General features: G+C 70.5%; 48 protein-coding genes and 2 tRNA genes (2 of these 50 only partly in view). 21 read left to right on the top strand and 29 right to left on the bottom strand.

The features are described 5' to 3' along the window. From mreC to ACFYSH_RS22200, 6 genes are all read right to left on the bottom strand, one after another. A protein-coding gene (gene mreC / locus ACFYSH_RS22225; RefSeq protein ID WP_359472135.1) for a rod shape-determining protein MreC crosses the window boundary here: on the bottom strand, window positions 1-62 show its 5' portion. 1,003 nt of this gene lie to the left of the window's left edge; the window shows 62 of its 1,065 coding nt (coding positions 1-62); it begins with the start codon at window positions 60-62; its stop codon lies off the left edge, out of view. A 97-nt stretch (window positions 63-159) separates the two neighbouring features. Then, window positions 160-1,179 carry a rod shape-determining protein gene (locus ACFYSH_RS22220; RefSeq protein ID WP_104785636.1) on the bottom strand — a complete coding sequence of 340 codons (1,020 nt, stop codon included), beginning with the start codon at window positions 1,177-1,179 and terminating at the stop codon, window positions 160-162. A 293-nt stretch (window positions 1,180-1,472) separates the two neighbouring features. Next, on the bottom strand, window positions 1,473-1,886 hold the full coding sequence (ndk, locus tag ACFYSH_RS22215; RefSeq protein WP_388754624.1) for a nucleoside-diphosphate kinase: 414 nt from the start codon (window positions 1,884-1,886) through the stop codon (window positions 1,473-1,475). Between the two features lie 86 nt (window positions 1,887-1,972). Further along, window positions 1,973-2,341: a DUF4233 domain-containing protein gene (locus ACFYSH_RS22210; RefSeq protein ID WP_359472132.1), complete on the bottom strand. Its 369-nt coding sequence runs from the start codon at window positions 2,339-2,341 to the stop codon at window positions 1,973-1,975. A gap of 3 nt (window positions 2,342-2,344) precedes the next feature. Further along, window positions 2,345-3,868 (bottom strand): folylpolyglutamate synthase/dihydrofolate synthase family protein, encoded by a 1,524-nt coding sequence (locus ACFYSH_RS22205; RefSeq protein WP_359472130.1) that lies wholly within the window; start codon window positions 3,866-3,868, stop codon window positions 2,345-2,347. 124 nt (window positions 3,869-3,992) lie between these two features. Further along, the gene (locus ACFYSH_RS22200; RefSeq protein WP_359472128.1) at window positions 3,993-6,614 is read right to left on the bottom strand and encodes a valine--tRNA ligase; all 2,622 of its coding nucleotides are present in this window, start codon (window positions 6,612-6,614) and stop codon (window positions 3,993-3,995) included. A gap of 137 nt (window positions 6,615-6,751) precedes the next feature. On the opposite strand from ACFYSH_RS22200, the gene ACFYSH_RS22195 reads away from it, so the two are divergent. Continuing rightward, on the top strand, window positions 6,752-7,780 hold the full coding sequence (locus ACFYSH_RS22195) for a hypothetical protein (protein WP_359472126.1): 1,029 nt from the start codon (window positions 6,752-6,754) through the stop codon (window positions 7,778-7,780). Window positions 7,781-7,848: 68 nt separating this feature from the next. On the opposite strand, the gene clpX is transcribed toward ACFYSH_RS22195, so the two are convergent. The 5 genes from clpX to ACFYSH_RS22170 all read right to left on the bottom strand — a co-directional run bounded on the left by clpX (window position 7,849) and on the right by ACFYSH_RS22170 (window position 12,589). Continuing rightward, window positions 7,849-9,147, bottom strand: a complete 1,299-nt coding sequence (gene clpX / locus ACFYSH_RS22190) for an ATP-dependent Clp protease ATP-binding subunit ClpX (RefSeq protein ID WP_033299392.1) — start codon at window positions 9,145-9,147, stop codon at window positions 7,849-7,851. 156 nt (window positions 9,148-9,303) lie between these two features. After that, on the bottom strand, window positions 9,304-9,987 hold the full coding sequence (locus tag ACFYSH_RS22185) for an ATP-dependent Clp protease proteolytic subunit (RefSeq protein WP_359472123.1): 684 nt from the start codon (window positions 9,985-9,987) through the stop codon (window positions 9,304-9,306). Window positions 9,988-10,053: 66 nt separating this feature from the next. Then, a complete protein-coding gene (locus tag ACFYSH_RS22180) occupies window positions 10,054-10,659 on the bottom strand; it encodes an ATP-dependent Clp protease proteolytic subunit (RefSeq protein ID WP_359472235.1) in 606 nt (201 codons plus the stop codon). Between the two features lie 296 nt (window positions 10,660-10,955). Next, window positions 10,956-12,362: a trigger factor gene (gene tig / locus ACFYSH_RS22175; protein ID WP_359472121.1), complete on the bottom strand. Its 1,407-nt coding sequence runs from the start codon at window positions 12,360-12,362 to the stop codon at window positions 10,956-10,958. Window positions 12,363-12,512: 150 nt separating this feature from the next. Then, a tRNA-Pro gene (locus ACFYSH_RS22170) sits at window positions 12,513-12,589 on the bottom strand. Window positions 12,590-12,755: 166 nt separating this feature from the next. Here ACFYSH_RS22170 and ACFYSH_RS22165 point away from each other — a divergent pair. Continuing rightward, window positions 12,756-12,829 (top strand) — tRNA-Gly (locus tag ACFYSH_RS22165). Window positions 12,830-12,883: 54 nt separating this feature from the next. On the opposite strand, the gene ACFYSH_RS22160 is transcribed toward ACFYSH_RS22165, so the two are convergent. Together ACFYSH_RS22160 and ACFYSH_RS22155 are read right to left on the bottom strand one after the other, a co-directional pair. Further along, complete coding sequence (locus ACFYSH_RS22160) at window positions 12,884-13,231, bottom strand: DUF1330 domain-containing protein (RefSeq protein ID WP_359472119.1); 348 nt, start codon at window positions 13,229-13,231, stop codon at window positions 12,884-12,886. 106 nt (window positions 13,232-13,337) lie between these two features. Beyond that, complete coding sequence (locus ACFYSH_RS22155) at window positions 13,338-13,532, bottom strand: hypothetical protein (protein ID WP_069172794.1); 195 nt, start codon at window positions 13,530-13,532, stop codon at window positions 13,338-13,340. A gap of 478 nt (window positions 13,533-14,010) precedes the next feature. On the opposite strand from ACFYSH_RS22155, the gene ACFYSH_RS22150 reads away from it, so the two are divergent. After that, on the top strand, window positions 14,011-15,195 hold the full coding sequence (locus tag ACFYSH_RS22150; protein WP_388754616.1) for an acyltransferase family protein: 1,185 nt from the start codon (window positions 14,011-14,013) through the stop codon (window positions 15,193-15,195). A 48-nt stretch (window positions 15,196-15,243) separates the two neighbouring features. Here ACFYSH_RS22150 and ACFYSH_RS22145 read toward each other — a convergent pair whose 3' ends face one another. After that, the gene (locus tag ACFYSH_RS22145; protein ID WP_388754613.1) at window positions 15,244-15,744 is read right to left on the bottom strand and encodes an HD domain-containing protein; all 501 of its coding nucleotides are present in this window, start codon (window positions 15,742-15,744) and stop codon (window positions 15,244-15,246) included. Between the two features lie 149 nt (window positions 15,745-15,893). On the opposite strand from ACFYSH_RS22145, the gene ACFYSH_RS22140 reads away from it, so the two are divergent. Then, window positions 15,894-17,072 carry a cation:proton antiporter gene (locus ACFYSH_RS22140; protein WP_359472112.1) on the top strand — a complete coding sequence of 393 codons (1,179 nt, stop codon included), beginning with the start codon at window positions 15,894-15,896 and terminating at the stop codon, window positions 17,070-17,072. A gap of 152 nt (window positions 17,073-17,224) precedes the next feature. Here the strand turns inward: ACFYSH_RS22140 and ACFYSH_RS22135 are convergent, their stop codons facing one another. Next, entirely contained in the window at window positions 17,225-18,370 is a 1,146-nt protein-coding gene (locus tag ACFYSH_RS22135; RefSeq protein ID WP_359472110.1) for a PP2C family protein-serine/threonine phosphatase, read from the bottom strand. 106 nt (window positions 18,371-18,476) lie between these two features. Here ACFYSH_RS22135 and ACFYSH_RS22130 point away from each other — a divergent pair, with 106 nt between their 5' ends. Then, a complete protein-coding gene (locus ACFYSH_RS22130; RefSeq protein ID WP_359472109.1) occupies window positions 18,477-19,709 on the top strand; it encodes a GNAT family N-acetyltransferase in 1,233 nt (410 codons plus the stop codon). Window positions 19,710-19,719: 10 nt separating this feature from the next. Here the strand turns inward: ACFYSH_RS22130 and ACFYSH_RS22125 are convergent, their stop codons facing one another. Then, entirely contained in the window at window positions 19,720-20,541 is an 822-nt protein-coding gene (locus ACFYSH_RS22125) for a DNA-formamidopyrimidine glycosylase family protein (RefSeq protein ID WP_359472107.1), read from the bottom strand. A 75-nt stretch (window positions 20,542-20,616) separates the two neighbouring features. Then, a complete protein-coding gene (locus ACFYSH_RS22120) occupies window positions 20,617-21,105 on the bottom strand; it encodes a ribose-5-phosphate isomerase (protein ID WP_359472105.1) in 489 nt (162 codons plus the stop codon). A 238-nt stretch (window positions 21,106-21,343) separates the two neighbouring features. Between ACFYSH_RS22120 and ACFYSH_RS22115 the strand changes: the two genes are divergently transcribed. Continuing rightward, complete coding sequence (locus ACFYSH_RS22115; RefSeq protein ID WP_359472103.1) at window positions 21,344-22,789, top strand: amino acid permease; 1,446 nt, start codon at window positions 21,344-21,346, stop codon at window positions 22,787-22,789. Window positions 22,790-22,892: 103 nt separating this feature from the next. Here ACFYSH_RS22115 and ACFYSH_RS22110 read toward each other — a convergent pair whose 3' ends face one another. Further along, on the bottom strand, window positions 22,893-23,486 hold the full coding sequence (locus ACFYSH_RS22110; RefSeq protein WP_359472101.1) for a biotin transporter BioY: 594 nt from the start codon (window positions 23,484-23,486) through the stop codon (window positions 22,893-22,895). A gap of 262 nt (window positions 23,487-23,748) precedes the next feature. Between ACFYSH_RS22110 and ACFYSH_RS22105 the strand changes: the two genes are divergently transcribed. From ACFYSH_RS22105 to ACFYSH_RS22095, 3 genes are all read left to right on the top strand, one after another. Further along, the gene (locus ACFYSH_RS22105) at window positions 23,749-25,140 is read left to right on the top strand and encodes an amino acid permease (RefSeq protein WP_359472099.1); all 1,392 of its coding nucleotides are present in this window, start codon (window positions 23,749-23,751) and stop codon (window positions 25,138-25,140) included. 119 nt (window positions 25,141-25,259) lie between these two features. Beyond that, entirely contained in the window at window positions 25,260-26,675 is a 1,416-nt protein-coding gene (locus tag ACFYSH_RS22100) for an amino acid permease (RefSeq protein WP_359472097.1), read from the top strand. A 37-nt stretch (window positions 26,676-26,712) separates the two neighbouring features. Further along, window positions 26,713-27,360 carry a CatB-related O-acetyltransferase gene (locus ACFYSH_RS22095; protein ID WP_359472094.1) on the top strand — a complete coding sequence of 216 codons (648 nt, stop codon included), beginning with the start codon at window positions 26,713-26,715 and terminating at the stop codon, window positions 27,358-27,360. On the opposite strand, the gene ACFYSH_RS22090 is transcribed toward ACFYSH_RS22095, so the two are convergent. Continuing rightward, entirely contained in the window at window positions 27,348-28,313 is a 966-nt protein-coding gene (locus tag ACFYSH_RS22090; RefSeq protein ID WP_359472092.1) for a winged helix-turn-helix domain-containing protein, read from the bottom strand. The genes ACFYSH_RS22095 and ACFYSH_RS22090 overlap by 13 nt on opposite strands. Before the next feature lie 60 nt (window positions 28,314-28,373). Here ACFYSH_RS22090 and ACFYSH_RS22085 point away from each other — a divergent pair, with 60 nt between their 5' ends. The 3 genes from ACFYSH_RS22085 to ACFYSH_RS22075 all read left to right on the top strand — a co-directional run bounded on the left by ACFYSH_RS22085 (window position 28,374) and on the right by ACFYSH_RS22075 (window position 30,963). Further along, window positions 28,374-29,558: an MFS transporter gene (locus tag ACFYSH_RS22085; protein WP_388754605.1), complete on the top strand. Its 1,185-nt coding sequence runs from the start codon at window positions 28,374-28,376 to the stop codon at window positions 29,556-29,558. 180 nt (window positions 29,559-29,738) lie between these two features. Further along, window positions 29,739-30,380, top strand: a complete 642-nt coding sequence (locus ACFYSH_RS22080; RefSeq protein ID WP_099172586.1) for a superoxide dismutase — start codon at window positions 29,739-29,741, stop codon at window positions 30,378-30,380. Window positions 30,381-30,690: 310 nt separating this feature from the next. Beyond that, on the top strand, window positions 30,691-30,963 hold the full coding sequence (locus tag ACFYSH_RS22075; protein WP_359472086.1) for a DUF3253 domain-containing protein: 273 nt from the start codon (window positions 30,691-30,693) through the stop codon (window positions 30,961-30,963). Between the two features lie 63 nt (window positions 30,964-31,026). On the opposite strand, the gene ACFYSH_RS22070 is transcribed toward ACFYSH_RS22075, so the two are convergent. Further along, on the bottom strand, window positions 31,027-31,677 hold the full coding sequence (locus ACFYSH_RS22070; RefSeq protein ID WP_359472084.1) for a DsbA family protein: 651 nt from the start codon (window positions 31,675-31,677) through the stop codon (window positions 31,027-31,029). 133 nt (window positions 31,678-31,810) lie between these two features. Between ACFYSH_RS22070 and pepN (ACFYSH_RS22065) the strand changes: the two genes are divergently transcribed. The 4 genes from pepN (ACFYSH_RS22065) (at window position 31,811) to ACFYSH_RS22050 (ending at window position 40,240) form a co-directional block, all read left to right on the top strand. Then, window positions 31,811-34,399 (top strand): aminopeptidase N, encoded by a 2,589-nt coding sequence (gene pepN / locus ACFYSH_RS22065; protein ID WP_359472082.1) that lies wholly within the window; start codon window positions 31,811-31,813, stop codon window positions 34,397-34,399. 171 nt (window positions 34,400-34,570) lie between these two features. Next, window positions 34,571-35,578, top strand: a complete 1,008-nt coding sequence (locus tag ACFYSH_RS22060; protein ID WP_388754600.1) for a hypothetical protein — start codon at window positions 34,571-34,573, stop codon at window positions 35,576-35,578. A 143-nt stretch (window positions 35,579-35,721) separates the two neighbouring features. Beyond that, window positions 35,722-39,027, top strand: a complete 3,306-nt coding sequence (locus ACFYSH_RS22055) for a S8 family serine peptidase (protein ID WP_359477865.1) — start codon at window positions 35,722-35,724, stop codon at window positions 39,025-39,027. Window positions 39,028-39,211: 184 nt separating this feature from the next. After that, window positions 39,212-40,240, top strand: a complete 1,029-nt coding sequence (locus ACFYSH_RS22050; RefSeq protein WP_388754597.1) for an aspartate-semialdehyde dehydrogenase — start codon at window positions 39,212-39,214, stop codon at window positions 40,238-40,240. Window positions 40,241-40,311: 71 nt separating this feature from the next. Here ACFYSH_RS22050 and ACFYSH_RS22045 read toward each other — a convergent pair whose 3' ends face one another. Genes ACFYSH_RS22045 through ACFYSH_RS22035 form a run of 3 tightly spaced genes read right to left on the bottom strand, consistent with a single transcriptional unit; the run spans window position 40,312 to window position 41,423 of the window. After that, a complete protein-coding gene (locus ACFYSH_RS22045; protein WP_388754594.1) occupies window positions 40,312-40,659 on the bottom strand; it encodes a type II toxin-antitoxin system PemK/MazF family toxin in 348 nt (115 codons plus the stop codon). Next, window positions 40,652-40,876 (bottom strand): ribbon-helix-helix domain-containing protein, encoded by a 225-nt coding sequence (locus ACFYSH_RS22040; RefSeq protein ID WP_359477874.1) that lies wholly within the window; start codon window positions 40,874-40,876, stop codon window positions 40,652-40,654. Before ACFYSH_RS22040 ends, ACFYSH_RS22045 begins: the two co-directional genes overlap by 8 nt. A 46-nt stretch (window positions 40,877-40,922) precedes the next feature. Further along, window positions 40,923-41,423: a DUF1203 domain-containing protein gene (locus ACFYSH_RS22035; RefSeq protein ID WP_359477877.1), complete on the bottom strand. Its 501-nt coding sequence runs from the start codon at window positions 41,421-41,423 to the stop codon at window positions 40,923-40,925. A 113-nt stretch (window positions 41,424-41,536) separates the two neighbouring features. On the opposite strand from ACFYSH_RS22035, the gene pepN (ACFYSH_RS22030) reads away from it, so the two are divergent. Next, window positions 41,537-44,113, top strand: a complete 2,577-nt coding sequence (gene pepN / locus ACFYSH_RS22030; protein WP_359477880.1) for an aminopeptidase N — start codon at window positions 41,537-41,539, stop codon at window positions 44,111-44,113. Between the two features lie 231 nt (window positions 44,114-44,344). Here pepN (ACFYSH_RS22030) and alc read toward each other — a convergent pair whose 3' ends face one another. The 5 genes from alc to ACFYSH_RS22005 all read right to left on the bottom strand — a co-directional run bounded on the left by alc (window position 44,345) and on the right by ACFYSH_RS22005 (window position 49,336). Continuing rightward, on the bottom strand, window positions 44,345-45,490 hold the full coding sequence (gene alc, locus ACFYSH_RS22025) for an allantoicase (protein ID WP_359477883.1): 1,146 nt from the start codon (window positions 45,488-45,490) through the stop codon (window positions 44,345-44,347). 59 nt (window positions 45,491-45,549) lie between these two features. Beyond that, entirely contained in the window at window positions 45,550-46,485 is a 936-nt protein-coding gene (locus tag ACFYSH_RS22020) for a LysR substrate-binding domain-containing protein (RefSeq protein WP_359477886.1), read from the bottom strand. 134 nt (window positions 46,486-46,619) lie between these two features. Then, on the bottom strand, window positions 46,620-46,832 hold the full coding sequence (locus tag ACFYSH_RS22015) for a hypothetical protein (protein ID WP_359477941.1): 213 nt from the start codon (window positions 46,830-46,832) through the stop codon (window positions 46,620-46,622). A 38-nt stretch (window positions 46,833-46,870) separates the two neighbouring features. Continuing rightward, the gene (gene malQ, locus ACFYSH_RS22010) at window positions 46,871-49,021 is read right to left on the bottom strand and encodes a 4-alpha-glucanotransferase (protein WP_388754590.1); all 2,151 of its coding nucleotides are present in this window, start codon (window positions 49,019-49,021) and stop codon (window positions 46,871-46,873) included. After that, on the bottom strand, window positions 49,022-49,336 hold the full coding sequence (locus ACFYSH_RS22005; RefSeq protein WP_359477892.1) for a hypothetical protein: 315 nt from the start codon (window positions 49,334-49,336) through the stop codon (window positions 49,022-49,024). A 305-nt stretch (window positions 49,337-49,641) separates the two neighbouring features. On the opposite strand from ACFYSH_RS22005, the gene ACFYSH_RS22000 reads away from it, so the two are divergent. Next, entirely contained in the window at window positions 49,642-52,641 is a 3,000-nt protein-coding gene (locus ACFYSH_RS22000; protein WP_388754588.1) for a beta-N-acetylglucosaminidase domain-containing protein, read from the top strand. A gap of 45 nt (window positions 52,642-52,686) precedes the next feature. On the opposite strand, the gene ACFYSH_RS21995 is transcribed toward ACFYSH_RS22000, so the two are convergent. Then, the gene (locus tag ACFYSH_RS21995) at window positions 52,687-53,223 is read right to left on the bottom strand and encodes an HNH endonuclease (protein ID WP_104785722.1); all 537 of its coding nucleotides are present in this window, start codon (window positions 53,221-53,223) and stop codon (window positions 52,687-52,689) included. A gap of 317 nt (window positions 53,224-53,540) precedes the next feature. On the opposite strand from ACFYSH_RS21995, the gene ACFYSH_RS21990 reads away from it, so the two are divergent. The 3 genes from ACFYSH_RS21990 to ACFYSH_RS21980 form a co-directional block, all read left to right on the top strand. Then, window positions 53,541-54,605, top strand: coding sequence for a mechanosensitive ion channel family protein (locus ACFYSH_RS21990; protein WP_359477944.1), 1,065 nt, complete (start codon window positions 53,541-53,543; stop codon window positions 54,603-54,605). A 145-nt stretch (window positions 54,606-54,750) separates the two neighbouring features. After that, entirely contained in the window at window positions 54,751-55,911 is a 1,161-nt protein-coding gene (locus ACFYSH_RS21985; protein WP_359477899.1) for an ROK family transcriptional regulator, read from the top strand. Window positions 55,912-56,040: 129 nt separating this feature from the next. After that, window positions 56,041-57,191, top strand: the 5' portion of a protein-coding gene (locus tag ACFYSH_RS21980) for an ABC transporter substrate-binding protein (protein WP_388754585.1). The gene runs 190 nt beyond the window's last position; the window shows 1,151 of its 1,341 coding nt (coding positions 1-1,151); its start codon is at window positions 56,041-56,043; the stop codon falls past the right edge of the window.

The raw sequence follows: 57,191 nt of genomic DNA, 5'->3' as shown, positions 1-57,191 counted from the left end.
AGGGCGAATGCGATGGCGATCAGCAGCACCAGGAGCAGCCGGCTCTCTCGTGTGTCCCTCACGTGCGGCGGCCGTGCCTTCCTCGTCGGAATGTTCGTGCCTGCATAGCGACGTTCCGCCGTACGGGACGTCGGCGCCCGTACGGCGGAACATCGTGTCCTACCGTCGGGGCTGGGCGTCCAGCACCTGCTGGAGTGCCTCGAACTCCTCGACGCACTTACCGGATCCCAGGGCCACCGAGTCCAGCGGGTCCTCGGCGATGTGGATCGGCATGCCCGTCTCGTGGCGGAGACGCTCGTCGAGGCCGCGCAGGAGCGCGCCGCCGCCGGTGAGGACGATGCCGCGGTCCATGACGTCGCCCGAGAGTTCCGGCGGGCACTTGTCGAGCGTCGTCTTCACGGCGTCGACGATCGCGTTGACCGGTTCCTCGATGGCCTTGCGCACCTCGGTCGCGGAGATGACGACGGTCTTGGGCAGGCCCGAGACCAGGTCGCGTCCGCGGATCTCGGTGTGCTCGTCCTTCTCCATCTCGAACGCCGAGCCGATCGTGATCTTGATCTGTTCGGCGGTGCGCTCGCCGAGGAGGAGGGAGTACTCCTTCTTGACGTGCTGGATGATCGCGTTGTCCAGTTCGTCACCGGCGACCCGGATCGACTGGGCGGTGACGATTCCGCCGAGCGAGATCACCGCGACCTCGGTGGTGCCGCCACCGATGTCGACGACCATGTTGCCGGTGGCCTCGTGGACCGGCAGGCCGGATCCGATGGCCGCGGCCATGGGCTCCTCGATGATGTGCACCTGGCGCGCGCCGGCCTGCGTCGACGCCTCGATGACGGCGCGTCGCTCGACCCCTGTGATGCCGGAGGGCACACAGACGACGACGCGCGGGCGGGCCAGGTAGCGGCGCTTGTGGATCTTGAGGATGAAGTAGCGGAGCATGCGCTCCGTGATCTCGAAGTCGGCGATCACGCCGTCCTTCAGTGGCCGCACGGCAACGATGTTCCCCGGCGTGCGGCCGATCATCTTCTTCGCCTCGGCGCCGACCGCCAGGATTCCGCCGGTGTTGGTGTTGATGGCCACGACGGACGGCTCGTTCAGGACGATGCCGCGCCCCCTGACGTACACCAGCGTGTTGGCAGTCCCGAGGTCGATAGCCATGTCACGGCCGATGAACGACATTGAGTTCCCCTTGTTCCCCATGAGGATGCGTCGGGCCTTCCCAGGAAGCTGAAAATGGCTTGTTCCAGGTAGGCGAGGGTTGGCGCTGCGGGCGTGGAAGCTTCCATCGTAGTGCCGTATGCACGGACACAGCGCGAGGGTCCTTCGCCTTTGCGAGTGGAACAGTAGCCCGTTCCACCCATGGTGACGTTACGTCGGAGGGATGCGTTCCCGCGATACGTGGCCGTATGCCGAAGGGCGACCGAATTACTTCGGTCGCCCCAGGTCATGAGCGCTGTTTGGCGGAGCCGAAGTCAGGAAAGTCCGGGGAAGAAAAGCTTCAGTTCTCGCTCTGCGGACTCCTCGGAGTCCGAGGCGTGGATGAGGTTCTCCCGGGTGATCGTGCCGAAGTCGCCACGGATCGAGCCGGGCGCGGCGGCGATCGGGTCGGTCGGGCCGGCCAGGGCGCGGACGCCCTCGATGACCCGCTCACCTTCGGCCACCAGAGCGACGACGGGGCCGGAGGCCATGAACTCGACGAGCGGCTCGTAGAACGGGCGGCCCTTGTGCTCGCCGTAGTGCTGCTCCAGGATCTCCTGGTCGAGCGTGCGCAGCTCCAGCGCGGTGATCGTCCATCCGGCCTTGCGTTCGATGCGGCCGACGATCTCGCCGATCAGCCCACGCCGGACGGCGTCGGGCTTGAGAAGGACGAGGGTGCGCTGAGTCATGTGCGGCTCCTAGCGGGTGTTTCGGTGCGGGTGAGGGCGAGAGTACAGGGGGATGCGGACGGCCCTGCGGCCGGGCTCACGCTGCGTCATCCCTGGGCCGGAGCCTGTGCGCTCTCCTGTGCCTCGGCCTGGGCCGCCCACCGTGCCTTGGCCTCGTCGATCCGTCGGCCGTAGTGCACCGAGGCCCACCACAGGGCACCGAAGATCACACCGAGGATGAACATCATCGGGACGAAGAAACCGCTCAGCACCAGCAGGATCTGGAGGCCCCACCCGAGCTGTACGCCCCCGGGCCGGGTGAGCACACCGCAGAGCAGGACGGACAGCAGCATGCCGATGCCGCAGACCGTCCAGACCGTGGCCATGGACATGTCGTCGGACTTCATCGCCACGAGTCCGGCGAAGCCGATGACGAAGAACTCACCGATCAGCGTCGATGCGCAGAGCGTACGCACAGGTCAGCGCCTTCCCAGAAGCAGCCGGGCCTCGCCGACCGTGATTACGGACCCGGTCACCAGGACTCCGGCACCCGCGTATTCGGCCTCTTCCTCGGCGAGAGTGATCGCTGCCTCCAGCGCGTCGTCCAGGCGCGGCTCGACCTGCACACGCTCGTTGCCGAAGACCTCGACGGCGACCGCGGCGAGCGCGTCCGCGTCCATGGCGCGCGGGCTGGAGTTCTGGGTGACGACGATCTCGGCGAAGATCGGCTCGAAGGCTTCGAGGAGCCCCCGGACGTCCTTGCCGTCACTGGCGCCGACGACCCCGATCAGCCGGGAGAAGCTGAACGCCTCGGAGATCCCCTCGGCGGCGGCCAGGCCGCCGGCCGGGTTGTGCGCCGCGTCCAGGACGACGGTCGGGCTGGACCGGACGACCTCCAGACGGCCCGGCGAGAGCACTGAGAGGAAGGCCTTGCGGACCACGTCCACGTCGAGGCTCCGGGCCTGCTCCGCGCCGATACCGAAGAACGCCTCGACGGCGGCGAGAGCCACCGCCGCGTTGTGCGCCTGGTGCGCCCCGTAGAGCGGAAGGAAGATGCTGTCGTACTCGCCACCCAGGCCCCGGAGGGTCACCAGCTGGCCGCCGACCGCGATCTCGCGGGAGACGACGCCGAACTCCATGCCCTCGCGGGCGACCGTGGCGTCCACCTCGACGGCCTTCTTCAGCATGACCTGAGCGGCGTCGACCGGCTGCTGGGCCAGGATGACCGTCGCGCCCTGCTTGACGACGCCGGCCTTCTCACCGGCGATCTCGGCGGAAGTGGTACCGAGGCGGTCGGTGTGGTCCAGCGAGATGGGGGTGACGACGGCGACCGAGGAGTCGATGACGTTCGTCGCGTCCCAGGTGCCGCCCATGCCGACCTCGACGACGGCGACGTCGACCGGCGCGTCGGCGAAGGCGGCGTACGCCATGCCCGTCAGCACCTCGAAGAACGAGAGCCGGTAGGGCTGCTGGGCGTCGACCATCTCGACGTACGGCTTGATGTCGTTGTACGTCTCGACGAAGCGCTCGGCCTCGATCGGGGCGCCGTCCAGGCTGATGCGCTCGGTGATCGACTGGACGTGCGGGGAGGTGTAGCGGCCGGTACGGAGCTCGAAGGCGCTCAGTAGGGCCTCGATCATGCGGGCCGTGCTGGTCTTGCCGTTCGTCCCCGTGATGTGGATCGAGGGGTAGGCGCGCTGGGGCTCGCCCAGCACGTCCATCAGGGCGGCGATACGGGTCACCGAAGGTTCGAGCTTGGTCTCGCCCCAGCGTCCGGCGAGCTCCTGTTCCACCTCGCGCAGCGCACGGTCGGTCTCGGGGTCGGCGGGACGGTCGGGGACCGCCTCGCCCTGGGGCGGTCCTGACTGGGTGCGCAGCGTCCGGCTCCCGGCCTCGATCACCGCCAGGTCGGGATCGCGCTGGGTCTCCTCGTCGACGATCTCCGCGAAGGTGTCGTCGGGATCGGACGCGTCGTGCCGGTCTGAAGGGCGGGGCTCACTCACAGGGCCAGTCTACGGATGGCCGCCGACATCGCGCGCAGCGCCCGGCGCCGCGCTTCCCCCCGGGCATGGCGAAGCCCCCGCGCTCCCGGTCGGTCGGGGGTGCGGGGGCTCCGTGTTCAGCTCATCAGCCCTGCGGCAGGCTCGCCAGCTGGGCGGCGATCCGCTCGATGTCGGCCTCCGCCTTGGAGAGCCGGCCACGGATCTTGTCGACCACGTTGTCCGGGGCCTTGGCCAGGAAGGCCTCGTTGCCGAGCTTGGCGGTGGCCTGCGCCTTCTCCTTCTCGGCAGCCTCCAGGTCCTTGGTCAGACGCTTGCGCTCGGCCGCGACGTCGATGGTGCCCGAGAGGTCGAGCGCGACGGTGGCACCGGCGACCGGCAGCGAGGCGGTGGCCTGGAAGCCGTCCCCGGCGGGCTGCAGGCGCAGCAGCTGCCGGATGGCCGCCTCGTGCGGGGCGAGCGCGGTGCCGGTCAGGGTGAGCTCGGCCGGGACCTTCTGGCCGGGCTGGAGGCCCTGGTCGTTACGGAAGCGGCGGACCTCGGTGACGACCTGCTGGACGAGCTCGATCTCCTTCTCGGCCGCCTCGTCGCGGAAGCCGGAGTCGGCCGGCCAGTCCGCGATGACGATCGACTCGCGCCCGGTGAGCGCGGTCCACAGCGCCTCCGTGACGAACGGGACGATCGGGTGCAGCAGCCGCAGCATCACGTCCAGGACCTCGCCGAGGACCCGGCCCGAGACCTCGGCCGGGCGGCCGCCCGCGAAGAAGGTGGTCTTGGACAGCTCGACGTACCAGTCGAAGACCTCGTCCCAGGCGAAGTGGCGCAGGGACTCGCTGATCTTGGCGAACTGGTAGTCGTCGTAGAAGGCGTCGACGTCCGCGACCGTCTTGGCCAGGCGCGACAGGATCCAGCGGTCGGTCACCGACATCTCGTCGGCGGACGGCAGTTCACCCTCGATCGTGGCGCCGTTCATCAGCGCGAAGCGGGTGGCGTTCCAGATCTTGTTGGAGAACTTCGCCGAGCCCTGGACCCAGTCCTCGCCGATCGGGACGTCGGTCCCCGGGTTGGCGCCGCGCGCGAGGGTGAAGCGCAGGGCGTCGGAGCCGTACTTGTCCATCCAGTCCAGCGGGTTGACGACGTTGCCGAAGGACTTCGACATCTTCTTGCCGTGCTCGTCGCGGACCATGCCGTGCAGGACGATGGTGCCGAACGGCGGGACGCCGTCGTTGACGTAGAGGCCGAACATCATCATCCGGGCGACCCAGAAGAAGAGGATGTCGTAGCCGGTGACCAGGACCGAGTTCGGATAGAACTTCGCGAGGCTGTCGGTCTGTTCGGGCCAGCCGAGCGTCGAGAACGGCCACAGGCCCGAGGAGAACCAGGTGTCCAGGACATCGCTGTCCTGCGTCCAGCCCTCACCCGTGGGCGCCTCGTCGTCCGGTCCGACGCAGACGACCTCGCCGTTCGGGCCGTACCAGACGGGGATGCGGTGGCCCCACCAGAGCTGGCGCGAGATCGTCCAGTCGTGGAGGTTGTCGACCCAGTCGAAGTACCGCTTCTCCATCTCCTGCGGGTGGATCTTGACGCGGCCGTCGCGGACGGCGTCGCCGGCCGCCTTGGCGAGCGGTTCGACCTTGACCCACCACTGGAGGGAGAGGCGCGGCTCGATGGTCGTCTTGCAGCGCGAGCAGTGGCCCACGGAGTGGACGTACGGGCGCTTCTCGGCGACGATCCGGCCCTCGGCGCGCAGGGCGGCGACGATGGCGGAGCGCGCCTCCAGGCGGTCCAGGCCCTCGAAGGGACCGGGGACGGTGATGACGGCCCGCTCGTCCATGACCGTGAGGAACGGCAGGTCGTGACGCCTGCCGATCTCGAAGTCGTTCGGGTCGTGGGCGGGCGTCACCTTGACGGCACCGGTGCCGAACTCCGGGTCGACGTGGTGGTCGGCGACGACCGGGATCGTGCGGTCGGTGAGCGGCAGCTTGATCTGCTTGCCGACCAGGTGCTGGTAGCGCTCGTCGTCGGGGTGGACGGCGACCGCCGTGTCACCGAGCATCGTCTCGGCGCGGGTGGTGGCGACGACGATCGTCTCGTCGCCCTCGCCGTACGTCATCGAGACGAGCTCGCCGTCGTCCTCCTGGTAGTCGACCTCGATGTCCGAGATCGCGGTGAGACAGCGGGGGCACCAGTTGATGATGCGCTCGGCGCGGTAGATCAGCCCGTCGTCGTACATCTGCTTGAAGACGGTCTGGACGGCCTTGGACAGGCCCTCGTCCATGGTGAAGCGCTCACGGGACCAGGCGACGCCCTCGCCGAGACGGCGCATCTGGCCGGAGATCTGGCCGCCGGACTCGTTCTTCCACTGCCAGACGCGTTCGACGAAGGCATCACGGCCCAGGTCGTGGCGGGACTTGCCCTCCTTGCCGAGCTCACGCTCGACGACGTTCTGGGTGGCGATGCCCGCGTGGTCCATACCGGGCTGGTACAGCGCCTCGAAGCCCTGCATGCGCTTACGGCGGACGAGGGCGTCGATCAGGGTGTGCTCGAAGGCGTGCCCCAGGTGGAGGCTGCCCGTGACGTTCGGTGGGGGGATGACGATGCTGTAGGGCGGCTTGTCGCTGTGCTCGTCGGCTTCGAAATACCCACGTTCTACCCAGCGCTCGTACAGCTTCCCCTCCACCTCGGCCGGCGCGTACTGGGTCGGCAGTTCGGGGTTGCTGGCTGTCTGCTGCTGAGTGTTCTCGGTCACGGGGGACAGTTTAGGGCCGTCACAGTCGTGCACTGAAACCGGTTTGTTCCGTAACGGTGTGAGCCGCGATGCCCTACGTCAGAGGCCCTTCCGTCAGGATGTCCGCAACGCATAAGCATTCTGGAGGGGACAGCACCATGAGTTACAACCAGCCGGGCCCGTACGGCGGGCAGCCGCCGCAGGGCCAGCCCGGACCGCAGGGCCAGCCCGGACCGTACGGACAGCAGCCCGGGCCGTACGGACAGCAGCCGGGTCCTTATGGCGCTCCGCCGCAGGGACAGCCGCCGCAGGGTCAGCCGGGTTACGGCTACCCCCAGCAGGCCCCCCAGGGCGTCCCGCCGCAGCAGCAGCCCCCGCAGGGCTACGGCTATCCCCAGGGCCAGCAGCCGGGCCCGTACGGCCAGCAGCCGCCCACGCCGCCGTACGGCGGCCAGCAGGCGTACCCCGGGGTGCCCCCGCAGCAGGGCGCCCCGAAGAAGAAGACGGGGCTGATCATCGGCGCGGCCGTGGTGGCGCTGGCCGTCATCGCCGGAGGGGCGTACTTCCTGACCGCGGGCGGCGGCAGCGGCGACGTGGCCGACTCCACCAAGGGGTACAAGCTCACGCCGGCCGCCTCGGTGGACACCTACAAGCAGGACACGAGCAAGGCGTCCACGGGTGCGGCCACGGGCGAGGCGAAGACCAACGCCGAGGCCCTGGGCATCAAGAACCCCCAGAAGGCCGAAGCGCAGTACATGAGCGGTGACCTGGAGAAGAACCCGCTCACGACCAAGATGCTGCTCCTGACCGGCCTGTGGGGAGAGATCTCCGACCCCGCCAAGACCGTTGACGGTTCCTTCAAGAACGCCCAGGCGAAGGCGACCGAGCAGAACGACGGCGCCAAGGCCTCCCTGGTCGGCAGCCCGAAGACCGTCACGCCCGACGGGTTCGAGGGGGCGATCATGAAGTGCCAGGACCTCAAGGTGCGCAACGACGAGGCCGACGGCACCGCGGCGAACGGCCCCGCGGAAATGATCATGCCGATCTGCGTGTGGGGCGATTACAGCACCGTCGGGGCGGTCATCGGCTTCGACATCGGTGGAGCCATGACCGAGAAGTCCATGCCGCAGTCCGAGGTCGCCGCCCTCGCGGCCAAGCTCTACAACACCTCGCGTACCAAGATCTGACGCGACGCCGAAGGGGCGCCCGGCCGGCAGCCGGGCGCCCCTTCGCGTGCGTGTCGCTGTCGCCGCCGCTACGCGGACTTCTCGTGGCGGCCGCCGTCGTTCTTGCCGATCGTGCGCGGTTCGCGCGGGACCAGCGTCGGGTTGACGTTGTTGCGGACGACGTCCGGGGTGATGACGACGCGGGCCACGTCCTTGCGGGACGGCACCTCGTACATCACGGACTGGAGGACCTCTTCCATGATGGCGCGCAGACCGCGCGCGCCCGTCTGGCGGAGGATCGCCTGGTCGGCGATGGCCTCGAGCGCCTCGCGCTCGAAGTCCAGCTCCACACCGTCCAGTTCGAACAGGCGCTGGTACTGCTTCACCAGCGCGTTGCGCGGCTCGATCAGGATCTGGAGCAGCGCCTCGCGGTCCAGGTTGTGGACCGAGGTCAGCACGGGGAGACGGCCGATGAACTCGGGGATCATCCCGAACTTCACCAGGTCCTCCGGCATGACCTCCTGGAACTGGTCGCTCGCCTGGATCTCCAGCTTGGAGCGGATCGTCGCGCCGAAGCCGATGCCCTTGGCGCCGGCCCGCGACTCGATGATCTTCTCCAGCCCCGAGAAGGCACCGCCCACGATGAACAGCACGTTCGTCGTGTCGATCTGGATGAACTCCTGGTGCGGGTGCTTCCGTCCGCCCTGCGGCGGCACGGAGGCGGTGGTGCCCTCCAGGATCTTCAGCAGGGCCTGCTGGACGCCCTCGCCGGACACGTCACGCGTGATCGACGGGTTCTCGCTCTTGCGGGCCACCTTGTCGATCTCGTCGATGTAGATGATCCCGGTCTCGGCCTTCTTGACGTCGTAGTCCGCGGCCTGGATCAGCTTCAGCAGGATGTTCTCGACGTCCTCACCGACATAGCCGGCCTCCGTCAGCGCCGTCGCGTCCGCGATGGCGAACGGGACGTTGAGCATGCGGGCCAGGGTCTGCGCGAGAAGCGTCTTGCCGGAGCCCGTGGGGCCCAGCAGCAGGATGTTGGACTTGGCGAGCTCGATCGCGTCGTCACGATTCGCACCGCCGCCGTTTTCCCCGGCCTGGACCCGCTTGTAGTGGTTGTACACAGCGACCGAGAGGGCCTTCTTCGCGGGCTCCTGCCCGACGACGTACCCCTCGAGGAACTCGTAGATCTCGCGCGGCTTGGGGAGTTCCTCCCACCGCACCTCTGAGGTCTCGGCGAGCTCCTCCTCGATGATCTCGTTGCAGAGATCGATGCACTCGTCGCAGATGTACACACCGGGTCCCGCGATGAGCTTCTTCACCTGCTTCTGGCTCTTTCCGCAGAACGAGCACTTGAGCAGGTCGCCGCCATCACCGATGCGTGCCACGAGGTGCTTCCCCTTCGCCTGGGAGCAGCCTGGTTCAGCGGCTCCTGGTGCCTCTATCCGACGGTACCTTGCCTGGGCCCCCGTTCGGGCCCCCCTTGGCACGGTTCACACGGCCGAGGCCGTGGACACGGTAGGTGCCAAGGGGAAAGACCGACGTCAGACGGACGCGCCTGCGGTGGTCTTACGGGTGGAGACGATCTGGTCCACCAGACCGTACGCGAGTGCGTCGTCAGCGGTAAGGATCTTGTCGCGCTCGATGTCCTCGCTGATCTTCTCCAGCGAGGTCGTGGAGTGCTTCGCCAGCATCTCCTCGAGCTGGGTGCGCATCCGCAGGATCTCGTTGGCCGCGATCTCCAGGTCGGAGAGCTGCTCACGGCCGGTCTGCGAGGACGGCTGGTGGATCAGCACACGGGCGTGCGGGAGCGCCATGCGCTTGCCCGGGGTGCCCGCGGCCAGCAGGACCGCGGCGGCGGAGGCCGCCTGGCCCATGCAGACCGTCTGGATGTCCGGCTTCACGAACTGCATCGTGTCGTAGATCGCGGTGAGCGCGGTGAACGAGCCGCCGGGGCTGTTGATGTAGATCGAGATGTCGCGGTCCGGGTCCATCGACTCCAGGCACAGCAGCTGTGCCATGACGTCGTTGGCGGAGGCGTCGTCGATCTGCACGCCGAGGAAGATCACGCGCTCCTCGAAGAGCTTCGCGTACGGGTCGTACTCACGCACGCCCTGCGAGGTGCGCTCCACGAAGCGCGGGACGACGTAGCGGTTGTCCACCTGCGGGCCGGTGTAGAGGCCGCTCGCGGAGGCGCCGGAGAGGTTGTTCATGTGGGTGTTCACCATCCTGGTGGCGTATCTGTGGGCTGGAGGTCTCGGCGTACGAGAGGGTGCGGGGTGGTGCACGCCCGATCAGGCGCCGGTGCCGCCGCCGCCCGGGATGCCCGACGCGGCCGAGATGATCTCGTCGATGAGGCCGTAGTCCTTGGCCTCCTCCGCCGTGTACCAGCGGTCGCGGTCGCCGTCGCGGATGATCGTCTCCACGGTCTGGCCGGAGTGGTGGGCGGTGATCTCGGCCATCCGCGTCTTCGTACGGAGCAGGTACTGGGCCTGGATCTTGATGTCCGAGGCGGTACCGCCGATACCGGCCGAACCCTGGTGCATGAGGATGTCGGTGTTCGGGAGCGCGAAGCGCTTGCCCGCTGTGCCACCGGTGAGCAGGAACTGGCCCATGGAGGCCGCCATGCCCATACCGATGGTGACCACGTCGTTCGGGATGTACTGCATGGTGTCGTAGACCGCCATGCCGGCCGTCACCGAACCGCCGGGGCTGTTGATGTAGAGGTAGATGTCCTTGTCGGGTTCCGCGGCAAGGAGCAGAAGCTGTGCGGTGATCTTGTTGGCGATGTCATCGTCGACCTGCTGACCGAGGAAGATGATGCGCTCGCCGAGCAGTCGGCTGTAGACCTGGTCACCGAGGCCTCCACCGAGGGACGGCTCTCCGGCGGCGTAGGGCATCAGATTCGTCACGTATCCACCTGCTCGTCTCTGACGGCTCCGGCCGTCTCAGCGTCTTCGTACCGGGTGGGCCGGGACTACCCGACCCTTCCTCTTCATGGACCCTAACGCGCAGGTGGGACAACGCCATCCCGCTTCCCCTACTGTTCGCTGGGAGCGCAAGGTGCGCAGTCCGTACAAGGGTTCCCGCGCGGTTCTCCCGGGCGCGGGCCGATACGACGACGGGCCCCGGACTCAAGCGTCCGGGGCCCGTCGTGCGGATCAGATCAACGTCGGATCAACGAGCGGAGCGGGGCTCAGGCCTCGTTCTTCTCGTCCTTCTTCTCGTCGGCCGCCTCGGTGGCGTCCTCGGCCGTCTCGGTGGCCTCGACCGTCTCCGTGGCCTCTTCCTCGTCGTCCTCGAGCTCGACGACCTCACCGTTGGTGTCGACGACCTTGGCGGCCTCGACGACGACGGCGAGCGCCTTGCCGCGGGCGACCTCGCCGACGAGCATCGGCACCTGACCGCCTTCGACGACGGCCTGGGCGAACTGGTCGGGGCTCATGCCGGAGGACTGCGCGCGCCGCATGAGGTGCTCGGTGAGCTCCTCCTGGTTGACGTTCAGCTTCTCCTTGTTGACGAGCTCGTCGAGGATGAACTGGGTCTTGATGCCCTTGACGGCCTGCTCGGAGGTCTCGTTCTCGAACTCCTCCAGGGTCTTGCCCTGGATCTCGAGGTACTTCTCCAGGTCGAGACCCATCTGGCCGAGCTGGTGGTGCTCGAGGTTGTGCTTGCGGGTCTGGACCTCGTCCGCGAGAAGCTTCTCGGGGATCGGGACCTCGGCCAGCTTCAGCAGCTCCTCGAGGACACGCTCCTGGGCCTGGGTGGCCTGGTCGTACTGCTTGGTGTTCTCGAGGCGCTTGCGGCTGTCCTCGCGGAGCTCGGCGAGCGTGTCGAACTCGCTCGCCATCTGCGCGAAGTCGTCGTCCAGCTCGGGCAGTTCGCGGGAGGCGACGGCGGTGACCTTGACGGTGACCTCCGCTTCCTTGCCCTCGGCGGAGCCGCCCTTCAGCTCGGAGGTGAAGGTGGCCTCGCCACCGGCCTCCAGGCCGGTCACGGCCTCGTCGATGCCTTCGAGGAGCTCGCCGGAACCGATGGTGTACGAGACACCCGCGGCCACGCCGTCCTCGAGGACCTCTCCGTCGACCTTGGCCTCCAGGTCGATCGTCACGACGTCGCCCTCGGCGGCGGCGCGCTCGACCGGGCTGGTCGACGCGAAGCGCTCACGGAGCTGCTCCACGGCCTTGTCGACGTCCTCTTCGGTGACTTCGAGTGCGTCCACGGTGACCTCGATGCCGGAGTAGTCCGGGATCTCGATCTCGGGACGGACATCCACCTCGGCGGTGAAGGCCAGCAGTTCGCCGTCCTTGAGCTCGGTGATGTCAACCTCGGGCTGGCCCAGAACGTTGAGCTCACCCTCGTTGACAGCCTCGGTGTAGAACTTCGGAAGGGCGTCGTTGACGGCCTCCTCCAGCACAGCACCACGGCCGAACCGCTGGTCGATGACGCGGTTGGGGATCTTGCCCTTACGGAAGCCCTTCACCGTGACCTGCTGGTTGATCTTCTTGTACGCCGCGTCGAGGCTGTCCTTGAGCTCCTCGAAGGGCACCTCGATGCTGAGCCGAACCCGAGTCGGGTTCAGGGTCTCCACGGCGCTCTTCACGGTTCGGTCTCCTTGGTGGCTGACTTCTTGGGGTTCTGCTCGGCCGCCGAGAGGCGGCTTCGCGGATCGAGCCCGGTACATCAGACACACGGGCACGCAATTTGCATAGTAACGGCAAGGGGGAGGACTCCCACAATGCGATCTTGCTGGTGGTCGGGGTGGCCGGATTCGAACCGACGACCTTCCGCTCCCAAAGCGGACGCGCTACCAAGCTGCGCCACACCCCGTCGGTGCGACACGTAGGGTACATGCAGAAGGGCGTCGCGTCGGCCGCTTAGGCCAGGCCGTCACCGCGGCTGTCACGGGCACACCGGTACGGGTGTGCGCGTACCTTCCCCGACCCGCTACGATGCTTTCCGTACCGAGGTCCGGCGGACCCGCGGTGCGGCATGTGCGGGCGTAGCTCAATGGTAGAGCCCTAGTCTTCCAAACTAGCTACGCGGGTTCGATTCCCGTCGCCCGCTCCACGCGAAGGGCCGGTCCGAGGAGAGATCCTCGGGCCGGCCCTTCGGCTTTCCGTGTCACTCGGCGGCCAGGGCCTCGCGCATCGCCTTCACGCCCGGTGTCGGGTCGTAGCCCTCCGGCACTCCCTCGACCAGGATGACGTCGCCCTCGATGTGCCGTGAGCGCAGCGGTGCGATCTCCCGGTAGGCGGGTGAGTCCCACCAGGCCCGCGCCTCGTCGATCCCCGGGAAGCCGATCATCACGACGTGCCCGGGCCAGGCGCCCTCCTTCACCTCGTGCGGCGTCATGTGCACGAGGTAGCGACCGCCGTACGCGTCGAAGGTGGCGGGAAGCCGTTCGATGTACTCGGCGATCTCCGGATGCGGGTCGGCCTCTCTCAGGTGGGCTATGGCGTACGCGGGCATGACTGTCCTTCCGGTCGGCAGGGCCCCGGGCGCCCGGCGGGCGGTGGGCATGCGTGGACGCCCGGCGGCGCCGGCCGGCCGGGGTGGACTCGCGCACGCACGGGCGTCAGAAGCTGATCTGGTTGATCGTGTCGGCTATCGAGTTCATGAATCTGTTGATCGACGGCGCCATGCCCGTCGAAGCGAGGAAGAAGCCGAAGAGTACGGCGACGACCGCAGGCCCGCCCTTGAGGGATCCGCCGCGGATGAACACCACCAGGACGATCCCCAGCAGAAGCACCACAGACAGTGAAATGGCCACGACTGATCACACCCTTGGTCGGTTCGCCTTGCCGGCCCGGCGGCGTGCGGCCCAGCACGCCTCCGTCGCGTCCATCGTGCCACCAACTCCCCCGTACCTGCTGCCGGGTGACGGTGCGGGACGGCCGGATCCCGCCATCCTCGCGCCCGCGCGCGCCCGGCGCGGGCGGCGTGCACGCCGCCCGCGCCAGTAGTCGCACGGGCTGCCGCATTTCCTGTGCGCCCGCTGTGCGCAGGGCAGTTCGAATATCGACCGATGTGATCGTTTCCATATCCCCACACTTCATTCACAGTCATTTGCCAGGAGTTCGTGCGACGAATTTCACTGTCGCCAACCTCCCGACGATATGCACCATTTAAGCGGGATGAATCACCACCTAACGGACCGTTGCCGTTGGTTTCACTTCTCAATGACCGGGAACACGCAATATTTCTCGGGGGTTTTACGCGTACCGATCGACGGGTCTAAGGTGCATGGGATGTCGAAAGCTCCGAGTGAAATTCAGAGGGCCCCGATCACCCCGGAGAGCCGGGAGTCGGAGCCGAGACGCGAGCAGACCCTGACGGTTCCGGGCGCACCTGCCTCCACCGCCGCACCCGCACCGGCCCGCACCGGGGCGCCCGCACCGGCCCGCACCGGGGCGCCCGCACCGGCCAAGCGCCGTGACGCGTACTTCGACAACGTGAAGTACCTCGCGATCGTGCTCGTCGCCGTGGCCCACGCCTGGGAGCCGGTGATGGACGGCAGCCGCACGACCCGGGCGCTGTACATGATCGTGTACACGTTCCACATGCCGGCGTTCATCCTCGTCTCGGGCTATTTCTCCCGGTCGTTCGACATGAGTCCGGCCAAGGTGAAGCGCCTCGTCACCGGGGTCGTGGTGCCCTACGTGCTCTTCGAGACCGCGTATTCGCTCTTCAAGCGGTACGCCGGCGGGGACGACACCTCCATCACCCTGCTCGACCCGCTGTTCCTCACCTGGTTCCTGATCGCCCTGTTCATCTGGCGGGTCACCACACCGATCTGGCAGTCACTGCGCCATCCGCTCCCGGTCGCCCTCGTGATCGCGATGCTCGCCTCGGTCACACCGGACATCACCGACGACCTCGACCTGCAGCGCGTCTGCCAGCTCCTGCCGTTCTTCGTGCTGGGCCTGCTGATGAAGCCCGAGCACTTCCAGCTGGTCCGGCGGCGGGAGGTGCGGCTGTTGTCCCTCCCTTTGTTCGCCGGGGCCCTGGCCTTCGCCTACTGGGCGGCGCCGCACATGCGGCTCGGCTGGTTCTACCGCAGCAACAGCGCCCAGGAGATGGACTTCCAGTGGTGGACGGGGCCGGTGATGACCCTGGCCATGTTCGGATGCGCACTGCTGCTCACGATCGGGTTCCTCGCCTGGGTGCCGCGCCGCCACATGTGGTTCACCGTGCTGGGCGCCGGGACGATCTGCGGCTACCTGCTGCACGGCTTCCTGGTGAAGGGCGCCGGTTACTACGGCCTGTTCGACCGCCACGAGTGGCTCTCGGGCCCCGTGGGGCTCGTGGTCGTCTCCGTCGTCGCGGCAGCCTCCGTGACCCTGATGTGCACCCCGCCGGTCCGGCGCGTGCTGCGCTTCGCGACCGAGCCGGACATGAACTGGGCGTTCCGCCGGAGCCCCGCCAAGCGCTGAGACTGTCCGGATCGGCCCCTCCTGCCGGGGGCCGGTCCTGTCGGTGCGTCAGCCTGTCGCGGGGTTGGCTTGATCCCGCCGTTCGACGGACCCGGCATCCCCGTCGAGCCCCAACAGGCCGCGTACCTGCGCATATTTCTCGGTCAACCGGGTACGGGTCGTCGGCTCCAGGACCGCGAGCCGGTCCGGGTCCGCGTTGTGCGCCAGATCCGACTCCTTGATCAGCAGCGCACCGGGTGTGGCGAGAATCCGCCCGGTGTACGCGACGAGGTCCTCGCCGTCCCGCTTGGTGACGGCGAGGACCATGTCCTTCACCCGCCGGGACAGCGGGGCCTCGTCCAGCCACTGCCGGGACAGCGCGCCGTCCTCCACCGCGTCGTGCAGCCACGCGGCGGCCATCTGCTCCTCGCTGCCGCCCCGGACGCGCACGCCCTCGGCCACCGCTGCCAGGTGCTCCGCGTACGGGCGCCCCGCCTTGTCGGTCTGTGTGCGATGGGCCGCGCGGGCGATCGCCTCCACCTGGGCCAGGGTCAGGTACGGGATCGGCATGGGCCGACTGTACGCCGGGCACCCCGCGCTCCGAGGGTCCACTCGTGCACAGCGGATCGTTCGGTAAACTAATTACTGACGATTCCTTGACGCACTCTTGACCGAACGAAGGAGACGGGCTCATCGGACACGCAGACACGCTCATCGCCATGGGGGGCGCGTTCCTCGCCGCCGCCGTCCTCGCCCGCGTCGGCGGCCGCATCGGACTGCCGACCATCCCCCTGTTCATCCTCGCCGGGATCCTGCTCGGCCCGCACACACCGGGGGTCGTCCTCCTCGACGATCCGCACGACCTGGAGATGCTCTCCGCTCTCGGGCTGGTGCTGCTGCTCTTCTACCTCGGTCTCGAATTCCACCTGGACGACCTGAAGAAGGGCGGGCGCAAGATGGCGCTCGCCGGTGGCACGTACCTCGCCCTGAACGTCGGCGCCGGTCTGGGCTTCGGCTTCGCGCTCGGCTGGGGCACCTCGGAAGCACTGGTGCTCGCCGGCGTCCTCGGCATCTCGTCGTCGGCCATCGTCACGAAGGTCCTGGTCGACCTCGGCCGGATCGGCAGTCCCGAGACACGGCCGATCCTCGGCATCATCGTCGTCGAGGACGTCTTCCTCGCCCTCTACCTGGCCGCCCTGCAGCCGATCCTGTCCGGTGCCGACAGTCTCGGCGCGGCGGTACTCGACGGCGGAAAGGCTTTCGGCTTCCTGCTGCTGCTCGCCCTCCTGGCCAGGTTCGGCACGAAGGTCATCGGCAAGCTGTTCGACACCAAGGACGACGAGCTCCTCGTCATCTCCTTCCTCGGTGCCGCCGTCTTCGTGGCCGGGGTCTCGGAGTGGTTCGGGGTCGCCGACGCGATCGGCGCGTTCATGGTCGGCCTGATGCTGGGCAGCACCACCTCGGGTGCCCGCATCCTGAAGCTGGTGCATCCGCTGCGGGACGCGTTCGGTGCGATCTTCTTCTTCGCCTTCGGACTGTCCATCAACCCCGGCGACCTGCCGAGCGTGGTGTGGCCGGTGCTGGCGGCCGTCGCCGTGACCGTCGCGATGAACGTCTTCGCCGGGATGGCCACCGCCAAGATCTACGCCTTCGGCCCGCAGGCCACGGCGAACATCTCCACCACCCTGCTGGCACGCGGTGAGTTCGCGCTGATCCTCGCCACGATGGCCGCGGGCGCGGGCCTGGACGAACGGCTCTCCCCGTTCATCGCCGGGTACGTGCTCCTGCTCGCGGTCCTCTCACCGCTGGCGGCCGGGCGCTCGCACTGGCTCGCCCGGATCCTGCCCGGTGGGCGCACCGGGGACCGGGAGGCCGGCAAGGAGGCGGTACCCGTCTGAGGGGCGAGGACGACGGGGAACCGACGGACGACCCGGGTGCGGGGGCTGTGCTCGCGCACCCGGGGGACGACATGGACGCAAAGACGTCACGTCCGAGTGATGGTCGAACGTCTCGCTTGACGTCTGCACGGTTTCGACCGATTTCGTGCGGTTCAGGCGCGACGGGACAGCAGCAGGAGTGCGCGGTCGTCGTTGACGTCCTTCGCGCAGGCCTCGATCAGGTGCCAGGCCGCGCCCTCGAAGCCCGTCGCGACATAGCGGTCGGCCTCCCCGGTCAGCCGGTCGATGCCGTCGGAGATGTCACGGTCCGACGCCTCCACCAGACCGTCCGTGAAGAGCATCAGAACGTCCCCGGGGGCCAGGGAACCCTTCACCGCGTGGAACTCCGCCCCGTCGTACACACCGAGCAGGGGGCCCTCGGCGGCCTGCTCCTCCCACTGGCCGCTTCCCGCGTGCAGCTGGAGGGCGGGAGGGTGGCCCGCCGACAGCAGTTCGTAGTCGCCGGACTCCAGGTCCAGGACGAGATGGATGGAGGTGGCGAATCCCTCGTCCCAGTCCTGGCGCAGCAGGTAGCCGTTCGCCGCGGGCAGGAAGCCGTGCGGCGGCAGGGATCCCAGGAGGCCGCCGAAGGCTCCGGACAGCAGCAGGGCGCGGGAACCCGCGTCCATGCCCTTGCCCGAGACATCGGTGAGTACGACTTCAAGGGTGCGCCCGCCGTTGGTGCGGGCGGCGACGACGAAGTCGCCCGAGAAGGACTGGCCCCCGGCCGGGCGGAGCGCCATCTCACGGTGCCAGCCCTCGGGGAGCGGGGGCAGGGCGCTCTGGACCCGGATCCGCTCCCGCAGGTCGAAGAGCATCGTGCCGCCGCGTCGCCACGGCACCCCGACCCTGGCCCGGAACTGCGCGATGAGCAGCCCGAAGAAGCCACAGGCCGCTACGACCAGGACGGTGCCCGGGGTGACCCGGGCAGGCCCGTCCGCGTAAGGACCGAGGACGACGGACTCCACGATCAGGGCGGCGGCCGCGGTCGCGTAGAGGCTCAGCAGACTGGCCGGCCGCAGCAGCAGCCCACCCGCCACGATCGGCAGGGCCAGGGCGGCCGGTGAGCACCAGACCGGGTCGAGCAGTGTGCCGCAGGTGATCAGCGGGACGGTGATCAGCAGACCGGCCAGGGCTATCCAGTCGGAGCCGTCACCGCGGAAGTAGTCGACACCGGATCTGCGCAGCGCGACGCGCGCCCGGTGCACTGTTCTTCGCCACCGGGCGGGGTAGGTGTCTGGTCCTCTGCGACGTGCCATTGTCGGGACCTTATCCATCCGACGGCCTCCGGTGCAGGGGGGACCTGGTGGCAATGCGTTCGAAAGTGGGTCGCCCCGGGGAGCGCGGCCCTGGTATGCAGAGCTCATGACCACGCAATTGCGGATGTTGACGGCCCCTGAGTGGGATACCTGGCTCGGCAGTGTCGAGTTGGCGTTCGGCGGCGTTCCCCTGGCTCCGGAGAACCGTGAGATGTACGCGTCGCTGACCGAGCCGCGGCGTGCGATCGGCCACTGGGACGGCGCGGAGTGTGTGGGGACGGCCGGTGCTCTGAGCTTCCGGGTGACCGTGCCGGGCGGCGCCGCGGTGCCGGCCGCGGGCGTCACCATGGTGAGCGTGGCCGCGACGCACCGCAGGCAGGGGCTGCTGACGTCGATGATGCGGCGCCAGCTCGACGACGTCCGCTCGTGGGGCGAGCCGCTCGCGGTGCTGCTGGCGTCGGAGCCCGGCATCTACGGACGGTTCGGCTACGGCGCGGCCACGACGGAGATGAGTCTGCGCGTCGACACCTCCCGGACCCGTCTCGCACTCCCTCCGGGGACGGACGCGGTACGGGTGCGCCGGTCACCCCCGCGCGAGGCGCTCGATGCCTGCGAGGCGGTCTACGCGCGGCTGGCGGAGACCCGGCCCGGTACGCCGGTACGCCGGCCCGGCTGGGAGCAGATGCCCGTGAACGACCCGGAGAGCCTTCGGGACGGGGGCTCCCCGCTGCAGTGCGTCCTCGCGGAGCGGGACGGCGAGGTCACCGGCTACGCCACGTTCAGCCTGAAGCCCGCCTGGGACGACGCGGGCCCCCGGGGCACGGTGGCGGTGCGTGACCTGGCGGCGCTGGACCCCGCCTCGTACGCGGCGCTGTGGCGCTTCCTGTTCGGGATCGATCTGATGTCGGTGGTCGAGTGCCACAACCGGCCGGCGGACGACGCCGTGCTCCGCATGGTCTCCGACGTCCGGCGCTGCGAGGTGCGGCTGCGGGACGGCCTGTACGTGCGACTGGTCGAGCTGGGTGCGGCCCTGGAGGCGCGGACCTACCGGACGCCGGTCGACGTGGTGCTCGAGGTGGAGGACACCTTCTGCCCGTGGAACGCGGGGCGTTGGCGGCTGACCGCCGACGCCAAGGGCGCCGCCGTCTGCCGGCGTACGGACGACGAGCCCGAACTGGCCCTGTCCGCCTCGACGCTGGCATCAGCCTACCTGGGCGGGGTGTCGCTGACGACGCTGGCTGCGGCCGGGCAGGTCCGCGAGAGGCGTGCGGGCGCGCTGGAAGGGACCGCGCTCGCGTTCTCCTCGGACGTGCAGCCGTGGTGCCCGCACGGCTTCTGAGCCCGCGCGGCTACCGCCCCGCCACCGACGGCTGGCAGGCCGGGCACCAGAAGAGGTTGCGGGCCGCCAGGTCCGCCGTACGGACCTCGGTGCCGCAGACGTGACACGCCTGCCTGGCCCGGCGGTACACGTACACCTCGCCGCCGTGGTCGTCGACCCTCGGGGGCCGGCCCATCGCCTCCGGCAGGTGTTCGGGGCGGACGGTGTCGATGCGGTTGTTCCGCACCCCCTCGCGCATCAGGACGCCGAGGTCGGCCCAGATCGCGTCCCATTCGCCCCGCGCGAGGTCCCGGCCGGGGCGGTACGGGTCGATGCCGTGCCGGAAGAGGACCTCGGCGCGGTAGACGTTGCCGACGCCCGCGACGACCTTCTGGTCCATCAGCAGGGCGGCCACGGTGACGCGGCTGCGGGAGATCCGCCGCCAGGCCCGCTCGCCGTCCTCCTCTGCGCGCAGTGGGTCCGGGCCGAGCCGGTCGTGTATCGCGCGCTTCTCCGGGCCGGTGATCAGGGCGCATGTGGTGGGACCGCGCAGATCGGCGTGATGGGCGTCGTTGCGCAGGCGCAGCCGGACCGTGCCGGTGGGCGGCGGCGCCGGAACCGTACCGAAGCCGAGCTTGCCGAAGAGGCCGAGGTGGATGTGGACCCAGACCGCTCCCTCGAAGCCGAGGAAGAGGTGCTTGCCGTGGGCGTCGACGCCGGTGAAGGTCCTGCCGTCCAGGAGTGCCGCACTGTCGGCGAACGTGCCCTGGGGGCTGCTCACCCGCACCGGGCGGCCCGCGAAACGCTCGTGGTGGTCGGCGGCGAGGCGATGGATCGTATGCCCCTCGGGCACGACGTGTCTCCTGGTGACGCGCTTGTGCCGCCGGGTACGGGCCCCGGCGGCACAAGGGAAGCGGGTACGGGCTTCTCAGCCCTGCTGCGGGTGGTGGGCCGGGACCGGGGGGAGCTCGCCGGTGTTCTCGTACGCCGAGAGCATCTCGATGCGACGGGTGTGGCGCTCCTCACCCGAGTACGGGGTGCTCAGGAAGATCTCGACGAACTTGGTGGACTCCTCCACCGTGTGCATCCGTCCGCCGATGGCCACGACGTTGGCGTCGTTGTGCTCACGGCCCAGCGCGGCGGTCTGCTCGCTCCAGGCGAGTGCGGCGCGGACGCCCTTGACCTTGTTCGCGGCGATCTGCTCGCCGTTGCCCGAGCCGCCGATGACGATGCCGAGGCTGTCCTCGTCCGCGGCCGTCCGCTCGGCGGCGCGGAGGCAGAACGGCGGGTAGTCGTCCTGGGCGTCGTAGATGTGGGGACCGCAGTCGACGGGCTCGTGGCCGTGGGCCGTGAGCCACGTAACCAGGTGGTTCTTCAGTTCGTAGCCGGCATGGTCTGAGCCGAGGTACACGCGCATGGTGCGAAGTGTGACACGGACCGGAACGGGTAGCCGTCAGCGGGGTCGGGACACACAGCTCCGTGCGAGGGGCCGGAGCTGTGGGCAACACCACTCGCGCAACGATCGGGTCAAGGAACCGGATGAGGGGGTTCCGGTTGGGGTGCCGTACGGGCTTGAATGCGTGGCCTTGCCTTCGCAACACCCCCGCGGAGGCATGACCCGACACACGTGATCAGAAAACGTAAGGATTCGATCCATGACGTCGCAGACGACTCTGGCGGGCCCGGGCCAACAGCCCGGCGAGCCGGGTAAGCCGGACTCCTCCGGCGGGCTCCAGGCCGGTCTCAAGAACCGTCATCTCTCGATGATCGCCATCGGCGGCGTGATCGGAGCGGGCCTCTTCGTCGGCTCCGGCGCCGGGATCGCCGCCGCGGGACCGGCCATCCTCCTGTCGTACGCGCTGGTCGGCCTGATGGTCGTCTTCGTCATGCGGATGCTCGGCGAGATGGCCGTCGCCCGGCCGAGCTCCGGCTCCTTCTCCGCGTACGCCGACCAGGCCCTGGGCCGCTGGGCCGGCTTCTCCATCGGCTGGCTGTACTGGTTCTTCTGGGTCGTGGTGCTCGCCGTCGAGGCCACGGCGGGTGCCAAGATCCTGGAGAGCTGGGTCCCCGGCGTACCGCAGTGGGCGTGGGCCCTGATCGTCATGGTGGTGCTGACGGCGACCAACCTGGTCTCCGTCGGCTCGTACGGCGAGTTCGAGTTCTGGTTCGCCGGGATCAAGGTCGTGGCGATCGGCGCGTTCGTCGTCGTCGGCCTTCTCGCCGTCTTCGGTGTCCTGCCGGGTGCGGACAACGCGGGTTCGGGCCTCTCCCACCTCACGGACACCGGCGGGTTCTTCCCCGAAGGACCCGGGGCCATCCTCACGGGCGTGCTCATGGTCGTCTTCTCCTTCATGGGCAGCGAGATCGTGACGCTGGCGGCCGGTGAGTCCGAGGACCCGCGGCGCGCCGTCTCCAAGGCCACCAACAGCGTGATCTGGCGTATCGCCATCTTCTACCTGGGTTCGATCTTCGTCGTCCTCACGCTGCTGCCGTGGAACGACCCGTCGATCGTCAAGGACGGTTCGTACGTCGCCGCCCTGAACACGATCGGCATTCCGCACGCCGGCCAGGTCATGGACGTCATCGTGCTGACCGCCGTGCTGTCCTGTCTCAACTCCGGGCTCTACACGGCCTCACGCATGGCCTTCTCGTTGGGGCAGCGGGGCGACGCGCCCCAGGCGTTCGCCAAGGTGAACAAGCGGGGCGTGCCGCAGGCGGCGATCCTGTCGTCCGTCGTGTTCGGCTTCGTCGCCGTGTTCTTCAACTACCAGTGGCCCGACACGGTGTTCGCGTTCCTGCTGAACTCCTCCGGCGCGGTCGCCCTGTTCGTGTGGCTGGTGATCTGCTTCACCCAACTGAGGATGCGCGGCATCATCCTGCGCGAGTCACCCGAGAAGCTCGTCGTGCGGATGTGGCTCTTCCCATATCTGACCTGGGCGACGATCGCCATGATCTCCTTCGTCCTCGTCTACATGCTGACCGACGACGCCGGGCGCGAGCAGGTCCTGCTCTCGCTGCTGGTCGCGGCGCTGGTCGTGGGGGTCTCGCTGGTGCGCGAGGTCCGCAGCCGGAAGGCGAAGACGGCGGCGCCGGCCGAGTGACCCGTACGCACACCTGACCGCGGAGGCCGGGTGCACCGGGAAACACCAGAGGCTCGCCGGTCGGTCATGACCGGCGAGCCTCTTTCGGTGGGTGCGCGCGGTGTCAGCCGCGACGCCCCACGAGCTTCCAGGAGGCGGGCAGCGCACCCATGGCCAGCGCGGCCTTGAGGGCGTCGCCGATCAGGAACGGCACGAGGCCGGCCGCGACGGCGGCGCTCATCGACATGCCGGTGGAGAGCGCCAGGTAGGGCACGCCGACCGCGTAGATGACGAGGGAGCCGACCGCCATGGTGCCCGCGGTGCGCAGGACGGACCGGTCACCGCCTCGGCGGGCCAGACCGCCGACGACCGTGGCGGCGAGCAGCATGCCCAGCACGTAACCGAACGACGCGCCGCCCGGGCCGGAGGTGCCCTCGGAGAACCACGGCATGCCGGCCATGCCGACGAGCGCGTACAGGGCGAGGGAGAGGAAGCCCCGGCGGGCGCCGAACGCGGTGCCGATCAGCAGCGCGGCGAAGGTCTGGCCGGTGACGGGGACCGGGGAACCGGGGACGGGCACGGCGATCTGGGCCGCGATGCCGGTGAGGGCGGCGCCTCCGACGACCAGGGCCGTGTCCACGGCGTAGCGGTGCCGGGCTGCGGGCAGCAGGTCGGCGAGGACCGCTCCGGTACGGGCGGGGGCGGCAGCAGTACTCATCGGGACTCCGCGGGTGAGGTCGGCAGGCAGGGACGGACTGAGCCGACGTTAGCCGACGGCGTGTCCCTCGATCACCGTCAGCCGTCCACAAAGCGGCGGTTGAACGGGTAGTCGGGTTCGGACAAAGACCGTTGCGCAATCACCGATCGGCGTGATGCTGGTCACTGAGGTAGAGGTGTGCGCAGCCCGCCGTTCGGGAAGGGGAGCCACCCCGTGAGACTGTAGGTTCCCCATAAAATGATCCGAGAGTGATCCACAGCTCATGCACGACGCGCCCCCCACGCACTCCCCCGTACCGTCCGAGCCCCTGGCCCACGGCCTGAAGCAGCGCCATCTGACGATGCTCGGTCTGGGCGGGGTGATCGGCGCCGGTCTCTTCGTCGGGTCGGGCGCCGGGATCGCGGTCGCCGGGCCCGCCGTCGTCGTCTCGTATCTGCTCGCGGGCGCGCTCGCCATGCTGGTCATGCGGATGCTCGGTGAGATGTCGGCGGCGATGCCCGCCTCCGGGTCCTTCTCCGTCCACGCGGAACGCGCACTGGGCCGCTGGGCCGGCTTCAGCGTGGGCTGGCTCTACTGGTTCATGCTGGTGGTGGTGCTCGCCGTGGAGGCGACGGCGGCCGCTCAGATCGCCCACGGCTGGGTGCCCGCGGTGGATCAGTGGCTCTGGGTGCTGCTGTTCATGGTGGTGTTCACCGTGGCCAATCTGACGGCCGTGAAGAATTTCGGCGAGTTCGAATTCTGGTTCGCCGCACTGAAGGTGGCCGCGATCGTGGCCTTCCTGGTGCTCGGTCTGCTGGCCGTCCTCGGCGTCCTCCCGGACACCGGTCCCGTGGGACTGACGAACCTCACCGGCCAGGGCGGCTTCCTGCCGAACGGCTGGGACGGCGTGGTCTCCGGCGTCCTCACCGTGGTGTTCGCGTTCGGCGGCCTGGAGGTCGTGACGATCGCGGCGGCCGAGACCGCCGATCCGGCGCGCGCCGTGGGGCGAGCGGTGCGCAGCGCGGTGGTGCGCATCCTCTTCTTCTACGTCGGTTCGATGCTGGTGATCGTGGCCGTGCTGCCGTGGACCGCTCAGCGGGCCGGGCTCAGCCCGTACGTGAAGGTCCTGGATTCGATCGGGGTGCCGTCGGCCGGGCAGATCATGAACATCGTGGTGTTCGTGGCGCTGCTCTCGGCGCTCAACGCCAATCTCTACGGCTCGTCCCGCATGATCTTCTCGCTGGCCGAGCGCGGCGAGGCGCCACGCGGGCTGCTGAAGGTCTCGGGCGGGCAGGGTGGCGGGGTGCCCCGGCGGGCGGTACTGGCCTCGGTGGCCTTCGGCTTCGTCTCCGTGGTGCTCAATCTCCTGTGGCCCGATACCGTCTTCCTGTACATGCTCAACTCGGTAGGAGCGGTCCTGCTGTTCGTCTGGGGCCTGATCGCCGCCTCGCAGCTGCGGTTGCGGCGCCGGCTCGAACGGGAGGCGCCGGGCGCCCTGGCGCTGCGGATGTGGTGCTTCCCCTATCTGACCTGGGTGACTCTGGCCGGTCTGCTGGCCGTCCTGCTGCTGATGCTCACCGACGACGTGGCCCGTCCGCAGGTGCTCTGGTCGGCGGGGGCCACGGCTCTGGTGCTGCTCGTGGCGGGCGTGCGGGAGCTGCGGGCGAAGCCGTAGGCGGGTGAGCACCTTGTGTGAGCCTCGTGACCGTATAGCGGACGGCCGTTCCCCGTGAGCGGGGCCGATGGCCAGACTGTGGACCGACCTCCGTCCCGACCAGTGAACTGAGCCCGTCCATGTCCCGGACCTCCGCGCCGCCCCCCACGGACGCCACCGCCCCCACCGCCGACTCCGCGCTCACCCACGGCCTCAAGCAGCGCCATCTGTCGATGATCGCCCTGGGCGGTGTGATCGGCGCCGGGTTGTTCGTCGGCTCGGGTGCGGGCATCGCCGCGGCCGGACCCTCGATCGTCATCGCGTACGCCGTCTCCGGACTGCTGGTCATGTTCGTGATGCGGATGCTGGGCGAGATGTCGGCGGCCAACCCCGCGTCGGGCTCGTTCTCCGTGCACGCGGAACGGGCGATCGGCCCGTGGGCGGGCTTCACCGCGGGGTGGTCGTTCTGGGTGCTGCTCTGTGTCGCCGTCGGGCTGGAGGGCATCGGCGCCGCCCAGATCGTCACCGGCTGGCTGCCCGGTACGCCGGAGTGGGCCTGGGTCGCCCTGTTCATGGTGATCTTCCTCGGCACGAACCTCGCCGCCGTGAAGAACTTCGGCGAGTTCGAGTTCTGGTTCGCCGCGCTCAAGGTCGTCGCGATCACCCTCTTCCTGGTGCTGGGCGTCCTCGCGATCCTGGGCGTGCTGCCCGGCACGGACTCCCCCGGCACCGCGAACCTCACCGGGGACGGCGGCTTCATGCCGCACGGCTCCGAAGGGCTCATCATCGGTCTGCTCGCCTCCGTCTTCGCGTACGGCGGTCTGGAGACCGTCACCATCGCGGCGGCCGAGTCCGAGAACCCCGTGCAGGGCGTCGCCAAGGCGGTGCGTACGGCGATGTGGCGCATCGCCGTCTTCTACATCGGTTCGATGGCGGTCATCGTGACCCTCGTGCCGTGGGACGACCCCACGGTCGCCGAGGTCGGCCCGTTCTACGCGATGCTCGACCACCTCGGTATCAGCGGCGCCGCCGAGATCATGAACGTGGTCATCCTGGTCGCCCTGCTCTCCGCGATGAACGCCAACATCTACGGCTCCTCGCGGATGGCCTGCTCGCTCGTCGCCCGCGGCCAGGGCCCGAAGGTACTCGGCAGGATCTCCTCGGGCGTCCCGCGCAACGCGGTGCTCGCCTCCTCGGTCTTCGGCTTCCTGTGCGTGCTGCTCAGCTACTGGCGCCCCGACGACGTCTTCCCGTGGCTCCTCAACATGATCGGCGCGGTGATCCTGGTCGTCTGGATCTTCATCGCCGTCTCCCAGCTGATCCTGCGCAGGCGCCTGGAACGCGAGGCCCCGGACCGGCTCGTCGTCCGGATGTGGCTCTTCCCGGTCCTGACGATCGTGGCGCTGGCGGCCATGGCCGGCATCTTCGTCCTGATGCTGCGCCAGCCCGACACCCGCGACCAGCTGCTGGCGACCGGGGCGCTGACCGCGGTGCTGATCGTGATCGGCCTGGTGCGGCAGAAGCGGGCGGAGCGCGGCAGGCCGACCCAAAACTGAGTGCATGCGGCACGGTCCGTCTGCGAGGGTGCCCCGTATGCATCCGCTCCCCGCAGATCCGACCGTGCTGCACCCGATGCCCGGGCAGCCGCGTGTCGTGCAGCTCCAGCCGCTGATCACGTCACCGCTCATCGAGGTCGGCGCGTACTCGTACTACGACGACCCCGATGACGCGACCGCGTTCGAGACCCGCAACGTGCTGTACCACTACGGCCCCGAGAAGCTCCTGATCGGCCGCTTCTGCGCACTGGGCACCGGGGTGCGGTTCATCATGAACGGCGCCAACCACCGCATGGACGGCCCGTCCACGTTCCCGTTCCCCACCATGGGCGGCTCCTGGGCCGACCACTTCGACCTGCTGACCGGGCTGCCCGGCCGGGGCGACACCGTGGTCGGCCACGACGTGTGGTTCGGCTACCGGGTGACGGTGATGCCCGGCGTGCGGATCGGGAACGGCGCGATCATCGCCGCCGGCTCCGTCGTCACGTCCGACGTGCCGGACTACGGCATCGTCGGCGGCAATCCGGCGAAGCTGCTCCGCACCCGCTACGACGACGCCGACATCGCCCGGCTCCTCGCCGTCGCCTGGTGGGACTGGCCGGCCGAACACATCACCGCACATGTCCGCACCATCATGTCCGGGAGCATCGACGACCTGGAGGCGGCGGCGCCTCAGCCGGGCTGAGCGCGCAGGAGCACCTCGCCCGCCTCCGTGCGGAAGTAGAGCACCGAGCGGCCCGACCGCCGGCGCCCGGCCAGCCCCGCGTCGAGCAGGACCTTCAGGTGGCGGCCCACCGACCCCAGGCCCTGGCCGGTGAGCGCCACCAGCTCCGTGGTGCTCCTGGGCCGGTCGAGCAGCACGAGGACACCGGCCCGCGCGGGCCCCAGGAGCCGGCCCAGGCTGTCGGGGAACACGGGCCGGTCCACGTCCGACAGAGTTCCCGAGCAGGCGTACACGACGGCGTACCGTTGCGCCGCCGCCTCCCAGGAGACCCAGCCCTGACGCGGCGTGACAGGGACGAACACCAGCCGTACGCCGTCGAGTTCCCGTGGTGGGTAGGCGCGCGGGTTGACCTGGAGCCGGCTGCCGCCCAGCCAGCGCATGCCCGGGTTCATCGCTTCCAGCGCGGCGGCCCAGCCGCCCTGGCTCAGCTGTCCGGCGCGGGCCACGATGTCCGCCTCGATGATCCGGCGGCGGCGCGGCCAGTCCGGGAGCACGATCTGCTCCCACACCCATGCCAGCAGGTCAGCGGCCTTCTGCGGCAGATCCGGGCGGCGCAGTACGGTCGGCAGCGGCCCACCCTTGGAGACCTCCAGGTCGGCGCGCGCACGGTCGGGGGACGTCTCACACACGCGGGCCAGGTCGTGCGCGAACGTGGTCCCGCCGGCGGGTGTGGGGGTGAGGAAGTCCGCGTTCCAGTGGCCGCCGAGACCGGTCCGCACGAGCTGCGCGGTGACCGGATCGCCGGCGAGACGCTCCAGGTAGGCAGGCCGGTGGGCGTCGAACCACACACGTTCGGCCGGGTTCGTGGCCGCCCCTCGCTCCAGAGCCTGGAGCGTCGCCGTGGTCTCGGACAGCTCCGAGACGACGAAGCGCCCTGCGGCCAGGGTGTCCGCGTTGACCTGCCACCAGCCCATGGTTTCGCCTCCACGCGAAACAGTAACGGCCACGCGGAGGAGCCACCGAGACTCCCCGGCATGCTCACCTACCGCGACGTCTTCCGTGTGCCGCAGTTCGGCCCGCTCTTCGTGACGAGTGCCCTGCAAGGCGCGGCCTCGACGACCAGCGGACTGGCCCTGGGCGTCCTCGTGTTCACCACGACCGGATCACCGCTGCTCTCCGCCCTCTCCATGTTCGGTGCCTCCCTCGCCCAGCTGATCGGCGCGACGCTGCTGATGTCGGCGGCCGACCGGCTCCCGCCGCGTGGAGCACTGAGCGGCGCGGCCCTCGCCTTCGGCCTCGGGACCGCCGTTCTGGCCGTCCCCGGGCTGCCGCTGCCGCTGATGTTCGCCGTCGTCCTGGGCGAGGGGGTCGTCGCGGCGGTGATCGGCGGGGTGCGGTACGGGTTGCTCAACGAGGTGCTCCCCGAGAACGCCTACCTGCTGGGGCGTTCGGTGCTCAACATGTGCTCCGGCACCATGCAGATCTGCGGCTACGCGGCCGGGGGCGTGCTGATCGCCGTGCTGTCCCCGCGCGGCACTCTGCTCGTCGCGGCGGTCCTGTACGCCACCGGCGCCGCAGCCGCCCGATGCGGTCTGGCACGCCGTGCGCCCCGGGCGACCGGGCGGCCGTCGGTGGGCGAGACCTGGCGGACCAACGCGCTGCTGTGGTCCTCGGCGCCCCGGCGGCGGGTGTACCTCGCGCTCTGGCTGCCCAACGGGCTGGTCGTCGGCTGCGAATCACTCTTCGTCCCTTACCGGCCGGATCAGGCCGGGCTGCTCTTCGCCTGCGCGGCGCTCGGGATGCTGGCCGGGGACACCGTGACGGGCCGGTACGTACCGGCACGGTGGCGGGGACGGCTGAGCACACCACTGCTCCTGCTGCTGGCCGTGCCGTACCTGCTGTTCGCGGTGCGGCCGGGGCTGCCCCTGACCCTGGTTCTCGTGACCCTGGCCTCGGCCGGCTTCTCGGCGAGCCTGCTCCTCCAGGAGCGTCTGCTGACGCTGACCCCGGACACGATGACCGGCCAGGCCCTCGGCCTGCACTCCTCCGGGATGCTCGCCGTACAGGGCGTGGCGGCGGTGCTCGCGGGCACCCTCGCCCAGCACGCCTCCGCCGCGACGGTGATCGCGATGATGGCCACGGCCTCGGTCGCGGTGACGCTGCTCCTGGCTCCGGGGCTGCGCCTCAGCCGGGCCGAGCAGCACCCGGCGCGATCCTGAGCAGGGACGGTTCTCGCCGCGGGACGAGCCCGAAGGGGTGGCGCCGATCCAGTCCTTCGACACGCGCAGGCATCCGGTCCTAGGACGAACGGCTGATCACCTCCGAGCACTGTTCCTGTTAGCCTGCAGTTGCGAACGGCTTGCAATAACCATCAGGTAGCAGTTGGAGGGTTCGAACCCATGGCCACGTACACGCTCCCGGAACTCCCGTACGACTACGCGGCGCTCGAACCGGTCATCAATCCGCAGATCATCGAGCTCCACCACGACAAGCACCACGCCGCCTACGTCAAGGGTGCGAACGACACCCTGGAGCAGCTGGAAGAGGCCCGCGACAAGGAGGCCTGGGGCGCGATCAACGGCCTGCAGAAGAACCTCGCCTTCCATCTCTCCGGCCACATCCTGCACTCGATCTACTGGCACAACATGACCGGCGACGGCGGCGGTGAGCCCCTCGCGGCGGACGGTGTGGGCGACCTGGCGGACGCGATCGCGGAGTCCTTCGGGTCGTACGCCGGCTTCAAGTCCCAGCTGACGAAGGCCGCGGCGACCACGCAGGGCTCCGGCTGGGGCGTCCTCGCGTACGAGCCGGTCAGCGGCCGGCTGATCGTCGAGCAGGTCTACGACCACCAGGGCAACGTCGGCCAGGGCTCCGTCCCGATCCTGGTCTTCGACGCCTGGGAGCACGCCTTCTACCTGCAGTACAAGAACCAGAAGGTGGACTTCATCGAGGCGATGTGGCGCGTCGTCAACTGGCAGGACGTGGCGAAGCGCTACGCCGCCGCCAAGGAGCGCGCGGACGTGCTGCTGCTCGCTCCCTGACGCAGAGACCCCGAGCGTCCTGCCTCGTGATCGTCTTCTCACCGTTCACCCGGCAGGCGGATGGACGGAGAACCCCCGCGAGGACATGACTCGCGGGGGTTCTCCCATACCAGGCAGAGGAGCGGGTCGCCGCCCTTCGGGAGACGCGTCAGGCGGACGCTCCGCCGAGGGCGTCGCAGCTGAGCCCGGGGGCGAGTCCGGAGTCACCCCGCGTGTGGCCGTCCCCCAGCAGTACGTACTGGGTGGTGGTGACCGCCCAGGGGGTGCCTCCGTCCTGTCCTCCGTCGCCGCCCGGTGCGAGACTGGCAGGGTGACGGACAGCGAACGGCAGACGGACCGGCGCCTGGAACGAGCCGTCCTGGAGCTGCTGGAGCGTCGTGGGCCGGCCTCCACGATCTGCCCCTCCGACGCCGCACGAGCGGTGTACGAAGGGGACGACGACGGCTGGCGGGCGCTCATGGAACCGGCCCGCCGCGCGGCCCGGCGGCTGGTCACGGCGGGCGAGGTGGAGATCACCCAGGCCGGCCGCCCCGTCGACCCGGCGGAGGCCCGCGGTCCGATCCGTATCCGCCTCGCCCGCTGACACACCGCGGGCGTGGCGGCGCCCGGTGCGGGCCCGGACGGGGGCCCGCACCGGCCTGACCGGTCAGTCGAAGACGGGGCCCTGCGTACGGGTCCGCTTGATCTCGTAGAAGCCGGGGATCGACGCGACCAGCAGTGTGCCGTCCCAGAGCCGCGCGGCCTCCTCGCCCTTCGGGGCGGGGGTGACGACCGGACCGAAGAACGCGATCTGCTCGCCGTCGGCGCCGGGCACCGCGATGACCGGGGTGCCGACGTCCTGGCCCACCTTGTCGATGCCCTCCTGGTGGGAGGCGCGCAGTTCCTTGTCGTACGCGTCGGAGTCGGCGTACTCCAGGAGCTCGGCCGGCAGGCCGACGTCCGCCAGGGCCCCCGCGATCGCCTCGCGGGTGGGGCCCTCGCCGTTGTTGTGGAAGCGGGTGCCGAGGGCCGTGTAGAGCGGGCCGACGATCTCGTCGCCGTGCTTCTGCTGGGCGGCGACGACGACACGGACCGGTGCCCACGCCTGGGTGCGCATCATGTCCTGGTACTCCTCGGGCAGCTCGTCGAGCTTGGGCTCGTTGAGCACGGCCAGGCTCATCACGTGCCAGCGCACCTCGACGTCGCGGACCTTCTCGACCTCCAGCATCCAGCGGGAGGTCATCCAGGCCCAGGGGCAGAGCGGGTCGAACCAGAAATCGGCCGGGACCTTGCCGACGGCCGTGCTGTTCTCGGGCATGTCTCTCCTCGTGAGGTCGGTCTGCGCCTGTGAGCCGGAACACCATGGGCCCCTCCCGCCATTCCCGCGCACGGGCGCCGATTGCCGCGTGGGAGGATCGAAGGTCTTCGATCGAGACACAAAGGAGTGCTCCGTGCCCGGTGAGAACCTGTCCCGCGACGAGGCCCGCGAGAGGGCCGAGCTGCTGACCGTCGACGGTTACGAGGTCGCCCTCGACCTCCGCTCCGCCGTGGGTGAGCCCGACGGGGGCGGCGATGCCGGTCCGCGCACCTTCCGTTCGCAGACCACGATCCGCTTCCGTGCCGCCCGGGCGGGGGCCTCGACCTTCGCCGATCTGCTGGCCCCGTCCGTGGACGCGGTGACGCTGAACGGCAAGGACCTGGACCCCGCGGCCGTCTTCGACGGCACCCGGATCGCGCTGGAGGACCTCGCCGCCGGCGAGAACGTCCTGGTGGTCGACGCGCGGTGTGCGTACAGCCGGACCGGCGAGGGCATGCACCGCTTCGTCGACCCGGAGGACGGCGAGGTCTACCTCTACACGCAGTACGAACCCGCCGACGCCCGGCGCGTCTTCGCCAACTTCGAGCAGCCCGACCTCAAGGCGCCGTACCGCTTCGAGGTGACGGCGCCCGAGGGCTGGCGGGTCTGGAGCAACGGCGCGGAGGAGTCGCGGGAGGGCGAGGTCCACCGGTTCGCGGAGACCCTGCCGATCTCGACGTACATCACGGTGGTCGTCGCGGGTCCGTACCACTACGTGAGCGACCACTACTCCCGTACGTTCGACGACGGTACGAAGCTGGACATCCCGCTCGGCGCGATGTGCCGCAAGGGGCTCGCGCGCCACTTCGACGCGGACGACGTCTTCCTGGTCACCAAGCAGGGCCTGGACTTCTTCCACGACCACTTCGACTACCCGTACCCCTTCGGGAAGTACGACCAGGCGTTCGTGCCGGAGTACAACCTCGGCGCGATGGAGAACCCGGGCCTCGTCACCTTCCGCGAGGAGTACATCTACCGCGGCAAGGTCACCTCGGCCTCCTACGAGCGCCGCGCCAACGTCATCCTGCACGAGATGGCGCACATGTGGTTCGGGGACCTGGTCACCATGCAGTGGTGGGACGACCTGTGGCTGAAGGAGTCCTTCGCCGACTTCATGGGGTCGTTCTCGATGGTGGAGGCGACCCGCTTCACCAACGGCTGGATCACCTTCGCCAACAACCGCAAGGCCTGGGCCTACCGCGCCGACCAGCTGCCGTCCACGCACCCGGTCACGGCCGACATCCGTGACCTGGAGGACGCCAAGCTGAACTTCGACGGCATCACGTACGCCAAGGGCGCCTCGGTGCTCAAGCAGCTCGTGGCGTACGTGGGACGGGACGCGTTCCTGGAGGGCGCGCGCCGCTACTTCAAGCAGCACGCCTTCGGCAACACCCGGCTGGGCGACCTGCTCTCGGTGCTGGCGGAGACGTCCGGGCGCGACATGACGACCTGGTCGCGCGCATGGCTGCAGACGGCGGGGGTCAACGTCCTGACGCCCGTCGTGACGTACGACGGCGCGGGCCGGATCGCGGAGCTCGCCGTGACCCAGGAGGCCGCCGCCTCGCACCCGGAGCTGCGGCCGCACCGGGTCGCGGTCGGTCTGTACCGGCTCTCGCCGGAGGGCGGGCTGGTGCGCTACGCCCGCGCCGAGACGGACGTCGCCGGGGAGCGCAGCGTGGTCGCGGAACTGGCGGGGTCCGAGAAGCCCGACCTGGTCCTGGTCAACGACGACGACCTCACGTACTGCAAGGTCCGCTTCGACGAGGGGTCGCTGGCCACCCTGCGCGCGCACCTGGGCGACATCGATGACCCCCTGGCCCGGGCGCTCTGCTGGTCCGCGCTGTGGAACATGACGCGGGACGCGGCGCTGCCGGCCCGGGAGTTCGTCGCCCTCGTGCTGGCACACGCCGGCCGGGAGAGTGACATCGGCGTCCTGCAGATGCTGCACGCCTGGGCCCGGTCGGCTCTGGTGCACTACGCCGCGCCGGCCTGGCGCGAGGAGGGCGGCCGGGCGCTGGCCGAGGGCGCGCTGGCGGAGCTGCGGCGCGCGGAGCCGGGCAGCCAGCACCAGCTGACGTGGGCCCGGTTCTTCGCCGCCGTCGCGGTGTCGGACGCGGACTTCCAGCTGCTGGGCGGACTGCTCGACGGCTCGGCTGTGATCGAGGGCCTGGACGTCGACCAGGAGCTGCGGTGGGCGTTCCTGTCCCCGCTGGTCTCGCACGGCAAGGCCGACGAGGCGGCGGTGGACGCCGAACTCGCGCGGGACGACACGGCGTCGGGCAAGCGGCACCACGTACGGTGCCTGGCCTCCCGCCCCTCGGCGGCGGTCAAGGCGCAGGCCTGGGCGGCGGTCGTGGAGTCGGACAAGCTGTCCAACGCGCTCGTCGAGGCGACGATCGCGGGCTTCGGAGAGCCCTCGCAGCGGGAGCTGCTGGCGCCGTACACGGCCTCGTACTTCGAGGCGATCGAGCGGGTGTGGGCCGAGCGTTCCATCCAGATCGGCATGGACGTGGTCAAGGGCCTGTTCCCCGGGCTGCAGGACGACCCCGCGACCCTCGCCGCGACGGACGCGTGGCTGACCTCGCACCCGGCGGCGGCACCGGCGCTCCGCCGGCTGGTCCTGGAGGCGCGGGACGATCTGGCACGGGCGCTGCGGGGTCAGGAGCGCGACGCGGCGGCGTGAGATTCCGGCGCGCGCCCCGCACACGCGTGCGGGGCGCGCGCCGCACAATCCCCGTCGCGACCGCTCTTTTCGGCACTCGAACTGCTTTTCTTCCGTACGGCCTTGTCCTGGAATGTCGACGGACGTGTAACACGGGTCATCGCACCGCGGGACTGCGGGAACCTCCCCGGCATGAACCAGAACACCCCGCTGTCCGCGCGCCCCGTCCACGCGGTGAGCCACCGTGTGCAGTCCGCCGCGCAGCTGCGCGCCCATGGTGTGACCGCCGGGCAGACCGCCGCCCAGTGCCTGCCCGGCGGTCCGTGGCAGCAGCTGCTCCCCGGTGTGTACCTCCTGCGCCCGGGTCCGCCCACGCCCGAGGACCGGGTGCGCGGCGCCCTGCTGTACGCGGGACGGCCCCCGGCCGGCGCCCGGCGGGCCGTGCCGGTCCAGCCCGGGTGCGGCTTCGGCGAGGCCATGGTCACGGGCCTGGCGGCCCTGGCCCTGTACGGCTTCACGTCCGCTCCCCCGGTGGGCGCGCCGCACCGGATCGACGTGCTGGTGCCACGCACCAGAAGGCTGCGTTCCACCCGGTTCGTCCAGGTGACGCGGGCCGCCGACCTGCCCCGGCCGCAGCACCGGCTCGGGGTGCCGCTGGCCCCGGTGGAGCGGGCCCTGGCCGACGCGGTGGGCTCGCTCACGGACGCGTCGGCGGTGCGCCGGATCCTTACGGAGGCGGTGCGGGGCGGGCACTGCGAACCCTCCTCCGTCGTGCGGCAGCTGAACGCCGCCAAGCTGCTCGGCAGCGCGCACGTACGGGACGCCGTCGAGGCGTTGCTCGTGGAGAGCCGCGCGACGGCGGAGAGCGGGCTGTACGAGACCGTGCGCGTCCACGGTCTGCCCCAGCCGTTCTGGAACGTGGACCTGGCCCTGCCGGGCGGCAGCTTCCTGGGAGGGGTGGACGCGTACTGGCCCCGGGAAGCGGTCGCCCTCCAACTGGGCGCCCGCTCACCCCGGGAGGAGGGCGTCGTCGACTCCGCCGATCGGGAGCACCTGGAGCGGCTCGGCATCACGGTGGTGCGGGTGACGCCGAAGCAGCTGCGCGACTCGACGGCCCGGCTGTCGGTGGTGCTGCGTACGGCGATGATGGCGGCCGAGGACCGTGAACCGCCCGCGTACGTGGTGGTCCTGCCCCGGTGAGTGGCGCAATGCAACCGGTGGCGGATGTACGCCATGTCCGCTTCTCGTCCCCGTCAACTCTCCACAAACCCCTGTCTTCTACGAAATGCTGACCGGTCATCGGGTACCGAATTCCGGACTCTTTCTTTCTTTCACAAACAGGGATGCTGATGACCAAGGAATCCCCCAGCTCCATACCCGGGGCGAGACGCGCGGCGCGCATCGCGGCCGCGGCCGGTCTGGCGGCCGCGCTGGCCGCCACCGGTGCCGCCCCGGTCTTCGCCGCCGACGACCCGGCGGCCTCCCCCGTGAAGCCCGCCGCGAGTGCGCAGGGCGACAAGCTGGGCGAGGCCGACGCCGATGTGCTGGCGACAGCCGAGGCCAAGGGCGAGAAGAACATCACGATGATGGTCGCCACCACCCCGGGTGCGACCGAGCAGGTCACCGAGCAGCTGGACGCCGTCAAGGGGTCCGTACTGGGTCAGACGTACGACAAGCTCGGCTACGTCCGGGCGACCGTGCCGACCGCGACCGCCGAGGCCACCATCAAGGCGGCCCAGAAGCTGTCGTCCGTCCACGGCATCGATCTCAAGCAGGAGATCAAGCTGGACGACCCGACGCCCACGGGCGACCGGGCCGCCGGGGCGAAGCAGCAGAAGGCCACGGGCAGTTACCCGGCGCCGGACAAGAAGACCCCGGCGAAGAACCCGTACAACCCGTCCTTCGAGACGGGCGCGGTCGACTTCGTGAAGCAGCACCCGAAGGCCGACGGCCGCGGGATCACCATCGGCGTCCTGGACTCCGGTGTCGACCTCGGCCACCCCGCGCTGCAGAAGACCACCACCGGCGAGCGCAAGATCGTCGACTGGGTGACGGCCACCGACCCCGTCAGCGACGGCGACGGCACCTGGCTGCGGATGGACCAGGCCGTGGCCGGCCCGACGTTCACCAGCGGCGGCACCACGTACTCCGCGCCGGAGGGCTCGTACGGCTTCCGCGTCTTCAAGGAGTCCGCCACCCGTGGCGGCGACATGGCGGGCGACCTCAACCGCGACGGTGACACCACCGACCAGTGGGGCGTGCTCTACGACCCGGTCACCGGCACCGCTCGGGTCGACCTGAACGGCAACGCCGACTTCGGCGACGACACCGCCATGAAGCCGTACAAGGACAAGCACCAGGTCTCCTACTTCGGTACGGACGACCCGCGGACCCAGATCGTCGAGCGCATCCCGTTCGTCGTCGAGACCCGCAAGGACGTCGTCTTCGACGCGGCCGGCAACACGGCCGACTACGTCAACATCGGCGTCATCCAGAGCGAGCACGGCACGCACGTCGCGGGCATCACCGCGGCCAACGGCCTGTTCGGCGGCAAGATGAACGGCGCGGCGCCCGGCGCCAAGGTCGTCTCCTCGCGCGCCTGCACCTGGTCCGGCGGCTGCACCAACATCGCGCTGACCGAGGGCATGATCGACCTCGTCGTCAATCGCGGCGTCGACATCGTCAACATGTCGATCGGCGGCCTGCCCTCGCTCAACGACGGCAACAACGCCCGCGCCGAGCTCTACAAGCGGCTCATCGACATCTACGGCGTCCAGCTGGTCATCTCGGCCGGCAACGACGGCCCGGGTGTCAACACCATCGGTGACCCCGGCCTCGCGGACCACGTCATCTCGGTCGGCGCGTCCATCTCCAAGGAGACCTGGGCCGCCAACTACGGCTCGAACGTCACCAAGAAGTACGACATGCTGCCCTTCTCCTCGCGCGGCCCGCGTGAGGACGGCGGCTTCGCGCCGATCCTGACGGCCCCGGGCGCGTCCATCAACACCACCCAGACCTGGATCCCCGGCGGTCCGGTCAAGGAGGCGGGCTACTCGCTCCCCGCCGGCTACTCCATGCTGCAGGGCACCTCGATGTCCTCGCCGCAGGCCGCCGGTGCGGCGGCGCTGCTGCTGTCCGCCGCGAAGCAGAAGCACATCGAGCTGCCCCCGGCCGACCTGCGTACCGCGCTGACCAGCACCGCCACGCACATCAAGGACGTGCCCGCGCACGCCCAGGGTGCCGGTCTGATGAACATCGTCGGCGCCTGGAAGCAGATCGAGAAGAAGGGCGCCTCGGCGCACGAGTACTCCGTGAAGGCCCCGGTCGACACCGCGATCGACTTCGCGCTGAAGACCCCGGGCTTCGGCACCGGCCTGTACGACCGTGAGGGCGGCCTGAAGGCCGGCCAGAAGAAGTCGTACGACGTCACCGTCACCCGCACCACGGGTCCGGACAGGGCCGTCACGCACAAGCTGTCCTGGAAGAACAACGACGGCACCTTCAAGCTGACCGGTTCGAGCACCGTCTCACTGCCGCTCGGCAAGCCGGTGACCGTCAAGGTCCAGGCGAAGCCCCGCACCGCGGGTGTCCACAGCGCGATCCTGGTGGTGGACGACAAGAAGACCACCGGCGTGGACCAGCAGATCCTCTCCACGGTGGTCGTCGCCAAGGACCTGGTGAAGCCGGGTTACGCGTTCTCGACGACCGGCTCGGTGCAGCGCAACGGCACCACGTCGTACTTCGTGAACGTCCCGGAGGGCGCGAAGACCCTTGAGGTCGCGTTGAGCGCCCTGCGTTCGGGCAGCCAGACGCGGTTCATCTCCCTGCACCCGTACGGCGTGGCGGTGGAGGACAGCTCCACGATCTACTGCTACCCGAACTACGAGAACCCGGCCAACACCTGCCGCCCGGACACGCGCTCCTACAAGGACCCGCAGCCCGGCGTCTGGGAGATCGAGGTCGAGTCCCGCCGTACGTCGCCGCTGCTGGACAACCCGTACAAGCTGGATGTCTCACTGCTCGGCGCCATCTTCGACCCGGCGGTGCAGACCATCGCCGAGGCGAAGATCGGCACCCCGGCCGCGGTGGACTGGACAGTCACCAACAACGCCGGTGACCTGGAGGGCTCCCTTAAGGGCGGCTCGCTGGGTTCGGCGGACGTCGAGCGCCCGTCGATCGCCACACGCGGCAAGTACACCAAGACGGTCACCATCGGTGCGGGCGTCGAGAAGCTGGACGTCGCCATCGGCAACACCTCGGACGCCAATGCCGACATCGACCTGCGTGTCCTCAAGGACGCGACCGAGGTGGGCGCCTCCACGACGGCCGGCTCGGAGGAGTCGGTCAGCCTGGTGAACCCGGCGGCCGGCACCTACACCATCGTGATCGAGGGCTACTCGGTCCCGGCCGGGACCACCGAGTACGACTACCGGGACGTGTACTACGCCCCGTCGCTCGGCGCGATCGAGGTCGACGAGTCCGAGGCCGTGAACCTGGCCAACGGCGAGTCCGCCCAGGTCGGGGCCGAGGTCGTGGTCGCCGGAGCGGCTCCCGAGGGCCGGCAGTTCTTCGGTGAGGTCCAGCTGGTGAACGCCCGCGGCACCGCGGCGGGCACCGGCAGCGTCGTGATCGGGAAGGTCGCGCCGTAGCCGTCATCACCGTGTGATCCGTACGACACCGCACGACTGTGGGGCGGGCGCTCTCAAGGGCGCCCGCCCCACTGCTCTGTGCGCGGCCCGTCCGCCTGCCGGACAATGGATTGGACAAGGAAGCCGTGGACAGACACATCATGGACCGGCAACCATGCCCGTTCGTACGTGTGAGGGAGTCCCAGTGAAGGTCGGAATCGTCGGCGCCACCGGTCAGGTCGGCACAGTCATGCGCAGGATCCTGGCCGAGCGGAAGTTCCCCGTCGCCGAGCTGCGGCTCTTCGCCTCCGCGCGTTCCGCGGGCTCCACCCTCGCCTACGAGGGCACGGACATCACCGTGGAGGACGCCTCCACGGCGGACTACACCGGGCTCGACATCGTGCTGTTCTCCGCGGGCGGCGCGACCTCGAAGGCGCTGGCCGAGAAGGTCGCCGCCCAGGGCGCCGTGGTGATCGACAACTCCTCCGCCTGGCGCAAGGACCCCGAGGTCCCGCTGGTGGTCTCCGAGGTCAACGCCCATGCGGTCAGGAACCGCCCCAAGGGCATCATCGCCAACCCGAACTGCACCACGATGGCCGCCATGCCCGTGCTGCGCCCCCTGCACCAGGAGGCGCAGCTCGACGCGCTGACCATCGCCACCTACCAGGCGGTGTCCGGCTCCGGCGTCGCCGGTGTCGCCGAGCTGCACGGCCAGGCGTCCCAGGTCGTCGCCGACGCGGACAAGCTGACGCACGACGGCGGCGCGGTGGACTTCCCCGAGCCGGGTGTCTACAAGCGTCCGATCGCCTTCAACGTGCTGCCGCTCGCCGGTTCGATCGTCGACGACGGTTCCTTCGAGACGGACGAGGAGCAGAAGCTCCGCAACGAGTCCCGCAAGATCTTGGAGATCCCGGAGCTCATGGTGTCCGGCACCTGCGTCCGGGTCCCGGTCTTCTCCGGCCACTCGCTCCAGATCAACGCCCGTTTCGCCCGCCCGATCAGCGTCGAGCGCGCCTACGAGCTGCTGAAGGACGCCGAGGGGGTCGAGCTCTCCGAGATCCCGACCCCGCTCCAGGCGGCCGGCAAGGACGCCTCCTACGTGGGCCGCATCCGGGCCGACGAGACCGTGGAGCACGGCCTGGCGCTGTTCGTCTCCAACGACAACCTGCGCAAGGGCGCCGCGCTGAACGCGGTCCAGATCGCCGAGCTGGTGGCGGCGGAGCTGAAGGGCTGACGCCCTCCCCACCCGCGTGAAGGGGCGGCCACCGGATCCCGGTGGCCGCCCCTTCACGTGTTCCTGCCCGCTCAGAGCGCGAGGTGCCTGCGCAGGGCGGTGTCGATGTCGGTCATGCGCTGCCGGGGGACGGTGCCGACCCGCTTCAGTACGCGATCCAGGGAAACCGCCCGGACCTGCTCGCACTGCACCTTCGAATCCCTCGGCAGCCCGCTCTCCGCAGCACGGAGAAGTGCCTGGAACGTGAGAACGCGCGCAGTGTTGGACGTAAGGGGCACCACGGTGACCACACCTCGTCCGTTCGACTCGACCGACAGGTTTGCCGCGTTGTTCGACACGATCACGGCTGGCCTGACCTTGTTGGCCTCACTGCCCCTGGTCGGTTCCAGATCGACCAGGTGGATGTCACCTCTACGCATCAGCGATTCCGTCCCCGACCGTACGGTCCCAAAGAGCGGCATCCTCGCTCGCGTCCCATTCCTCGAAGGCCTCGGTGTACTCCGCTTCGAGCCCTGCATCGCGCAGCAGCTCGATGGCGGCGTGTATCACCGCCGACCGGGAGTCCGCCTCGGTCTTCGCGGCGTACTCGTCGACGAAGGCGACATCCTCCTGCGGCAAGCTCACACTGATCTTCATGCCATCTATCCTACCAAGGTAGGAATGCTCCAGCCACCCTATGGGGTTACCTTCGGCGCACCTCGAAGTGGTAGCACCCGTACTCCACGGCCCGTACGTGCACCAGCGCCACCTCCGGGTCCGCCCACGCCTCCGCGAAGGCCGCGTCGAAGCCCCGCTCCTCGTCGGCCGGGATCTCCAGCAGCCGGCCTCCGACGATCCTGCCCTCCGCGTCGTAGCGCCGGACCGTGCGCAGTGCGCCCGCCCGAGAGAACGGGTAGCCGGTCCGGTCCGCCGTCGGGCCCTCGCACTCCTCTGCGTGGATGAAGACCGGGCCCTGCTCGTCGTACGCCCCCGGGCGCGCCCAGGTCTCCGCCGCCCAGCGGCGCAGCGGCGCGTAGGAGACCAGGGCGATCCTCTCGCCGGGCCCGGCGCCGCGCAGGCAGCAGCGGAGGGGATCGCCGCCCTCGGCCGCCGTGTACGGGACGCAGGGACGTCCGGCGTCGTCGGTCGTGCGGAGCTCTTTCAGGGTGTCCGGCCCGATGGGCCGTGCCTCGTATGCGGTCATGCTCCGAGGGTGGCCCGTGCAGCTGGGCGGGTCCGGCGGAAAACGGACATCGCGTGGGGCGCTCCGCACGTGGAAGGATGGCGAAAACATCGCACATCAAAGGAGATGACCGCGTGCCTGGCACGAATCTGACCCGCGAAGAGGCACAGGAGCGGGCGCGCCTGCTGACCGTGGACGCGTACGAGATCGATCTCGACCTCTCCGGCGCACAGGAGGGCGGCACCTACCGGTCCGTCACCACCGTGCGCTTCGACTCCGCCGAAGCCGGTGCGGAGACCTTCATCGATCTGGTCGCCCCGGCGGTGCACGACGTCGTACTGAACGGCAAGGACCTGGACATCGCCGCCGTGTTCCGGGACTCCCGGATCACGCTGAAGCACCTCCGGGCCGGTGCCAACGAGCTGAAGGTCGTGGCCGACTGCTCGTACACGAACACCGGCGAGGGACTGCACCGGTTCGTCGACCCGGTCGACGAACAGGCGTACCTCTACACCCAGTTCGAGGTCCCGGACGCCCGCCGGGTGTTCGCCAGCTTCGAGCAGCCCGACCTGAAGGCGACCTTCCGGTTCACCGTGAAGGCGCCGTCCGGCTGGACGGTGATCTCCAACTCACCGACCCCCGAGCCCCAGGACGACGTCTGGTCCTTCGAGCCGACGCCGCGCATCTCCACGTACATCACGGCCCTGATCGCCGGTCCGTACCACGCGGTGCACAGCAGCTACGAGAAGGACGGCCAGTCCGTTCCGCTCGGCATCTACTGCCGGCCGTCGCTCGCCGAGTACCTCGACGCGGACGAGATCTTCGCGGTCACGCGGCAGGGCTTCGAGTGGTTCCAGGAGAAGTTCGACTACGCGTACCCCTTCGCCAAGTACGACCAGCTCTTCGTCCCGGAGTTCAACGCCGGGGCCATGGAGAACGCGGGCGCGGTCACCATCCGCGACCAGTACGTGTTCCGTTCGAAGGTGACGGACGCGGCCTACGAGACGCGCGCCGAGACCATCCTCCACGAGCTGGCCCACATGTGGTTCGGCGACCTGGTCACCATGGAGTGGTGGAACGACCTCTGGCTGAACGAGTCGTTCGCCACGTACACCTCCATCGCGTGCCAGGCGGACGCCGCGGGCTCGAAGTGGCCGCACTCCTGGACCACGTTCGCCAACTCCATGAAGACATGGGCGTACCGGCAGGACCAGCTGCCGTCGACGCACCCGATCATGGCGGACATCCAGGACCTCGACGACGTCCTGGTGAACTTCGACGGGATCACGTACGCGAAGGGCGCCTCGGTCCTGAAGCAGCTCGTGGCGTACGTCGGCAAGGACGCGTTCTTCAAGGGCGTGCAGGCGTACTTCAAGGCGCACGCCTACGGGAACACGCGCCTGTCGGACCTGCTGGGCGCCCTGGAGGAGACCTCCGGCCGTGACCTGAAGACCTGGTCGAAGGCGTGGCTGGAGACGGCCGGCATCAACATCCTGCGCCCGGAGATCGAGACCGACGGGAACGGCCACGTCACCTCGTTCACCGTGCTGCAGGAGGCCCCCGCGCTCCCCGCCGGCGCGAAGGGCGAGCCGACACTGCGTCCGCACCGGATCGCCATCGGCTGCTACGACCTCGACGAGGCCGGGAAGCTGGTCCGCACGGACCGGATCGAGCTGGACGTCGACGGCGAGCGCACCACCGTGCCGTTCCCGTCCGGCACACCCCGCCCGGCCGTGGTCCTGCTCAACGACGACGACCTGTCGTACGCGAAGGTCCGCCTCGACGAGGAGTCGCTGCGGGTCGTCACCGCCCACCTGGGTGACTTCGCCGAGTCCCTGCCCCGCGCCTTGAGCTGGGCCTCGGCCTGGGACATGACGCGCGACGGCGAACTGGCGACGCGCGACTACCTGGCGCTGGTCCTCTCCGGTATCGGCAAGGAGACGGACATCGGCGTGGTGCAGTCGCTGCACCGGCAGGTGAAGCTGGCACTGGACCTGTACGCCGCCCCTGAGTGGCGCGAGGCGGGTCTGAACCAGTGGACCGAGGCGACGCTGGCGCATCTGCGCGCGGCGGCGCCGGCCGGCGACCACCAGCTGGCCTGGGCCCGCGCCTTCGCCGCGACGGCGCGCAGCCCGCTCCACCTGGATGTGCTGCAGTCGCTGCTGGACGGCACCCAGGAGATCGAGGGCCTGGCGGTCGACACGGAACTGCGCTGGGCGTTCGTGCAGCGCCTGGCCTCGACGGGCCTGCTGGACGACGAGGAGATCGCCGCCGAGTACGAGCGCGACCGGACGGCCGCGGGTGAGCGCCACGCGGCGGCGGCACGCGCGGCCCAGCCCTCCGAGGAGGCGAAGGCCGAGGCGTGGGCTTCGGTCGTCGAGTCGGACAAGCTGCCGAACTCCCTGCAGGAGGCGGTCATCGGCGGTTTCGTGCAGACCGAGCAGCGCGAGCTGCTGGCGCCGTACACGGAGAAGTACTTCGCGGTGGTGAAGGACGTCTGGGACTCGCGCAGCCACGAGATGGCCCAGCAGATCGCGGTCGGTCTGTACCCGGCCCTCCAGGTCTCGCAGGAGACCCTGGACGCCACGGACGCCTGGCTGGCGTCGGCGCAGCCGAGCGCGGCTCTGCGCCGGCTGATGTCGGAGTCCCGGGCCGGGGTGGAGCGCGCGCTGAAGGCGCAGGCGGCGGACGCGGCGGCGGCCGTCGCGTAGCGGTCCCTCGTACGGACGCAGGGGGTGCCCCGGCCGGGGCACCCCCTGTGTGTCTGCTGCGCGCCAGGACCCCGCCGTCAACGGCACGCTCGTCGCCACCAGGGTCGGGCTCCTCGTCGACCAGGGGACGGGCGCGCTGTGACCACCGGCTGCCCCGGCCGCGTGGAACCGCCCGGCGAGCAGGCGCCGAAGCGCGGCCGTCCGCCGGGCGGGGGTCTGGAGCGCGGCCGGCTACGCCGCCGACTCCTCGTAGCGGCGGGCCAGTTCGGCCGCGCCCGGCTCCGTCAGTGAGCCGTGCAGACGCATCCGGGCCACTCCGCCGTCCGGGAAGGCGTCCAGGCGTACGTGGGTGACCACGGCCTCGGTGTCCAGGACGAAGCGGTGCGGGGTGTCGGGCTGGAGCCGGGTGCGCGGGAGGATGTCGAACCAGTCGCCGCTCTCGCCGTCGCGGCCCTGAAGCGCGATCCAGCCGGCCGCGTTGCCCTTGAGGTACGCCGTGTCGATCTCCACCGCGCGGACCGCGCCCTGCGCGGGAAGGCGGAAGCGGACCCAGTCGTTCGTGTCGCGGACCCGGCGTCGACGGTTCTCCCAGCCGTCGTCCATCTTCCGGGAGGTGCCGGGCAGGATGATCTGGGCCGGCGAGGAGTAGAAGCGGTCGGAGGCGTCCTCGTACATGCCGCCGTTCAGGATCGAGATCAGGTCGATCGTGCCGAGCGCCGCGAGCCAGGCCGGGTCGGGGACGACCTCGCCGTGGACCCGGAGGCGGGCGATGCCGCCGTCGGGGTGCTGGCAGATCCGCAGGTGCGTGTAGCGGCGGCCGCCCGTGACCTCGAAGCCGTTGGCGGCGTGGCCGCGTACGGGGGTCGGCGGTACGAGCTCCTCCCACTTCACGTCGTCGGCGAGGAGCTCCTCCGGCCCGGGAGCACCTTCCACGGCCGTCGCCTGGAAGGAGACGCGCTGCGGGTAGTTGCCGCGGAAGTGGGCGGTGTCCACGACGACGCCGCGGACGATCCCGGGCGTGCCCAGCCTGACGATCGCCCAGTCGTGGTCCCCGGGGGCGGGGAAGGGGTGGTCCGCGTCGGCGCCCCGGCGGCGGCGGGTCTCCCAGCCGTCCATGATCTTGCCCTTGTGACCGAAGCGCTCGGGGTCGAAGACGGCGGGTTCACGGATCAGGAGGTTCTCGCGCTCGGCGAAGAACTCGTCGTTGGCCGCGATCACGCCCGCGCCGAGGCGCCGGTCCGCGAGGTCGACCAGCTCGGTGAACGGGAAGTCGCCCGCGCGGTAGTCGGCGTACGGGTCACCGCCGCCGTAAGGGGCCGCGTCGTTGGCGTGCGGATCGGTGGGATCGGGCTCCGTCTGGATCTTGTCGGTGGGCATGCCCCTACTGTGCCGTCGCACCAACGATCAGGTCCATCGAAAGTTTTCGTACGGTTCTTTCAGTTCTGCTGAACATTCAGCTGGACGTCCTGCTCCGCCGCCCGCCGTAGCGCGGCCAGCACCCGTGCGAGCGCCGGACCGCGTTCCGCGCCCTGCCGTACGGCCGCCACCACGTGGCGGTAGGGCCGGTCCGTCCCCAGGATCCGCATCACCACACCGTCGTGCGGCCGGTCGGAGGCCGAGACCATACGAGGGATCAGGGCGACGCCCATGCCCGCCCGCACCATGGCCAGGATCGCCGTCCAGCCGGAGGCGCTGTGCGCCTGTTCGGGGACGAAACCGGCGGCCTCGCACGCGGCGGTGGTGATCTCCGACCACGGGCCGGACCCGCCGAAGATCCATGCCTCCCGGGAGAGGTCGGCCAGCCGCAGTCCGGGGGCGCCGGAGAGGCGGTGCCCGGTGGGCAGTGCCACGTCCAGCGGGTCGGCCATCAGCGGCAGCAGCGTGAAGCGGGGGTCCTGGGCCGTCGGGGCGTGCGCCGCCAGGGACAGCGCCAGGTCCACCTCGCCGGCCGACAGCAGCTCGTACGCCTGGGCCGCCTCCGCCTCCCGTACGCGCACCCGGGGTCCCGGCCGGTCCTCGGCCGCCAGGAGCTGTACGGCCGGTACGACGAGGGCGGGCACGGCGGTCGAGAAGGCGCCGACCCGCACCTCGCCCGCCTCGCCCCGCAGATAGCCGGTCAGCTCGGCGTCCGCCTGCTCCAGCTGGGCGAAGACCGCCTCGGCGTGGCGCAGCACGAGGTGCGCGGCGTCGGTGAGCCGGACGCGGCGCCCCTGTGCCTCCAGCAGGGGGACCCCGAGCTGCCGGGCGAGGTTGGTGAGCTGCTGCGAGACGGCGGACGGGGTCATGAGCAGGGCTTCGGCCGTGGCCGTGACCGTGCCACGGTCACGCAGGGTGCGCAGGATGCGGAGCTTCTTGACGTCCCACTCGGTCATGGCCGAAATCTATCGGGCACCCGGACATACCGGTGCGCCGCTCGGTACGTCGTACCGGCGGCGCACGTCAGGTCATCAGGTCTTCGTCTGGACCAGGCCGGCGAGCCCGGCACGATCCGAACGAGAGGCCCTGGCTAGGCCTGCTTCTCGGACTTGTCGAGGACCATGACGAGCCCCGCGATCACCAGGAACAGGACGATCGGTGCCGCGACGTAGAGACCGAGGGTCTCCATCACGTTGAGGCCCGGGCCCGGGTCGTCGCCGTCGTCGCGGGTCAGCGCGAGCGCGGGGGACGACATGAGCAGCATCATCAGCGTCGTACCGGCCGCGACGGCGCCGGCGCGCATAGCGTTCTTCTTGTCCACGGTGCAAACGTAGCGAACGCCTACGAGGGGCGCGCGCCCGGGGGTGCCGTACGGGCCTCGGGGCCGCCCCTCAGGACGGCCATCAGCCTGTGCAGCCGGGGTGAGGCGGTGATCTCCTCCAGGGTGACGGGGTGGCCTTCCGCATCGGCGACGGGCAGGCGCCAGTTGGGGTACTGGTCCCAGGTGCCGGGGAGGTTCTGCGGGCGGCGGTCCCCCACGGTGTCCGGGAGCCACACCCCGGTCATCCGGGCCGGGGTGCGCAGCAGGAAGCGGTGGACGGCGCGGACAGCCGCCTCCTCGTCGCCGTCGCCCTCGGGCAGCAGCCGGAGGCGGGCCAGGTAGGCCAGCCACTCGGCGGTGTCGGCGGCGTCCTCGGCGAGCTCCTGATCCAGGCTCCGGGTGAGCAGGCCGAGCCGGTGGCGGAGCGTCACGTGTTCGCCCGTCAGCCGGGCGGCGGTGGACGGCAGGTCGTGGGTGGTCGCCGTGGCCACGCAGTCGCGGCGCCATGTCTCGGGGGCGAGCGGGCGCCCGGTGCCGTCCCAGTCGCGCTCGAACCAGAGCACGGAGGTGCCGAGCACCCCGCGCCGGGCGAGCGCCTCGCGTACGCCGGGCTCGACGGTGCCGAGGTCCTCCCCTATGACGACGGCACCGGCCCGGTGCGCCTCCAGGACGAGGACGGCGAGCATCGCCTCGGCGTCCTGGCTGACGTACGCACCCTCGGTGGGCGGGCACCCTTCGGGCACCCACCAGAGCCGGAAGAGTCCCATGACGTGGTCGATGCGCAGCGCTCCGGCGTGGGCGAGGAGGCCGCGCAGGAGGGTGCGGTAGGGGGCGTAGGCGGATGCCGCGAGGGCATCGGGCCGCCAGGGAGGCAGACCCCAGTCCTGGCCGTGGGCGTTGAAGGCGTCGGGGGGCGCGCCGACGGACATGCCGTGCGCGTAGGCGTCCTGCTGGGCCCAGGTGTCGGCGCCGTCGGGATGGACGCCGACGGCGAGGTCGTGGACGATCCCGACGGCCATCCCGGACTCCCGTGCGGCCCTCTGGGCGGTGGCGAGCTGGGTATCCGTGAGCCAGGCCAGCCGGCTGTGGAAGTCGACCCGGTCCAGCAGCGCGGTGCGGGCCCGGGCGCTCTCCGGGGAGCGGGGGTCGCGAAGCCCTGCGGGCCAGGAGCGCCACAGGGGGCCGTGCACCTCGGCCAGGGCGCACCACAGGGCGTGGTCCTCCAGGGCCTGTCCCTGTTCGGCGAGGAAGTCGCAGTAGGCGGCGCGGCGGCCGGGGGTCAGCGGGACCTCGTGGACGATTTCCAGGGCCTGGTTCTTGAGGTCCCTGACGGCGTCCCGGTCGATCAGCGCGCCCTTGTTCAGCACGGCTTCGCGCAGCGCCGCGGCTTCCTGCCGCAGGTCGTCCAGGGCCGCTCTGCCGGGCTCGGCGACATGGCCGTACTCAGGGATGGACTCGATGTGCAGATGGACGGGGTCGGGGAAGCGGCGCGAGGAGGGGCGGTACGGCGACGGGTCGGTCGGCCTGCCCGGTACGGCGGCGTGCAGCGGGTTGATCTGGACGAAGTCGCTGCCCAGGGTCCGTCCCGCCCAGGCGGCGAGGTCGGCCAGGTCCGCAAGGTCGCCCATGCCCCAGGAGCGGGCGGACAGCATCGAGTAGAGCTGGACGAGGAATCCGTGCGTGCGGGCGGGCGGCTGGGGTACGCGGTCCGGAGCGACGACGAGCGTGGCGGAGGCGTAGCGGTGGTCCGGGGTGCGGACGGTCAGCCGGTGGACGCCCAGGGGCGGTTCGGCCCACCAGGAGGGCGTCCTGGGCGCGTCCGGGGCTGGTGCGGCCGGGGCGGGGAGCACCCGCATGCGCAGGGACGAGGGCGCGTCGGTGGCACCGGGTTCGGGGTCGACCGTCAGGACCGCGCCGGGCGGCAGTGCGGTGAGAGCGGTCGGCAGCGGCTCCCCCGACCAGGCCACCACCGTCGGCGGGAGCAGTCGGGAGGCCGCCGCCGATTCGGCTGCGTCGAGGGATCTCCGCACCTCCGCGGGAGTGTGGGCGTCGACGCCCAGCGCGGCGAGCACGGCCGTGACCGTGTCGTCGGGGACGGACACCGTGACGTCCGGGGACGGGGAGAAGGAGGTGGCGACGCCGTGCAGTGCGGCGAGCCGGGACAAGCCCATTCAGACTCCTGGGGACTCCATGCCCCCTGCGGTGCCGGGTGCTGTCGGCTCGCTGGTCAGAGGGGCGACGGCGGCGAGCGGTGGCTCGCTCGTGAGAGGTGTGGCGTCGGCGAGCGGGGGCTCGCTGGTGAGCGGTGCGCTGTCGGTGAAAGCGGGTTCGCCGGTGAGGTGGGAGACGTCGGCGAGCGGCAGTTCACTGATCATCGGAGGGGTGGTGAGGGCCGGGGACTTCTCGCCTGTCAGCGGAGCCGGACCCGTGGGGCTCGGTACCTGTTTGGAGAGGGCGGAGAGCAGAAGCTGCGCGGAAGCGGGCACGTTGGCCTCCTGGCCATGGACAACAGGACACAGCAGGCCTACCCAGCGGGCGCGGGAGCAGGCGTGGACGTGACATAGGCGTTATGACAACGAGCCCAACGTGCCGTGGGTCACATCGCGTTCCCCCGTCCGTCGGATATGGGCGATTTTCGGCCACTCGGCGACCCTCCCCCGGATGCCCACACGCCACACCGGCCAACACGCCGGGCATTCGCGGCAAACCGGCCATGCGCATTGACACCCCCGCGCCCTGGTGGTGGGCTCGGACGTCACTGCCGGGCAGGGATCTTCCGAAGGAGTACGGCGTGCAGCTCGGGCGCAGGACGCATGCGACGGCCGTCGCCGTCACTGTGATCGGCGGGCTGCTCGGCCCGTTCGCTCCGGCCGTCGTCGCGGCCCCGGCCGTTCCCGCCGTGACGGCCGAGGAGCGCGCCGGTGACACGCGGCTGCCCGCCGTCTGGCCCCGGCCGCAGTCCGTCAAGGCGTCCGGGCAGGCCGTCGCCCTGGGGGGTGAGGTCACGCTCCTCGCCGACGCGGCAGCCGATCCGTACACCGTGCAGGCGCTCAGGACGCTGCTGCGGGACGCCGGTGTGCGCACGGTGCACGACGCCCTGCCCGGGAAGGGCCCGGTGATCCGGCTCGGCGGCACCGACGCGGGCCGGGCGCTGCGGGAGTTGCGCGCAGCCGAGCGCTCCGACCTCCCGTCCGGGGGCTACCGCCTCGCCGTGGGCAGAGCCGGGGGCCGGCCCACGGTCGCCCTGGACGGCGTCGGCGAGGACGGCTTGTTCCACGCCGTCCAGACGCTGCGCCAGCTGGTCCGGGACGGCACCGTCGCCGGAGCCGTGGTCCGCGACTGGCCGGGCACCGCCGTGCGCGGGCTGGCCGAGGGTTTCTACGGACAGCCGTGGACCCCCGAGGAGCGGCTCGCCCAGCTCGCCTTCATGGGGCGCACGAAGCAGAACCGCTACCTCTACGCCCCCGGCGACGACCCGTACCGGCAGACCCGCTGGCGCGAGCCGTACCCCGCCGACGAGCGCGCCGGCTTCCGCGCCCTGGCCGAGAAGGCGCGGGCCGAGCATGTGACGCTCGGCTGGGCCGTCTCGCCCGGGCAGGCGATGTGCATGGCCTCCGACGCGGACCTGAGGGCCCTCACCCGGAAGATCGACGCGATGTGGGACCTCGGCGTGCGGGCCTTCCAGCTGCAGTTCCAGAACGTCAGCTACAGCGAATGGCACTGCGACCAGGACGCGGAGACGTTCGGCAGCGGGCCGCAGGCGGCGGCCAGGGCCCAGGCCCGGGTCGCGAGCGCGGTCGCCCGGCATCTCGCGGACCGGCACCCGGACGCGGAGCCGCTGTCGGTGATGCCGACCGAGTTCTACCAGGACGGCGCCACCGACTACCGCACGGCGCTCGCCGCGGAGCTGGACGAGCGGGTGCAGGTGGGCTGGACCGGCGTCGGGGTCGTACCGAAGACGATCACGGGGGGCCAGCTGGCGGACGCGCGGGCGGCCTTCCGGCATCCCCTGGTCACCCTGGACAACTACCCGGTCAACGACTACGCGCAGGACCGGATCTTCCTCGGGCCGTACACCGGCCGCGACCCCGCGGTCGCCGGCGGCTCCGCGGCGCTGCTGGCCAACGCCATGGAGCAGCCCTCGGCATCCCGCATCCCCCTGTTCACGGCCGCCGACTTCGCCTGGAACCCGAAGGGGTACCGGCCGCAGGACTCCTGGCGGGCGGCCGTGGACGACCTGGCGGGCACGGACGCCACCACCCGGGCAGCACTGGGAGCCCTGGCAGGCAACAGTGCCACCTCGGTGCTGGGCGGCGACGAGTCCGCCTACCTGCGTCCGCTGCTGAAGGCCTTCTGGGCATCCCGTGCGGGCGGGGACGACGGGGACGCGGCGGACGGCGGCAAGGCGGCACGTGAGCTGAGGGCCGCCTTCGGTGTGATGCGCCGGGCGCAGGAGCGGCTGGAGACCCCCGCGAGCGGCCGGCTCCAGGACGAGGTGCGTCCGTGGACCGATCAGCTGGCCCGGTACGGCAGGGCCGGTGAACTCGCCGTCGACCTGCTGCGGGCGCAGGAGCGCGGCGACGGGGCGGCCGCCTGGCAGGCCCAGCTCGCGCTCGAGCCCCTGCGCGAGAGGATCCGGGCGAGCACGGCGACGGTGGGCAAGGGCGTCCTGGACCCGTTCCTGGACCGGGTCCTGCAGGAGGCCGGAGCCTGGAACGGCACCGATCGTGACGCGGGGACGGTGAGCCGGGACGCACAGGGCTACACGCTCCGGCTCGACCGTGCCCGACCGCTCGAAGCCGTCACCACGCTGACCCGGCCGGACGCGGAGGCGGCCGACGGGGCCCTCGAGGTCCATGTCCCGGGCGAGGGCTGGCGCGCCCTGGGCACTCTTTCGGCGGCGGGCTGGACGCAGACGGCGGTGAAGGGCCTCGACGTGGACGCGCTGCGGGTCACCGTTCCGTCCGTCCGCCCCGTCTTCGTCGGCCCCCTGGCCCCGGGGGTGAAGGCCGCGCCCGCGTCCTCGGACGCCCCGGAGGTGCGGGCCCTCGTCCCGTGGTTCGCCGACGAACCGGCGGCCCGGCTCGCTCTCGTCCGGGACAGGACGGATGCCGTCATCGGCGGCGGCACACGACGGGTCGAGGCGCGGCTGGCCGGCGGGCGCCCCGGCAAGGTGAAGGGCACGCTCACGGCGAAGCCGCCCGAGGGCATCGAGGTGAAGGTCCCGAAGCGGACCACGGTGACCCGTGGCTCGCGCACCGACGTCCCCGTGGACATCACCGTGCCGGCCGACACCCCGGCCGGCGAGTACGAGGTGCCGCTGCGGTTCGAGGGCGAGGAGAGCACCCTGACCGTCCGGGCCTTCCCGCCCACGGCGGGCCCCGATCTGGTGCGTACGGCCCAGGCGTCCTCGTCCGGCGACGAGACCCCGGACTTCCCCGCGGCCGCGGCCTCCGACGGCGATCCGGAGACCCGCTGGTCCTCCCCCGTCGAGGACGGCGCCTGGTGGCAGGCCGAGCTGTCCGGACCGGTGCGGCTGGGGCAGGTCGTGCTGCGGTGGCAGGACGCCTACGCCTCCCGCTACCGCGTACAGGTCTCCTCGGACGGCCGGACCTGGCGTACGGCGGCGACCGTGCGGGACGGCGTGGGCGGGCGCGAGTCGGTCCGGATGGACGCGAAGGACACCCGCTTCATCAGGATCCAGGGTGACGGCCGGGCCACGCGGTACGGCTACTCGCTCTGGTCGGTCGAGGCCTACGCCGTCGCCGGGCAGGACCAGGACGCTCCCTGAGGCGCTCACCGAGTGAGGGCCAGGAGATGCCGAAGGCCCGGTTCCTCAGGCGGAAACGCCGTCGATCCGGGCCATCACGTCGTCCGCTCCGAACGGCTGCAGGTAGGGCAGCCAGCGCGGATCCCGGTGTCCGGTCCCGATGATCCGCCAGGCGAGACCACTGGGCGGCGCCGGCTGGTGGCGCAGCCGCCAGCCCAGCTCGGGCAGGTGGCGGTCCGCCTTGACGTGGTTGCAGCGGCGGCAGGCAGCCACCACGTTGTCCCAGGCGTGCTGTCCGCCGCGGCTGCGCGGGATGACGTGGTCGACGCTGGTCGCGGCGGCCCCGCAGTACATGCAGCGACCGCCGTCCCTCGCGAAGAGCGCCCGGCGGGTGAGCGGAACGGGCCCCCGGTAGGGGACCCGCACGAACCGTTTGAGGCGGACGACGCTGGGCGCGGGCACGGCACGGGTGGCACTGTGCATGAAGGCGCCGGACTCCTCGAGGCAGATGGCCTTGTTCTCGAGGACGAGGACGAGCGCGCGGCGCAGAGGTACGACGCCGAGCGGCTCGTACGAAGCGTTGAGAACCAGGACGTGCGGCACGTGGATGCCTCCTTGTACGCCGGCGACGCGTGGCTCGCGCCGGGACGATCCGGTCTCAGTCTCTCCTCATGCCTGGTCCGAGCGCCACCACGTGCCGGTAACGGGCCGGAGGGATTTTTCTCACCACCCGGCCGTCCGCAGAGCCTCGGGACCCCGGAACGGGTGCGCCGACCGGGCGGCAGGCACCGCTGTGGAACCGGTCACACCCCGTGCCCGCCCGGGTGAGACGTGTCTCTCGTCCCGCGAGGGCAACGAACCGCTCCCTCCGCTTCGTTACTGTGGTTGGTCAGCTGTCGCCCCACCTGGAGGTCCCCGCCGTGTCCCTGTCCGCCCTCCTGGCCGCGGCTCCGTCTCCCGGTGCCGCGGACTCGCTGGACGAAGCCGCCGAACGGGCCGGGAACGCCGCGAGCTGGGTCGAGGAGAACTGGTCCACCTGGCTGAACACCGGCCTCCGCATCATCCTCATCGCCGCCGTCGCGATCGTCCTGCGCTATCTCATCCGGCGTGCCCTGACCAACCTCATCGACCGGATGAACCGCAGCGCCCAGGCGGTGGAGGGCACGGCTCTCGGCGGCCTCCTGGTCAACGCCGAGCGCCGCCGCCAGCGCTCCGAGGCCATCGGTTCCGTACTCCGCTCGGTCACGTCGTTCCTGATCCTCGGCACCGCGGCCCTGATGATCCTGGGCGCCTTCCAGATCAACCTGGCGCCACTGCTGGCCTCCGCCGGTGTCGCCGGTGTCGCCCTCGGCTTCGGCGCGCGCAATCTCGTCACCGACTTCCTCTCCGGCGTCTTCATGATCCTGGAGGACCAGTACGGCGTCGGTGACTCGATCGACGCGGGCGTCGCCTCCGGTGAGGTCATCGAGGTCGGCCTGCGCGTCACCAAGCTGCGCGGCGACAACGGCGAGATCTGGTACGTCCGCAACGGTGAGGTGAAGCGCATCGGTAACCTCAGCCAGGGCTGGTCCACGGCCGGTGTCGACGTCACGGTCCGCCCCACGGAGGACCTCGATCGGGTCCGCGCCGCGATCACCGGGGCGGGCGAGACCATGACGAAGGAAGAGCCCTGGTCGGAGCGGCTGTGGGGACCTGTGGAGATCCTCGGCCTGGACGCGGTGCTGCTGGACTCGATGACCGTGCGGGTCACGGCGAAGACCATGCCGGGCAAGTCGCTGGGCGTCGAACGCGAGCTGCGCTGGCGGATCAAGCAGGCTCTGGACGCGGCTGGGATCCAGATGGTCGGCCCGCTCCCCGTCCAGGCGGACGGCGCCGCTGCCCCGGACCCGACGGCCGGCATGGCCGCCCCGTCGGCGTACGCCTCGACGACGTCGCCGCAGTCGCTGGCGACGACCCCGATACCGCCGCCGAACATGACGAAGTGACCGGTTGGACAACCGGTGCGCACAGCGCCCCCGCAGGTAACGCTTCGGTTGCCTCGGGGGCGCTTCCCATTGACGGTTCCGGGACGCCACCCTTACGTTCCTCCCACCGAAAGGAAAGTTTCCTAACAGAAAGCGGGCGTCACTCATGGCAGGGACCACACCCGGCACCCCTCGCGTCCTGCGTGCCATGAACGACCGGGCCGCGCTCGATCTCCTGGTCTCACAGGGGCCCCTCACCCGCACGCGCATCGGCGAGCTGACCGGGCTCTCCAAGCCCACCGCCTCACAGCTGCTGGCACGGCTGGAGGAGGCGGGTCTGGTCCGCTCGACAGGCAGCCAGAGCGGGCGCCCCGGGCCCAACGCCGTGCTCTACGAGATCGACCCGGCCGCCGCCCATGTCGCGGCGCTCTCGGTCGGACCCACCGGCATCGACGCGGTGGTCGCCGACATCACCGGCACGGTGGTCGGCTCCTGCCGCGTGGAGGCCGAGGCGGTCGCGGAGGACGTACGGCACCGCACCGCGCAGCTCGTCGCCGAGGCCGTGGACGGCGCCCTGCGGCCGACCGGTCTCGGCCACGACGACCTCGCCGCCGTGGTGGTGGGCACACCCGGCGCGATCGACCCGCACACCGGCCAGCTGCGCTACGCGCCCCACCTGCCCGGCTGGCACTCCCGCACCCTGGTCGCCGACCTCGCCGAGGTGGTCGGCAGGCCGGTCGTCATCGAGAACGACGTGAACCTCGCGGCCGTCGCCGAGCAGTACGAGGGCGCCGCACAGGACCACGACCACTTCGTGCTCGTCTGGCTCGACGAGGGCGTGGGCGCCGCGATCGTGCTGGGCGGCACCCTCCTGCGCGGCGCCACCGGCGGCGCCGGGGAGATCGGCTACATGCCCCTTCCCGGCGCACCGCTGGCCCGCGGCGGCGCGGCCGACTGGGCCGGTCCGGACGCGGGTGGCGGCTTCCAGAGCCAGGTCTCCGGCCCCGCGATACGCGACCTGGCGGGAGGCAGGCCGCCCGCCGAGGCCCTCGCCGACGAGGCCGTGTGCGCCGAGGTCGCCCGCAGGCTGGCCACCGGCCTCGCGTCCGTGGTCGCCGTCGTCGATCCCGAGCTGGTCGTCCTCTCGGGCCACGTGGCCCAGGCCGGCGGGGAGGAACTCCGCAAGCGGGTCGAGGCCGAGATGACCGGTCTGGCGCTGCCCAGGCCGCTGCTCCGCGTCAGCGACATCGACGGCGACCCGATCCTGACCGGTGCGCTGCGCACCGCCCTCGCCCAGGCGCGCGACAGCGTCTTCGACACCGCCTGACCACCCCGTCGCCCCGCCGCGCCACCCGTGCCGGGTGGCGCGTACGGCACCTCCATGCCGGTGAGCCCGCCGCACCGGGCTCTCCCCGCTTCCCCGCTCCGCCCCCTCTCCCCGCGAAGGAAGTCCGCCATGGCGCTCCGGCGCATTCGTACCCGCGTGCCCCTGGCGCTCGGCGCAGCCGCGTTGCTGCTGTCCGGGTGCGCCAATCCGAGTACCGGCAGCAATACCGACGACCCCACGAAACCCGTCACGCTGAAGTTCTGGCACGGCTGGTCGGCGCCCGGCGAGGTCGAGGCGATCAACGAGAACATCGCCCGGTTCGAGAAGCTGCACCCGAACATCGACGTCGTCTCCACCGGCAACGTGAGTGACGAGACGATCAACCAGGCACTGCGCGCCGGCGGCGGCGACGCACCCGATGTCGTCACGTCCTTCACCACCAACAACGTCGGGCAGTACTGCTCGTCCGGCATGTGGGTGGACCTCGACCCCTTCATGAAGAAGAGCGGGATCGACAAGACGAGGGTCTTCCCGAAGACCCTGCTGGACTACACGCGGTACGAGGGCGTCCAGTGCGCGACACCCCTGCTCGCGGACGCGTTCGGGATGTACTACAACAAGGACGCCTTCGAGGAGGCGGGCATCACCCGGCCTCCGCGCACCATGTCCGAGATGAAGGCCGACGCGGTCAAGCTGACGCTGAAGAACAAGGACGGCTCACTGAAGCGCGCCGGCTTCATGCCGAACTTCCAGCTCTACCAGAACGCCCCCGACCGGATGTTCGCGCAGTGGGGACCGGAGTACTTCGACGACGCGGGCAGGGCGAGACTCGCCGACGAGCCGAAGACCGAGGACTTCTTCACCACCATGCGCGATCTCACCGACGCGCAGGGCGGCTACGAGGCCATGGAGAGGCTCCGCGCCCGCTTCGGCGACGAGATGTCGTCCCAGAACGGTTTCCTGACCGGCGGACTCGCCATGCATCTGGACGGTGAGTGGCGCGGGCTGATGCTCGACGAGGCCGAGGCGGAGTTCGACTGGGGCGTCGCTCCGCTGCCGGTCCCCGACGACCAGGCGGACACGTACGGGCGCGGGTACCTGACGGGCACCGTGGCCGGCATCGCCCACAGCAGCCGGCACCAGAACGCGGCGTGGGAGCTGGTGAGGTACCTGACGATCGACACCGAGCCGGTCGTCCACTTCGCCAACGCGATCCACAACGTGCCGTCCACGTTCGAAGCGCTCACGTCGCCCGACCTCGACGCCGATCCGTCCTTCCG

It is taken from the genome of Streptomyces sp. NPDC005791, assembly GCF_042871485.1.
GTDB lineage: Bacteria > Actinomycetota > Actinomycetes > Streptomycetales > Streptomycetaceae > Streptomyces.
The sequence above is the reverse complement of the archived record's forward strand: the minus strand, read 5'-3'. Positions and strand labels throughout refer to the sequence as shown.

What these genes read in the sequence shown, in the direction of transcription:
- ACFYSH_RS22220 (WP_104785636.1), bottom strand. Translation starts at nt 1,179, where the DNA reads ATGTCGTTCATCGGCCGTGACATGGCTATCGACCTCGGGACTGCCAAC.
- ndk (WP_388754624.1), bottom strand. Translation starts at nt 1,886, where the DNA reads ATGACTCAGCGCACCCTCGTCCTTCTCAAGCCCGACGCCGTCCGGCGT.
- ACFYSH_RS22195 (WP_359472126.1), top strand. Translation starts at nt 6,752, where the DNA reads ATGAGTTACAACCAGCCGGGCCCGTACGGCGGGCAGCCGCCGCAGGGC.
- ACFYSH_RS22185 (WP_359472123.1), bottom strand. Translation starts at nt 9,987, where the DNA reads ATGGTGAACACCCACATGAACAACCTCTCCGGCGCCTCCGCGAGCGGC.
- ACFYSH_RS22180 (WP_359472235.1), bottom strand. Translation starts at nt 10,659, where the DNA reads ATGCCCTACGCCGCCGGAGAGCCGTCCCTCGGTGGAGGCCTCGGTGAC.
- ACFYSH_RS22160 (WP_359472119.1), bottom strand. Translation starts at nt 13,231, where the DNA reads ATGCCCGCGTACGCCATAGCCCACCTGAGAGAGGCCGACCCGCATCCG.
- ACFYSH_RS22150 (WP_388754616.1), top strand. Translation starts at nt 14,011, where the DNA reads ATGTCGAAAGCTCCGAGTGAAATTCAGAGGGCCCCGATCACCCCGGAG.
- ACFYSH_RS22145 (WP_388754613.1), bottom strand. Translation starts at nt 15,744, where the DNA reads ATGCCGATCCCGTACCTGACCCTGGCCCAGGTGGAGGCGATCGCCCGC.
- ACFYSH_RS22140 (WP_359472112.1), top strand. Translation starts at nt 15,894, where the DNA reads ATGGGGGGCGCGTTCCTCGCCGCCGCCGTCCTCGCCCGCGTCGGCGGC.
- ACFYSH_RS22135 (WP_359472110.1), bottom strand. Translation starts at nt 18,370, where the DNA reads ATGGCACGTCGCAGAGGACCAGACACCTACCCCGCCCGGTGGCGAAGA.
- ACFYSH_RS22130 (WP_359472109.1), top strand. Translation starts at nt 18,477, where the DNA reads ATGACCACGCAATTGCGGATGTTGACGGCCCCTGAGTGGGATACCTGG.
- ACFYSH_RS22120 (WP_359472105.1), bottom strand. Translation starts at nt 21,105, where the DNA reads ATGCGCGTGTACCTCGGCTCAGACCATGCCGGCTACGAACTGAAGAAC.
- ACFYSH_RS22115 (WP_359472103.1), top strand. Translation starts at nt 21,344, where the DNA reads ATGACGTCGCAGACGACTCTGGCGGGCCCGGGCCAACAGCCCGGCGAG.
- ACFYSH_RS22110 (WP_359472101.1), bottom strand. Translation starts at nt 23,486, where the DNA reads ATGAGTACTGCTGCCGCCCCCGCCCGTACCGGAGCGGTCCTCGCCGAC.
- ACFYSH_RS22105 (WP_359472099.1), top strand. Translation starts at nt 23,749, where the DNA reads ATGCACGACGCGCCCCCCACGCACTCCCCCGTACCGTCCGAGCCCCTG.
- ACFYSH_RS22100 (WP_359472097.1), top strand. Translation starts at nt 25,260, where the DNA reads ATGTCCCGGACCTCCGCGCCGCCCCCCACGGACGCCACCGCCCCCACC.
- ACFYSH_RS22095 (WP_359472094.1), top strand. Translation starts at nt 26,713, where the DNA reads ATGCATCCGCTCCCCGCAGATCCGACCGTGCTGCACCCGATGCCCGGG.
- ACFYSH_RS22090 (WP_359472092.1), bottom strand. Translation starts at nt 28,313, where the DNA reads ATGGGCTGGTGGCAGGTCAACGCGGACACCCTGGCCGCAGGGCGCTTC.
- ACFYSH_RS22085 (WP_388754605.1), top strand. Translation starts at nt 28,374, where the DNA reads ATGCTCACCTACCGCGACGTCTTCCGTGTGCCGCAGTTCGGCCCGCTC.
- ACFYSH_RS22080 (WP_099172586.1), top strand. Translation starts at nt 29,739, where the DNA reads ATGGCCACGTACACGCTCCCGGAACTCCCGTACGACTACGCGGCGCTC.
- ACFYSH_RS22070 (WP_359472084.1), bottom strand. Translation starts at nt 31,677, where the DNA reads ATGCCCGAGAACAGCACGGCCGTCGGCAAGGTCCCGGCCGATTTCTGG.
- ACFYSH_RS22060 (WP_388754600.1), top strand. Translation starts at nt 34,571, where the DNA reads ATGAACCAGAACACCCCGCTGTCCGCGCGCCCCGTCCACGCGGTGAGC.
- ACFYSH_RS22055 (WP_359477865.1), top strand. Translation starts at nt 35,722, where the DNA reads ATGCTGATGACCAAGGAATCCCCCAGCTCCATACCCGGGGCGAGACGC.
- ACFYSH_RS22045 (WP_388754594.1), bottom strand. Translation starts at nt 40,659, where the DNA reads ATGCGTAGAGGTGACATCCACCTGGTCGATCTGGAACCGACCAGGGGC.
- ACFYSH_RS22040 (WP_359477874.1), bottom strand. Translation starts at nt 40,876, where the DNA reads ATGAAGATCAGTGTGAGCTTGCCGCAGGAGGATGTCGCCTTCGTCGAC.
- ACFYSH_RS22035 (WP_359477877.1), bottom strand. Translation starts at nt 41,423, where the DNA reads ATGACCGCATACGAGGCACGGCCCATCGGGCCGGACACCCTGAAAGAG.
- alc (WP_359477883.1), bottom strand. Translation starts at nt 45,490, where the DNA reads ATGCCCACCGACAAGATCCAGACGGAGCCCGATCCCACCGATCCGCAC.
- ACFYSH_RS22020 (WP_359477886.1), bottom strand. Translation starts at nt 46,485, where the DNA reads ATGACCGAGTGGGACGTCAAGAAGCTCCGCATCCTGCGCACCCTGCGT.
- ACFYSH_RS22015 (WP_359477941.1), bottom strand. Translation starts at nt 46,832, where the DNA reads ATGCGCGCCGGCGCCGTCGCGGCCGGTACGACGCTGATGATGCTGCTC.
- malQ (WP_388754590.1), bottom strand. Translation starts at nt 49,021, where the DNA reads ATGGGCTTGTCCCGGCTCGCCGCACTGCACGGCGTCGCCACCTCCTTC.
- ACFYSH_RS21985 (WP_359477899.1), top strand. Translation starts at nt 54,751, where the DNA reads ATGGCAGGGACCACACCCGGCACCCCTCGCGTCCTGCGTGCCATGAAC.